This is a genomic window from Mycolicibacterium madagascariense, assembly GCF_010729665.1.
Taxonomy (GTDB): Bacteria; Actinomycetota; Actinomycetes; order Mycobacteriales; family Mycobacteriaceae; genus Mycobacterium; species Mycobacterium madagascariense.
The window spans coordinates 3,485,254-3,541,795 of sequence record NZ_AP022610.1 but is presented as its reverse complement, the minus strand read 5'-3'; the positions used below and the strand labels follow the sequence as shown (position 1 = coordinate 3,541,795).

Below are 56,542 nucleotides of genomic sequence, written 5' to 3'. Positions count from 1 at the left end.
CGCGAGCTGACCGCCCAGACGGAGTGGACCACCCGCGAGTTCGCCGAACGAACCCAGTTGTCCAACAACGAGTTTCGTGCGCTGATCTTCGTGGTCGTCTCGGAGTCGACGCCGGAGGAGATGACGGCGACGGTGCTGCGCAAGCAGATGGGATTGTCGGCCGCCGCCATCACCTCGCTCGCGCATCGGCTGGCCGAGGGCGGCTTCCTGCACAAGGAGAGCTACCCGGGGGACCGGCGCAAGGTCATCCTCCGTCCCACCGCGCACGGTGCGGACGCGGTGCGCGGATTCTTCGCGGCCGTGGCGCGCGACACCCACGTCGCCATGGCGGATCTGCCCGACGAGGATCTCGAGGCCGCTCACCGCGCCTTCGCCGCGCTGGTCGAGGCGATGAAGGACTTCCGCGCCCACTCCGAGGACTGAGCCGTCGCCCCACCCGAACGGGTTCTGCGACTTGGGTTTACGTCGACCCGGTTTGTGCCCGGATGCGCGGGGTAAGGCTCAGGGGCCGCGCCACCGCGGCAACGGAGAGGAGTCCTCGATGAAGGCAGTCACCTGGCACGGCAAGCGAGACGTCCGCGTCGACACGGTCCCGGACCCGGTCATTCAGGATCCGACCGATGCGATCATCGAAGTGACGTCGACGAACATCTGCGGATCCGACCTGCACCTGTACGAGGTGCTCGGGGCGTTCATGAACCCGGGTGACATCCTCGGCCACGAGCCCATGGGCGTCGTGCGCGAGGTCGGGGCCGGCGTGACCAACCTGGCGGTGGGCGACCGGGTGGTGATCCCGTTCCAAATCTCCTGTGGCAGCTGCTACATGTGCGACCAGGACCTCTTCACCCAGTGCGAGACGACGCAGGTGCGCGAGCAGGGCATGGGCGCCGCGCTGTTCGGCTACTCCGAGCTCTACGGCTCGGTGCCCGGCGGTCAGGCCGAGTTGCTCCGCGTGCCGCAGGCGCAGTTCACCCACGTCAAGGTGCCCGACGGCCCGCCCGACTCCCGCTTCGTCTACCTGTCCGACGTGCTGCCCACCGCGTGGCAGGGCGTGCAGTACGCGGCCATTCCCGACGGCGGTTCGGTGACGGTGCTCGGCCTGGGGCCCATCGGCGACATGGCCGCGCGGATCGCTGCGCACCTCGGGTACCGCGTCATCGCGGTGGACCGGGTGCCGGAACGGTTGGCCAGGGCGGCGGCGCGCGGCATCGAGACGGTCGACCTGCGCGACCACGAGGGCGACCTCGGCGACGCGATCCGGGACATGACCGACGGGCGCGGCACCGACTCGGTGATCGACGCGGTCGGCATGGAGGCGCACGGCTCGCCGGTGGCGAAGGTCGCCCAGCAGCTGACCGGTCTGCTGCCCGACGCGCTGGCCAAGCCGATGATGCAGAAGGCGGGCGTCGACCGCCTCGGCGCCTTCTACTCCGCCATCGACGTCGTGCGCCGCGGCGGAACGATCTCGCTGAGCGGGGTCTACGGCGGCATGGCCGACCCGCTGCCGATGCTGACCCTGTTCGACAAGCAGATCCAGCTGCACATGGGGCAGGCGAACGTGAAGCGGTGGGTCGACGACATCCTGCCCCTGCTGACCGACGAGGATCCGCTCGGCGTCGACGACTTCGCGACGCACACGCTGCCGCTGGCCGAGGCGCCGCACGCCTACGACATCTTCCAGAAGAAGCAGGACGGCGCGGTCAAGATCGTCCTGACGCCCTAAGGGGGATGGGCGGGCGGGCCGGGGGCCCGGACTACTGGGGTCCGCGCCCGGTGCCGTCGTCGAGCACGATGTCGACGGCGGCGGTGATGACGTCGTCGGAGGCCAGTCGGCCATACATCAGCGCCGGGCAGGCGACGACGCCGGTCAGCATCTGCACCACCGCTTCGAGCGCAGGCCCGGAGAATCGGTCGGAGAGCATCTCGTACATCTGATGCTGGCCGTCGGTGTTGACCTTGTTCCTGATCTGCGCCATCTGCTCGACCGACGCCCACTGCGCCATGCCCGCCAGGATGCGGTCCAGCCGCAGTTCGTCGATCGCGTTGCGGAACACCTGGAGTTCGGCGATGACGTCGGCGCGGAGGTCGCCGGTGAGTTCGTGGTGCGGCATGTCGCCGAGCGTCTCGATCGCCATGGCGATCAGGTCGAGGCGGCCGGGCCAGTGCGCGTACAGCGTCGTCTTCGAGTAGCCGGCGAGCTCGGCGACCCGCGCGTGCGTCACCGCGTCAGAGCCCTCGGTGGTGAGGACTTCCAGCGCGGCGCGGGCGACGTCGGCACGGGTGCGCGCCACCCGTGCGTCCTCGGCCGGTTCGCCCGACCTGCCCTCTGCCGCTGCCACGAGAGTGCATCTCCTTCGCCTGCCGGACGGCGCCGTGTGACACGCGTCGACTGGAAGTTAACTGATGAACACCCAAGTCAGTAATGGCCTTGACATTCACTATTGAACGTTTACTCCACTAGTGTACGGGGCATCAGCGTTTTCGAACGGACGACGCCACGATTCGTGACGCCGATGACACCGAATCATCTCGAGAAGGAAACCCATGCCAGCCGTGCTCTTCGGATCCATCAGCAGCCTCGCCGACACCTCGGAGCTGCAACGTCAGGCCTTCAACGACGCGTTCTCCGCGTACGGACTGGACTGGGAGTGGTCACGTGACGACTACCGCTCCATGCTCGGCTCCAACGGCGGCGCCCAGCGGATCGCCGACTATGCGGCCGCCAAGGGGGCCGACGTCGACGCCGCCGCCGTGCACGCCAAGAAGTCCGAGATCTTCCAGAGCCTGCTCGCCTCGTCGTCGATCTCCCCGCGCGAGGGCGTGGTCGACGTCGTCGAGGAGGTCAAGCGCAGCGGTCAGAAGCTCGGTCTGGTCACCACGACGTCCAAGGCCAACGTCGACGCCCTGCTGTCGGCGCTCGAGCCGCACCTGGACGCCGGCGCGTTCGACCTGATCGTCGACCTCGACAAGGTTTCGACCCCCAAGCCGGATCCGGCCGCCTACGCCTATGCGCTCGAGCAGCTCGGCGAAGACGCGAGCCACGCCGTCGCCATCGAGGACAACCCCGGTGGGGTCAAGGCGGCGACCGCAGCGGGCATCGATTGCGTGGCCTTCCCGAACGAGAACACGGCGGGCAGCGACTTCGCCTCCGCCGCCGAGACGGTGAACGCGCTCGACGCCGCCAAGGTGGTCGGAATGGCCACGTCGTGAGCACCGCCCCGGACCATCCCCCAGCCATCGACCTAGGAGCAGCCCGATGAGCAACATGCAGGCCAGTGTCACGGTCAGCGACAGCGCGTTCCACGTCAAGGGTTACGAACGCATCGAGTACGACCTGATCTACGTCGACGGCGTCTTCGACGTGGCGAGCACCGCACTGGCGGATTCCTACCGCAGCTACGGTCGGGCGCTCATGGTGATCGACGAGACCGTGCTGCGCATCCACGGTGATCGCATCCGCGCCTACTTCGACCACCACGGCATCGCGCTGACGGTCCTGCCGGTGCAGATCCGCGAGACCGCGAAGTCGCTGGAGACCTTCGAGTGGATCGTGGACCGCTTCGACGAGTTCGGCCTGGTGCGCACCGAGCCGGTGCTGGTCGTCGGCGGTGGGCTGACGACGGACGTCGCCGGGTTCGCCTGCGCGAGCTACCGCCGCAGCACGCCCTACATCCGCATCCCCACGACGCTGATCGGGCTGATCGACGCCAGCGTGTCGATCAAGGTCGCCGTCAACCACGGCAAGCACAAGAACCGCCTCGGCGCCTACCACGCGTCGGAGAAGGTGCTGCTGGACTTCTCGTTCCTGGCGACTCTGCCCGAGGATCAGGTGCGCAACGGCATGGCCGAGCTCATCAAGATCGCCGTCGTCGGCAACGCCGAGATCTTCGAGCTGCTCGAAGCGCACGGGCCCGACCTGCTGCGCACCCGGTTCGGCTACGTCGACGGCAGCCCCGAGCTGCGGGCGGCCGCCGAGCGGATCACCCACCAGGCCATCGCCACCATGCTGGAACTGGAGGCGCCCAACCTGCACGAGATCGACCTCGATCGGGTGATCGCCTTCGGGCACACGTGGAGCCCGACACTCGAGCTCACCCCGCCGGTGCCGTTCTTCCACGGTCACGCCATCAATGTCGACATGGCGCTGTCGACGACCCTGGCCGAGCGTCGCGGTCACCTGTCGGTGGCCGACCGGGACCGGGTGCTCAACGTCATGAGCTCACTCGGCCTGGCGCTGGACAGCGAGTACCTCACCCCCGAGCTGCTCGAGCAGGCAACGGCGTCGATCCTCAAGACCCGCGACGGCATCCTGCGCGCCGCGGTACCCGATCCCATCGGGCGCTGCCGCTTCCTCAACGACGTCAGCCCGGGCGAGCTGACCGACGCACTCGAGCTGCACAAGAAGATCTGCCTGGACTTCCCGCGCGCGGGCGATGGCGTGGACGTCTTCACGCTGCCCGAGGTGCGGGAGGCCAGGTGAGCGTGGCGGCCGCCGAACCCAACGGGACGCTTGCCCCGCCGCGTCCGGTCACCCCCACCACCATCCTGGCCCGCGAGCTCGACGAGCTCTGCCAGGCGGTGGGGGCGACCGGCGCGGACGCCGGCCTCCTCGACCGGTTGCGCCGGGCCCGGGACCTGGCCGCCGGCCTGGATCCGTACCTCGACCAGTGCACGACGGTCGAGTCCGCGGATCTGGCCGAGCTGGCCAGCCGGACCAGTGCGATCGACTGGACCGCCGACGCCGCGGGTGGTGGCCGCCTCGAGCAGGAGATGCTCTCCGGGCACGTCGAGGGGCAGGTGCTGAAGTTCCTGCTGCACCTCGCCGACGCCACCAGGGTGCTCGAGATCGGCATGTTCACCGGCTACTCGGCGCTGGCGATGGCCGAGCAGTTGCCCGCCGACGGCGTCGTGACGGCCTGCGAGATCGACGAGGCCGTCGCCGACGTCGCCCGCGAGCAGTTCGCGCGGTCGGCGGCCGGTCGCAAGATCACCGTGGAGGTCGGGCCTGCGCTGGACACCCTGCGCAGGCTGGCCGACCGGTCCGAACCGCCGTTCGACTTCGTGTTCATCGACGCCGACAAGGCGGGCTACCTCGGCTACGTCGACTTCCTGCTGAACAGCAGTCTGCTGGGGCCACGTGCGGTCATCGCCGTCGACAACACCCTCATGCAGGGCCAGCCCTACCTCGACGGCCCGCACACGGCCAACGGTGCGGCGATCGCGGAGTTCAACGCCGCGCTGACCGACGATCCCCGCGTCGAGCAGGTGGTGATCCCGCTGCGCGACGGCCTCACGCTGATTCGGCGGACGCCGGCGTGACGGCGATCCGCGAGCACGCTTCGGCGACCACTGCGACCACTGCGACCACGGCGCCCGCGGCGCTCCGGCCGCGGCTGCGCGACGCCAACCCCGCCCGCACGTTCGCGGTGTTCGGCGCACTGCTGGCCACGCTGCCGGTCGACCTGATCCTGGTCGGCGGCGCGCTCGCGTCGGGGCGTCGAGACCCGTTGGCGCACAATGATTCCGGCGCGCGTCGGACGATTCTGATCAGTGGCGGCAAGATGACGAAGGCGCTGCAGCTGGCGAGATCGTTCCATTCGGCCGGGCACCGGGTGGTGCTGGTCGAGTCGGCCAAGTACCGCCTCACGGGCCACCGGTTCTCCCGCGCGGTGGACGCCTTCCACAGCGTGCCCGAGCCGACGGCTCCCGGTTACGCCGAGGCCATGCTCGACGTGGTCCGCCGGGAACGGGTCGACGTCTTCGTCCCGGTGTCGAGCCCCGCCTCGAGCGTGCCGGAAGCCGACGCGCGCGCGCTGCTCGACCCGTACTGCGAGGTGCTGCACGTCGACGCGACGATGGTGCGCGCGCTCGACGACAAGGCCGAATTCTCGCGCATGGCAAGGTCTTTGGGGCTGCGGGTGCCCGACTTCGCCAGGATCACCGACGCCCAGCAGGTCGTCGACTTCGACTTTCCGCCCGGGCGCAGCTACATCCTGAAACGGATCGCCTACAACCCGGTCGGCCGGATGGACCTGACCAGGTTGTCCAGGGACACCCCCGAGCGCAACGCCGCCTTCGCGCGGTCGCTGTCGATCTCGCCGGAGGACCCGTGGATCCTCCAGGAGTTCGTCCAGGGCCGCGAATACTGCACGCACGGCACCGTGCGCAACGGCTCGCTACAGGTGTACGGATGCTGCGAGTCCTCGGCGTTCCAGATCAACTACGCCCACGTCGACAAACCCGAGATCCGGTCCTGGGTCGAGGACTTCGTCGGTGCGCTCGGCGTGACGGGCCAGCTCTCGTTCGACTTCATCGAGGCGGCCGACGGTCATCCGTATGCCATCGAGTGCAACCCGCGCACCCATTCGGCGATCACGATGTTCTACGACCACCCCGAGGTGGCGGCGGCCTACCTCGACGACGGCCACCGCGGCATCGTCCCGCTCGCCGGGTCGCGCCCGACCCACTGGATCTACCACGAGCTGTGGCGGCTGATCACGCGGCCGGGGCGCAGGCAGCGGGCCGCGGCGATCGCGCGCGGCAAGGACGCCATCTTCGCCTGGTGGGATCCGCTGCCGTATCTCGCGGAGCACCATCTGCAGATCCCCGCGCTGCTGCTGAAGAATCTGCGGGCGCGGCGGGGATGGACGAAGATCGACTTCAACATCGGCAAACTCGTCGAGCAGGGAGGCGACTGACGTGGGTGGGCACGGCACGGCCGGGCGGCCCCTGTCGGTGCTGCACCTCGTCGGGTCGCCGGTCGACGAGTTCTTCGCCGACCTGTCGCGGCTCTACGCCGGCGGCGCGCTGGCGGCCCTGGCCTCCGACGAGCGCTACGAGCATCACCTCGCGCACGTGGCGCCGGGCGGGTCGTGGACCTTTCCCGCCGGTCTGGGCGCTCCGGCGCTGGCCGCGGCGGTCCCCATGTCGCCCAGTGACGCCATCGCGCACGTGGCGCGCCTCGGCATCGACGTCGTGGTGCCGCAGATGTTCTGCAGACCCGGCATGACCGCCTACCGCGCGCTGTTCGACGTCCTCGGCATCCCGATCGTCGGCAACCCGCCGGAGGTCATGGCGATCGCCGCGGACAAGGCCGCCGCGAGGGCCATCGTCGCCGCCGCCGGCGTTGCCGTGCCCGCGGGTGAGGTGGTGCGGACCCCCGGACCGCCGCCGCTGCCGCTGCCGGTGGTCGTCAAGCCCGTCGACGGTGACAACTCGATGGGCGTGACCCTGGTGCGCGACGAGCGGCAGTACGGTCCCGCGGTGGCCCACGCGCTCGCCAACGGCAGCGCCGCGCTCGTCGAGACGTACGTGCCGCTGGGCCGAGAAGTGCGGTGCGGCATCATCGTTCGCGACGGAGAGCTGGTCTGTCTGCCGCTCGAGGAGTACTCGGTAAACCCGGACTCCAAGCCGATCCGCACCAGCGAGGACAAACTCGACCGCTCGGGTGACGGCGACCTGTTCCTCGTCGCGAAGGACGCGCGGCGCGCCTGGCTGGTCCCCGAGGACGACCCCGTCACCGACGCGGTGTGGGCGGCCGCGCGACGTTGCCACGAGGCGCTCGGCTGCCGGCACTACAGCCTGTTCGACTTCCGGATCGACCCCGACGGGCTACCGTGGTTCCTCGAAGCCGGACCCTACTGCTCGTACGCCCCGAGCAGTGTCATCGCGATGATGGCCGCCGCCAGGGGCATCGACGTGTCGGAGCTGTTCGCGATCGCCCTGCGCGAGCTGGATCTCGAGGAGGCACGGTGCTCGATCACCACCCCATGAGCCCGCTGGGCGCCGTGGTCACGGGCGTGTCGGTCGACACGCTGTCCGCCGGCGACGTCGCGGCGCTGCGGACCCTGCTGGCCGAGCACGGCGTGCTCGTCCTGCCCGACCAGGACGTCGACGACGGGCGCTTCCTGAACTTCCTGCGCAGCTTCGGGCCGACCACCTTCACCGAGGGCGAGACGCCGGTGCCCGGCTTCGACGAGCTCAACGTCATCTCCAACGTCGGGCGCGACACCCCACCGCGGTCGAACTTCCACACCGACACCAGCTATGTCCGAAACCCGCCCGCCTACACCGCATTACGTGCCGTGCAGGTGCCGGTGCGGGGCGGCCGGACGCAGTTCACCAACCAGTACGCGGCCTACGAGACGCTGCCCGCGGCCCTGCGCACGAGGCTGGCCGGGCGCACCGTGACCCACGTCGTCACCGGGCTCGACCTGCGCGAGGACCAGGAGACCACGGCCGATCACCCCCTGTTCCAGGTGCACCCGCTGTCGGGCCGCACCGCGATGTACCTTTCGACACCGAGGCGGTGCACCGCGATCAGCGGGCTGTCTGCATCGGAGGCCGCCGACGTGATCGACTACCTGTATGCCCATAGCACCCGTGAGGAGAACGTGTTCGCGCATCGATGGTCAGCTGGTGACGTCGTGATCTGGGACAACCGCTGTGTATTGCACCGCGCCGACCACGACGGGGTGCTCGGCGACCGCGTGATGCACCGCGGCATGGTGATCGATCCGGTGGGCGCCCGATGAGGCCCGACAGCGACCACGTGGTCGTCGTCGGCGCGGGGTTGGCGGGCCTGGCGGCGGCGCTGCACCTCGCCGGTCGCGGCCGTGCCGTGACGGTGCTCGAGCGCGGCGAGCATCCCGGTGGCCGGATGGGTCAGCTGGACGTCGGTGGCTACCGCATCGACACCGGGCCGACCGTGCTGACGATGCCGGACATCATCGCCGACACCCTCGCGGCCGTCGGCGAATCGCTGTCAGACCGGTTGGACCTGGTCCAGGTCGACCCGTCGTATCACACCCATTTCGCCGACGGCTCGACATTGGACGTGCACCGCGACGCCGACGCGATGGCCGACGAGATCCGCCGGGTGATGGGGCCCGGCGAGGCGCAGGGCTACCTGCGGCTGCGCGATTGGCTGACCGAGCTGTACCGCGTGGAGTTCGACGGCTTCATCGCGTCGAACTTCGACTCCCCGTTCTCACTGGTCACCCCGCAGCTGGCCCGGTTGCTCGCCCTCGGCGGCTTCCGGCGCTGGGAGTCGGTGATGCGCCGGTTCCTCACCGACGACCGCCTGCTGCGGGTGTTCTCCTTCCAGGCGCTCTACGCGGGCGTCCCGCCGCAGCGCGCCCTGGCCGTGTACGCCGTCATCGCCTACATGGACACCATCGCCGGGGTGTACTTCCCCAGGGGTGGCATGCGGGCGGTACCGGAGGCGCTGGCCGCGGCGGCCGCGGCCGCCGGCGTGGAGTTCCGGTACGGGGCCACGGTCTCGGCGCTGGAACGCTCGGGGGACCGGGTGACGGCGGTGCGCACCGAGGACGGGCAGCGGATCGCGTGCGACTCGGCGGTGCTGACCACCGAACTGCCCGACACCTACCGGTTGCTCGGACGCCAGCCCCGGCGACTGCTCAAGCTGCGGCCCGCGCCCTCCGCGGTCGTCGCGCACCTCGGGTGCCGGACCACCGCCGAGACCGACGACGGGCACCACACCATCCTCTTCGGCAAGGACTGGGACCAGACGTTCGTCGACATCATCGACGACGGACGCGTGATGTCGGACCCGTCGCTGCTGGTCACCAGGCCCACCGCCACGGATCGGTCGCTCGCGCCGCAGGGGCGCGACCTGCTCTACGTGCTCGCCCCCGCGCCCAACCTCGACCGTGGCCGGTTCGACTGGGCCCGCGACGGCGGCGCCTACGTCGACGGAATGATCGAGACCGTCCGGGACAGGATGCCCAACGTGGGCGAGGATCTGGAACTGTTGCACGTGGTGGATCCGGCCGGATGGGGGGAGCAGGGCATGTACGCAGGGACGCCGTTCGCGTTGGCGCACACGTTCTCGCAGACCGGGCCGTTCCGCCCGGCCAACCGGGTGCGCGGCATCGACAACGTGGTGCTGGCGGGATCGTCGACGGTGCCCGGGGTCGGCGTGCCCACGGCGCTGCTGTCGGGCCGGCTGGCGGCCGACCGCATCACCGGCAGCGTCAGTGGCCGACGGGGGCCACTGCTGCGGGGGGTGCGGTGATCCGTTCGGAACTGGACGCGGCGGGCGTGCACGACCACGCGCTGCGGGAGGCCTATCGCCGGGCCAGGAAGCTCAACGCCCAGTACGGGCGGACGTTCTTCCTGGCGACGCGCCTGCTGGCAGCCGAGCAGCGGCCGGCGGTCCACGCCCTCTACGGATTCGCCAGGATGGCCGACGACATACTCGACGACGTCGATCCCGACGTCGCGGTCGCCGACCGGGGCGCCGCGCTGGGCGTCCTGCAGCGACAGCTCGCGGAGGGGCTCACCGGCGCCGTGCCGGCCGACCACCCCGTGCTGGCGGCGCTCGTCGACACCGTGCACCGGTATCGCATCGACCCGTCGCTCTTCGACGACTTCCTGGCGTCGATGCGGATGGACCTCACCGTCACCGACTATCCCGACCGGGCGGCGCTGCGCCGCTACACCTACGGCTCCGCCGACGTCATCGGGCTGCAGCTGCTGCCCATCCTCGGAACGGTCGCGTCGCCGCAGGACACCGCGCCGTACGCGGCCGCACTCGGCGAGGCGTTCCAGCTGACGAACTTCCTGCGCGACGTCGACGAGGACCTGGGTCGCGGCCGGGTCTATCTCCCGGCCGACGAACTGGCCGTCCACGGCGTCGACCGCGAGCTGCTGACGTGGTGTCGCGAACACCGGCGCACCGATCCGCGGGTGCGCACGGCGCTGGCCGAGCAGCACGCCGTCACCCGCAGCGTGTACGACTCTGCGCGCCAAGGCATTCCGATGTTGGCGCGGCGGTCGCGCCCCTGCGTCGCGGCCGCCCTGACGCTGTATTCGGAGATCCTCGACACCATCGAACGCAGCGACTTCGCGGTGTTCGGGCAGCGCGCGACCGTCGGCAACGCCCGCCGGGCGCGGGTCGCCGCGGGTGGCCTGCTGCGGGCGTGGGGCGCACGGATGTCGGACCGACACCCGAGGGGAACGTCGTGGACCGTTGGCAATACCTGATCGTTCTGGCGGCGTGCCTGGTCATCACTGCACCCTTGGAGTTCCTCGGCACCGGCGTGTACCGCTGGCCGCGGCGCCTGGCGTACGCGGTGCTCCCGGTCGCGCTGTTCTTCATCGCCTGGGACGCGGTCGCGATCGCCGCCGACGTGTGGCACTACAACCCGCGGTACCTCACCGGCTGGGACGTGCCCGGCCACATCCCGATCGAAGAGGTGGCGTTCTTCCTCGTCATCCCGGTGTGCGGGCTGCTGACCTACACCGCCGTCTCGCGCATTCTGGCGAAGGTGCGCAGCACCAGGGACGTACGCCGGTGACCGGACTGGGCTACACCCTGCCCGCGGTGCTCTCCGTCGTCGGAGTGTGCGCCTGGGAACACTGGATCCTGCGCACCGGCCTCTTCCGCAAGCCCGCGTACTGGATCTCGATGGCCATCGTCGTCTTCTTCCAGATCCTGGTCGACGGCTGGCTGACCAAACTGTCCGCGCCGATCGTGCTCTACGCCGACCGGCACACCACCGGCATCCGCTTCCCTTGGGACATCCCGATCGAGGACTTCCTGTTCGGGTTCGCCCTCGTCACCGCGGTACTGCTGCGGTGGGAACACCGCGGCGCCAAGGATCAGGAGGAAAGACGACCGTGACCCTGGGATCCAGCGGGTTGCCGCGCCACCAGGTGCCCGCCGCGTTCGACGTGGGCGCGGCCGCCTACGACCAACTCGTCGGAGCCAACCCCGGCTACCACGAACATCTGCGAATGTCGGTGCGCCGCATGCGCATTCCCCACCTCGGGCGGGGCCTGCGGTTGCTCGACGCGGGATGCGGCACCGGCGCCTCGACGCGGGCGCTGCTCGAGGTGCTGCCGGAGGCCGAGGTGGTGGCCATCGACGCGTCCGCGGGAATGCTCGCCGAGGCGGCGACCAAGGCGTGGCCCCCGTCGACGCGGTTCGTGCACAGCCGGGTCGAGGATCTGGCCGAAGCCGGGGTGGAGGGTCCGTTCGACGGCATCTTCGCCGCCTACCTGGTGCGCAATCTCGCCGACCCCGACGAGACCCTGCGCCGGTTCCGGGCGCTGCTGCGCCCCGGCGCGACGCTGGCCCTGCACGAGTACTCGGTGCGGGATTCGGTGCGCGCGCGGGCCACCTGGAACGCGGTCTGCTGGGGTGTCATCATCCCGATGGGGCGCCTGCGCACCGGCGACGCCACGCTGTATCAGCACCTGCGGCGCAGCGTCACCGAGTTCGACGGCGCCTCGGCACTGCGAAACCGCCTGCGCGCCAACGGTTTCACCGGTGTGCACAGCGAGACCGTGCACGGCTGGCAGCGCGACGTCGTGCACACCTTCCTCGCGGACGCGCCGTCGTGACCGACCGGCGGATGGAGACCCTGGCGGCCCCGGCCGGTCTGCCGCATGCGAGCTGGCTGTCGTCGGTGCCCCGCACGGTGGTGGTCGGCGGCGGCATCGCCGGACTGGCCGCCGCGACCGGGCTCGCCGAACGCGGCGTCCAGGTCGACGTCGTCGAACGCGAGGCCTACCTCGGCGGGCGGGTCGGCGGGTGGACCGAGGAGCTCGACGACGGCTCGACGGTCACCATGAACCGCGGCTTCCACGCGTTCTTCCGGCAGTACTACAACCTGCGAAACCTGTTGCGGCGCGCCGATCCCGGGCTGTCGATGCTGGCCCCGGCGACCGACTATCCGCTCGTCGACGCCGACGGACGGCAGGACACCTTCCGAGGTCTGCCGCGCACGCCACCGCTGAACGCCCTGGTGTTCGCGCTGCGCAGCCCCACCTTCCGGCTGCGCGACCTGGTGCGGATCAACGCCAGGGCGGCAGCCCCGCTGGCCGCGGTGTCGGTACCCGCCATCTACGGCCTGCTCGACGACACCGACGCGGAGACCTTCCTGCGGCACATCAACTTTCCCGACGCCGCCCGGCATCTGGCCTTCGAGGTGTTCTCCCGCAGCTTCTTCACCGAACCCTCGGAACTGTCGGCGGCCGAGCTGGCCACGATGTTCCACATCTACTTCCTGGGCTCCAGCGAGGGATTGATCTTCGACGTCGCCGTCGACGACTTCGCCATCGCGCTGTGGAATCCGTTGCGCGCGTATCTGGATTCACTCGGCGTGCGGTTTCACACGGGGGTGTCGGTGGAATCCGTGCGTCGCGGCCAGGAATTCGAGGTGCACTGCGACGACGGCAGCAGGCTCACCGCCGACGGCGTGGTGCTCGCGACCGACACCGGCGGGCTGCGCGCCGTGGTCGACGGCTCACCGGACCTCGGCGACGAACCCTGGCGACGCGACGTCGCCGGGCTGCGGACCGCCGCCCCGTTCACCGTGCTGAGGCTGTGGCTGGACCGACCGGTCGACGCGGACCGACCGGCGTTCCTCGGCGTCGGCGGACATCCTCCGCTGGACAACGTCAGCGTCGTCGACGCCTACGAGCACACGGCGGCCCAATGGGCCGAGCGCACCGGGGGATCGGTGCTCGAATTGCACGCCTACTCCGCGCCGGGCAACGGCGAGGAAGTGTGCAAGCAGCTCGTCGAACGGATGCACGAGCTCTACCCCGAGACCGCCGGGGCGCGCGTCGTCGCCCAGCGCGTGCTGCGGCGCGAGGACTGCCCCCGCTTCGGACCCGGGGACTTCGCGCACCGGCCGACGGTCGTCACGCCCGATCCCGGTCTGGTGCTGGCCGGCGACGGCATCCGCATCGATCTGCCGGTGGCACTGATGGAACGTGCGGCGACCACGGGTTGGGTCGCGGCCAACCGGCTTCTGGAGCACTATGGCCTGGGGGGCCACCCGCTCTACAGCGTCCCCACCCGGGGTCGGTCGAACACGTTGCGGCGGTTGGCGATCGCCGGGGAAGGACAGCTGAGGACATGAGTATGCGCGACGCCGTCGCGGCCCGCGTGACGGCCGTGTCGAAGACGGTGGCGAAGGCCAACCCGTTCACGGTCCTGCCGCGGCTGCAGTGGGAACGGCAGCGCCCGACCTACCGCGACGCGCAGCCCGCGATCATCGAACACGCGCTGCGCCGAGCCACCGCCCGCCCGAGCGGCAACTGGTTCGCCTTCGCGGCGAGCACGGACGTGGGGACCAGGCGACCGTTCGGCACGAAGATCGCCGGCCACGAGGTGGTCGTCTGGCGCGAACCCGACGGCCGGCTGCACGCCGGGCCGGGGGCCTGCCCGCACCTGGGCGCCGACCTGTCGACCGGCGCCCTGGACTGCGGACAGCTGGTCTGCGCGTGGCACGGGTTGAAGCTGAGCGGAGCCAGGCACGTGGGCTGGACCCCCTATCCCGTGCACGACGACGGGGTGTTGCTCTGGGCCAGGATGGACCACGTGGGCGGCGAAAAGGCCACGCCCGAGCCGATTCTGCCGCAGCGACCCGACGGCGCCTCCGTCCACGCGGTGACCCGTCTGGTCGGCACCTGTGAGCCCGCCGACGTCATCGCCAATCGGCTGGATCCCTGGCACGGCAGCTGGTTTCATCCCTATTCGTTCGCGAGCCTCGACGTGCTCAGCGCACCGCCACCGGGCCTGGACCTGCCCGCCGAGGCCGACAACTTCCAGGTGGCGGTGACCTTCCACATCGGTCGCATCGGCGTGCCCGTCATCGCCGAGTTCACCTGCCCGGAGCGGCGGACCATCGTGATGCGGATCGTCGAGGGGGAGGGCAGCGGCAGCGTCGTCGAAACCCACGCCACGCCAATCGGTCCCGGCCCGGACGGGCGTGCGAGGACGGCGGTGATCGAAGCGGTCATCGCCCATTCCGACCGGCCGGGTTTCGTGCACGCCCTGCGCGGCGGCCCGGTGCTGCGGCCGTTCATGCGCCACGCCGCCAACCGGCTGTGGCGTGACGACCTGGTCTACGCAGAGCGTCGCTACGACCTTCGCAGCAAACGCTAACCCCGGGCCTGCCGAAAACTGGCAGATTCAGCCAAAAGGCTTGTAAGGTCGGATCGGGCCGAGCCTAGGGGGCGGACGTGGGCGACGGGATGACGGGTTGCCCGACGGCGCCGACCGAGAACTCCGACGCCGCTGTGCTGGACGTCGCTGCCTCCGGTGCCGGTCTCGAACCGGCGTTTCAGCCCGTCGTCGCGCTGGACGACCGCACCGTCGTCGGTTTCGAAGCGCTCGCCCGTTGGCCGGGGTTGGGCAACCCCAACCCGCAGGCCGTATTCGCTCGTGCCAGGGCGACCGGCCGGCTCGACCACCTCGACCGGGCGTCGATCGACTCGGCGATCGACACCGCGCTGGCGCTGGGGCTGGCCCGCGGCACCCTCCTGATGGTCAATTGCGAGCCGACCAGTGCGTACCTGGGCCGGCCCCGGGATTCGGCGCTGGCCCGCGCCCACGACGAGTTCCAGCTGATGTTCGAACTGACCGAACGCCATCTGCTCGCCCATCCCCGGGCGCTGCTGGACAAGGTGGTCGCGCTGCGGGCGGACGGCTTCGCCGTGGCCCTCGACGACGTTGGCGCACACCCCGATTCGCTGGCGCTGCTCGACGTCATCTGCCCCGACATCGTCAAGCTCGACATGCAGCTGGTCCAGTCCGACCCCGGGGAGGACCAGACCCGGACGCTGTCCGCGGTGCTCGCCCACCACGAGCGCACGGGGTCGATCCTGCTCGCCGAGGGCATCGAGTCCGAGGAGCACTGCGAGCAGGCGCTCGCGTTGGGGGCCACCCTCGGTCAGGGCTACCTGTTCGGCCGCGCCGAGGCGACGACGCTGCAGGCGTCGGCGGTGTGGTCGCCGCCGCCGATGAAGCATCCCATCCAACCCGTGTCGGCGTCACCGTTCGACACCGTCGCCGCGGCCACGGCCGTGCGCACCGCCCGCAAGGCGACGCTGATCCCGTTCTCGCGCCACATCGAAGCGCAGGCCGAGAACGCCAGCGACCCGTCGATCGTGCTCACCACGATGCAACGCGCCGCGAACTTCTCGGGGTCCACCCGGGACCGCTATGCCACGCTCGCGGCGACCTGCCCGCTGGTGGCCGTGTTCGGCCGGGGGTTGCCGGTCGAGTTGGGAGCCGGCGTTCGGGGCGTCGACCTCGCCGCCGACGATCCGTTGTGCACGCAGTGGATCGTGGTGGTCCTCGGGCCGCATCACGCCGCGGCACTGGTGGCGCGCGAACGGCCAACGGAGGCAACCGGGCCCGAGGGCGACCGCCGGTTCGATCTCGTCATCACCCATGACCGGGTTCTGGTCACCATCGTCGCGCGCAGCCTGCTGGGTCGAATCCCCTGACGCGTGCTCCGATTCCGCGCGGCTGGACCGTGCGCCCGGGGTCCCGTCGCGTCGCGAGGTGTAACCGCCCCGGTAGCGGGTAGGTCATCGAGGGAATTCGAATCGATCAGCATGTGGAGGTAGGGATGGCGAATGGCATTGCGACGGTGTGGATGCCCGTCGACGACATGGCCAGGGCGCTCAAGTTCTATGGCGAGACCCTCGGGTTGACGGTCAAGAACGAGGGCGAGGACTGGTCGGAGTTGGACGCGAACGGTGTGTCCATCGGGCTGAACGCGCGGGAGGACACGCACACCGAGAGCGGTGGTGGGGCCATCCTGACGTTGCAGCCCGACGGCACCCTGTACGACGAGCTGGTCCGGCTCACCGACGCGGGCGTGACGTTCGTGGGCGAGGTCGCCGACCGTCCGTGGGGTCGCGTCGCGTCGTTCAAGGACTCCGAGGGCAACGACCTGCAGCTGTACGAACCCCCGTCGGAGTAGCGGCGGCGCCAGTGTGAAACCCGTTGCGCCGCAAGGGCGCAACGGTTCAGGCAGGAGACGGGCCGGTGTCACGGCCCACGACAAGGAGATGCGCAGTGGCCCAACCCATCAGCTCGGAGGACACCGCGGCACCGCCCGTCCCGCCCACCGACCAGTCGCCGTCGACGAGCCACGAGACGCCGCCGATGGAGGTCTGGCCGGGGAAGGCCTATCCGCTGGGCGCCAGCTACGACGGCGGCGGCACCAACTTCGCGCTGTTCAGCGAGGTCGCCGAGCGGGTGCGGCTGTGCCTGTTCAGCGATGACGGCGCGGGTGGTCTGCAGGAGACCCAGATCGATCTCCCCGAGGTCGACGCCTTCGTGTGGCACGCCTACCTGCCCGGGATCGAGCCGGGGCAGCGGTACGGCTACCGCGTCGACGGACCGTACGATCCGGCGTCCGGGCAGCGCTGCAATCCGAACAAGCTGCTGCTGGACCCCTACGCGAAGGCGATCGACGGCACGTTCGACTGGAACCAGTCACTCTTCAGCTATGACTTCGGTGACCCCGACAGCCGCAACGACGAGGACTCGGCGGCCAGCATGCCGAAGTCGGTCGTCATCAACCCGTTCTTCGACTGGGGCACCGATCGCCCGCCGCAGCACGAGTACGCCGACTCCGTCATCTACGAGGCCCACGTCAAGGGTCTGACGCAGACGCACCCCGACATCCCGGAGCAGAGCCGCGGCACCTACGGTGCGATCGCGCATCCCGCCGTCGTCGAACACCTCAAGGAGCTCGGCGTGACGGCGATCGAGCTGATGCCGGTGCACCACTTCGCCAACGACTCCACCCTGATCGACAAGGGGCTGTCGAACTACTGGGGTTACAACACCATTGGGTTCTTCGCCCCGGACTCCAAGTACAGCTCGTCGGGTACGCCCGGCGGCCAGGTGCAGGAGTTCAAGACCATGGTGCGCACGCTGCACGAGGCGAACATCGAGGTGATCCTCGACGTGGTCTACAACCACACCGCCGAGGGCAACCACATGGGGCCCACCGTCTCGCTGCGGGGCATCGACAACGCGGCCTACTACCGCCTCGTCGACGACGACCAGCGCTACTACATGGACTACACCGGCACCGGCAACAGCCTCAACGTCGGTCACCCCCATTCGCTGCAGCTGATCATGGATTCACTGCGGTACTGGGTGACCGAGATGCACGTCGATGGGTTCCGCTTCGATCTGGCCTCGACGCTGGCGCGGGAGTTCTACGACGTCGACCGGCTGTCGGCCTTCTTCGAACTGGTTCAGCAGGACCCGACGGTCAGCCAGGTCAAGCTCATCGCCGAGCCGTGGGACGTCGGCCCCGGCGGCTACCAGGTCGGCAACTTCCCGCCGCAGTGGACGGAGTGGAACGGCAAGTACCGCGATGCGGTGCGCGACTTCTGGCGCGGCGAGGACGCCACGTTGGGCGAGTTCGCGTCGCGGTTGACCGGGTCACCGGACCTCTACGAGCACACCGCCCGGCGGCCGGTCGCGTCGATCAACTTCGTCACCGCCCACGACGGCTTCACGCTGCGAGACCTGGTGTCCTACAACGAGAAGCACAACGAGGCCAACGGTGAGGACAACAACGACGGCGAGTCCAACAACCAGTCGTGGAACTGCGGGGTGGAGGGTCCGACCGACGATCCCGAGGTGCTGGCCCTGCGTGCCCGGCAGGTGCGCAACTTCCTGACGACGACGCTGCTGAGCCAGGGCGTGCCGATGATCTGTCACGGCGACGAGCTGGGCCGCACCCAGGGCGGCAACAACAACGGCTTCTGCCAGGACAACGAGATCACCTGGATCGACTGGTCGACCGCCGACGCCGACCTCATTGCGTTCACCGCCGCGGTCTCCGAGGTCCGGGCGGAGCATCCCGTGTTCCGCCGCCGCCGCTTCTTCGACGGCCGCCCAGTGCGTCGACGCGGTGCCGAGGGTCAGCCCGACATCTCGTGGTTCCGGCCGGACGGGTCGGAGATGAGTGACGAGGACTGGGATTCGGGCTTCGGCAAGTCGGTAGCCGTGTACCTCAACGGTCAGGGCGTCCCCGACCGGGACTCCCGTGGGCAGCGCATCACCGACGACTCGTTCGTGATGTGCCTCAACGCCCACCACGAGCCCATCGACTTCACGTTGCCCCCCGCCGAGTTCGGCCCCTCCTGGGTGCCGGTGATCGACACCGCCACCGCCACCGGACGGTCCGAGGACGTCGACCACGTCGACGCCGGTGGGTCGGTGACCGTCGAGGGACGCGCGACCCGGCTGTTCCGCGCCGTCACCGGGTAGGCCCGCGCGCAGGTGCGGCGGTGGGGACCGCGGTCAACCCATGCGCGAGTCGAGGGCCTCGACGCCGTGCCACGTGAGCCGCACCGCCGTGCCGCCGTCGTCGGTGTCGATCCTGGTGTGGTCGGCCAGTGCGCGCATCAAGGGTATGCCGCGGCCGCGGTGCGACGGAGCCGGGCTGGTGACGAGGGGCGCCAGCCGCCACTCGCCACGGTCGACGACGGTCACCGCCAGGGTCCGATCACCCGGGTCGTAGGACGCGTGCACGTCCATGGTGGGGTCGGTGGCGGTGGCGGCCTCGACGGCGTTGGCCAACGCTTCGTAGACGGCGAGCGCGACGTCGCTGGTGCGATCCCGGTCGAGCGCGAAGTGATGCTCGAGCCAACGGGTCAATTCGGTGCGGACGAGCGTCGCACCGGCGGGGTCGGCGCTGATGCCCGACCACTCCACGCGCGATCGTTCTACGGGCTCCAGTGGTGCCGGCCCGGGCAGCGCCGATTCGTTCATGTCTGGCGCGTGGTACCCATTGCGATCATCGTTCAATCAAGCCGTTTGGAAATGCCGGGGGAGGGAAGCCCGCACCCATGACCAACGACGTCGAGAAGCGTTGGCACGACCCAGGCGCCCTGCGCGCCGCGATGATCTATTCGGCCGTCGTGGTGGCGGTCGGCGTCGTCGCGTGCACGGTGTACGCCGTCGGCGACCAGCACGACGTCACGCGGGCGTTCGCCACCCCCGTCGTACTGTTCGCCGGTGCGCTCGGCGCCTTCGCCAAGACCTATCGCGACTGGCGGTCGGGACGCACGTGGCCCATCTGGCATGGAGCCGGATGGTTTCTGCTCACGACGACACTGCTGTCGCTGAGCATTCCGTCGTTCGGTCTCACCGCGTACAGCCGGTGAGCCGGACCGCGGCGGTTAGAGCGCGCTGACGCCCGTGGCCTGAGGACCCTTGGGGCCCTGCTCGACGTCGAAGCGCACGCGCTGGTTTTCCTCCAGCGACTTGTAACCGCTTCCGCCGATGGCCGAATAGTGCACGAAGACGTCCTTCGAACCGTCGTCAGGGGTGATGAAGCCGTAGCCCTTCTCACCGTTGAACCACTTCACGGTTCCCTCTGCCATGCCCGTCCACTTTCCTCGTCGGTCGATCCGGTGACACCGCGCTCGCGCAGGGCAACCGCGTGGTGCAAACCTTACGCGGCCGCGCGCGATCCGGTCGGTCTTCGACGGTGCCGCGCCGCCCGTCAGGTGCTCCGCCGCCGGGGCCGCCCATCGGAGGCGCGCTCGATCAGCCCGAGCTCCTCGAACGCCGTCAGCCATCCCGGCATGGGCCACCATCCCCAGCGGCGGTGGAAGACCGCCGCGTTGCGCAGGATGTCGTCGAGGTGTTCGACCGGCGGGTCCGACACGGGGTGGTGTTGGTGGAAGGCGTGGGCCCCGCCCACCCAGCGCAGCGGAACGCCTGCCGCCCAAGCGGTTTGGGCGAAGTCGGTGTCCTCGGCCCCGTAGCCGCGGTACTCCGGATGGAAGCCGCCGATGCGCTGCCAGGTCGCGGCGGACACGGCGAACGACAGCGACCAGAACAGCGTGTAGTCCGAGCCGTCGACGACCACGCCGTCGCCCGGAGCGGGTCGAACCGGGTGCGAGTCGACGAGGGACTCGAGGGTGGCCGGGTAGCCGGCGGGCCCCGGGGGCGGGAGGTAGGTGACCGGGCCGCACAGCAGGGCGTCACGGTGCTCGGGGGTGGCCGCCGCCGCGGTGTAGCGGTCGAGCAGCTGCACGCCGGGGATGCAGTCGACGTCGAGGAAGACGAGGAGGTCGGCGTCGCGGTCCAGCGCGGTGCGGGCGCCCGCGTTGCGGGCAGCGCCGATCGGCAGCCCGTCGGTGCCGCCGTCGCAGGTCACGACCTCGGCGCCCGCGGCCGCCCCGATCGCCGCGACGTCGGGATCGTCGACGGCGACGAGCACGTGCAGATCGGCCCGACGGGTGCCGCCGCGCAGGCCGGCCAGCTGGCGGCGCAGGTGCGCGTGGCGTCCGTGGGCCGTGGTGATCACCGCGGTCCTCATGGCACCCCGGCGGGTGCGAGGCGGTCGGCGGTGGCCTCGATGGCGCGGGCGGCGCGGACGGCGGCGTCCTCGGTCTGCCAGCTCTGCCACCGCTCGGGGTCCAGACGCAGGGCCCGGTCGACGAGTCCCGGCCAGGCGTCGTGCGCGGGCCACTCCCGGACGACGACCGCGAGCCCGTTGCGGGCGAGCGTGTCGGCGGTCGCGTCCTGTTCGCCGAACGGACGGCGCTGGGCCAGCACGATCGCCGGCCGCCGGGCCGCCGCCACGTCGGCGATGCAGCCCTGGCCGGCGTGGGTCACGACGACGTCGGCCGCGCAGACGTCGGGCCACGGGTCGGCGCTGACCGGACCGCCCGTCAATCCCAGTGTGCGCCAATCCATCTCGGGTAGGGCGGCGGCACACGCGTCGACGGTGGCCTGGTCGACGGCGGAGCCGCCGGACCCGCCGAGCACCAGGATCCGCGTGGGGCCGCCGCGACCGGGAGCCGGGGGACGGGGACGGTGGGCGAAGACGCTGATCCCACCGACGTAGCTGGTCTTGTACGCGTGGGCACGCAGCCACGCCGGCTCGTACGCCCCGGGCGGCCACGCGGCGATGAGGTGGTCGGCCAGCTGATGCACGGTGAGGTGGGGGGCGTCGGTGCGCTCGCCGGGCAGCGCCATGACGACCACGGGCACCCCCAGCAGCCGAGCCAGGGTGGCGACCTCCATCGACACGTCGACCACCATCGCCGAGGGCCGGGTCTGCTCGATCCATCTGGCCACCAACGCCATTCGCGCGGCCAGACCGTCGTCGTGGTGCGGCGCCCAGTGCAGCGCGCCGGACGCGGTGGGGTCGGGCCGCCGGGGCCCCGCATCGTCGCGGGGCAGGGTGACGACGCCGGCGAAGGGATGCTGGCTAGGAACGTCCAGCGAGGTCAGGACGGTGACCGGCTGGTGAAGGTGTGCGGAGATGGCGATGGCTCGGTGCAGATGCCCGCGACCGTGATGGTGGATGTAGTAGCCGATCATCGTTCTTCCCGTTCGGGTCGTCGAGCATGGTGCGGTACAGCCGCAGGTACGCGGTCACCATGGCCTCCGCCGAGCAGTGCGCCACCGCGTGTTCGTGCACCGTGGGGCGCGACAGGGCGATGGCCTCGGGGATGGCCGCGGCCATCGCCGCGGTGTCTCCCGGCGGGACCAGGCGCCCGCTTCGGCGCCCGACGGTCTCCGGAATGCCACCGCGGGCGAACGCGACCACCGGTGTTCCGCACGACATGGCCTCGGCCACGACCAGACCGTAGGGCTCGTCCCACACCGGGGTGACGAGCGCGGCCGCCGAGCGACCGACCAGGCGGCTCAGTTCGTCGTGGCGCAGGTGGCCCGCGTAGCGCACCCGGCCGCCGAGGCCCGGGGCGACGAGATCCTCGTAGTAGGCCTGATCGCTGACCGGTCCGGCGATCACCAGGGGTCGGTTCGCCAGTCGCGCCGCCTCGATGGCCAGGTGCGGCGCCTTCTCCGGGGTGATCCGCCCGAACCACACCAACTCGTCACCGCCCGGCCCGAGGCGCCACTGGTTGGTGTCCACGCCGTTGGGCACGACGGTGACGTCGGGCGCGGCATGGCTCCACGCATCGGCGGTGTGCCTGCTGACCGCGGCGAAGCGGGTGCCCGCGCCCCCGGTGACGAGCAGTGCGGACTCCAGCCACGGCGTCGGCGGGGTGTGCACGGTGGTCAGCATCGGCGTCGGCACCATGGGTGCCATCGCGACGGGCAGGTGGTGCAGGCTGTGGTTGTGGATCACGTCGTATCCACCGCCGCCGGCCCTGGCGAGACTCATCATGAGGCTCAGGTAGGCGTGGTGATCGGACATGTGGGCGGCCGCGGGCATCGACGAATCCGCAAGCGCCGCAGCCGACAACGTCAGCTCCCTGACGGTGAGGGTGTCGCAGCCGAGCCCGGGGTCCGAGCCGGGTGCGGCGAACAGCGACACGTCGTGGCCGCGGTCGGCCAGCGCGCGGGCCAGCTGCCAGACGTGCGCCTCGAGCCCGCCCGCGAAGGGCTGGCGCAGGGGAAAGCGGTTGGAGGCGATCAGCGCGACGCGCAACGGTGCGCTCATGCCACTGCTGCCGAGTAGACGTCGTAGTGGGCGTCGGCGACCGCGACGCGTTCGGCCAGGCGCTGCTCCCACGTGGCCCGCGGGACCTCACCGGCCCGCCAGCGGTCGTGACTGGCGTGCACCGCATCGCGCAGCGACGTCGCGTCGAAAGTGGTCTCGGTCAGCTCGTAGACCTCGCACGGCCGCTGTTCGCCGTAGAACCCGCAACTCGGCGCGATGACGGCGGTGCCGAGGTCGAAACACGCCTCCAGCCAACCGGAATGGGTGCCGAAGCGGTAGGCGAGCACCGACACCGACACGTCGGACAGGTACGCCCACAGTTCGTCGTCGGTGAACAGGGGGTGCACGCTCACCTCGACGTGGGGGTGGTCACCGTACCGCAGCAGTGCTAGACCGAGATCCGGTGCGTACCAATGGTTCTCGGGCTCGAAGATCTCGTCGTGCACGTCGATGCGAAGGACGGCGCCAGGAATCTCGCCGACGATCGGCGCGAGCGCGTCCAGCACGGTCAGCGGATCCATGTTGGCGCGCAGGCTCTTCGCGTGCACCGCGACGACGAACGGTCCGCCGTCGGGGCGGGGCGCCTCGATGCGGGCCGGGTCCAGCACGTGGGGATGGGGCAGCACCACGGGCGTGCGCTGCCACCGATCGGAGATGTGTTGTGCCGCACCGGGAGTCAACGTGATCAGGGAATGCGCCGCGGTGATCAGCACGTCCTGTTGCTCGTCGTGTGCCGTCCGCTGGGGGTGGTGCGGGTTGCGCAGATCGTGCACGGTGTAGACGAGCGGCTTGTCGTGCTCGTCGAGTTCGCGCAGCACCGACTCGAGGACTCGCGGTGAGCAGGAGTCGAATCCGAAGTGCACGTGAAACACGTCGAAGAGCCGGTGGTGCTCGGTCACCCAGCCCGGCTCGAACATCGCCGGCGGCCACCACTTGCCGGGCGCGACGTGTCCGTCGGCGGGGTCGGGATCGGGCAGTCGGCGCACTCCGTCGCCCCCACCGGGGTGGGCGAGATGGCGAACGTACACGTGCGACGCCGGCACCGAGGCGACCCGTAACACTGCAACTCCTTCACGACGGCGCAGCGTGGGGTCGACTCGTCTCGGCGCCCACGGAGGTGACCTGCGTCGTCGCTGACGCCGAGACGAGTCCCCGCGGCTGCTGGAGGACACTGGACGTGCACATACCCGGCCCCCCGCCCGGGAAACCCGCTACTGCGAGGGGGCGAACCGGTAGTCGATGTCTTCGCCGCGCACGGTGGTGACCACCAGCGTGAAGGGGCGCGGACCTGCGCCGACGAACACGTCGCAGGCCACGGTGGAGCCCGGCACGCCCTGCAGGTCGTCCCGGCACGCGGCGGCATAGGGCCGTTGGCCGAGCTGCTGCTGCACCCTGGCCTGCAGGGAGGCCTCGAGGTCGGCCTTCGCGATGTGCGGCACGACCACGAAGGTCATGACGAGGCCGTCGACGTGGTTGACGGCCACCATCTGATGGACCGTCGTGGGGCCGGTGGTGACGTTGCAGAAGGCGGTCGAACCGACGGTGCCCGCGAGCCCGGACTCACACGACACCGCGTCGACGGCGGCGGACCCCGCCCGCCGCACGGCGGCCCGCAACGACTCGTCCAGCTGGCCCTGGGTCATCGACGGCGTGGTGTCGTACGCGACGGCGGTGCCGTCGACGGCGGTCACCCGCGCGTTCGCCCGCATGCCCCCGCCGTCACCGAGGACGACGTCGCACGACGCAGTTCTGCCGACCTCGCCCACCAGGTCGGCCGGGCAGGTGACCGACCGAGGGGCCCGGCCCGCCGCGGTCAATTGGTTCGAGACATGTTCGCGCAGCGCTTCTTTGGAGACGACGGGGGTCGCATCGCGCTGATCGGGCCCGCCGCACCCCGACGCCGTCAGGGCGGCAACGGCCAGGCAGCCCACCGCTGCCGCCACTGCCCGCCTCAAGGGACCCTCCTGCACCGTCGACCGTCGTGCCCGCCGACGCCAAGGTACCCGGCCGGGTCGGCTAACCGTGCCGGTACATCGCCGCGATCCGGTCGGTGATCCAGTCGGCGTCCACCACGGCCAGGGTCTCGCAGTTGCGCTTACCGCAGATGCAGCCGTGCTCGGTGGCGCGGTGGTAGCGCGCCAGCCGCTCGAACTGCTTGAGGACGTGGTCGCGGGCCCGAAAGGCGGCCAGCATCTTCTCGCGGTGGTCCTCGGCGCGGTAGGTCTCGGCGTCGAGGTCGGCGAGCGCGTTGTCCAGGCGCAGGCGCAGCTCGTCCTCGTGGTCGCGGGCGAGGAGCAGTTCGTCACCCAGATGGTGCTCGCACGTGGGGCAGCACCAGCCGCGGGACCGGTCGCCGGCCTCCCATTCGTCCGACGCCATCCACTCGGGGAAGTCCAGGTCGCAACAGTCGCAGACGACGCGGGTGGGTCGGTCCATGCTCATGGTCAGCCTGATCGGGATCTGGTCGCGCGGGTCGTGCGACGTCTCCATCAACGGTGCCACGACCGTCGGGCGGCGGGCCTCTCAGACACGCCCACGCCAGCTGTGAGAAGGCGTCGGGCCGCGTCAGCGCGGCACGGAGTCGGTGTGCCCGAAGCAGGGTGGCCCCCAGAGCCCGCGCCCGGCGTCGCGGGCCTCCTGCTCGGCCGCGTCGATGGCGGCCGCGCGCTCGACCGGGCGGCCGCGATAGACGTAGGAGTGTGCGGCGCCGGCGCGGGCGGCCTCCACCGAGTAGTCCCAGCCGTCGGCGAGGTCGAGGTAGGCCAGGGTGCGACCGTAGCGATCGGTCCGGTCCTGCGACGGGTCGCCGATGAGCGCAACCCGTTGTCCGAGAAGCGTTTCCGTGGCGAACCGACTGGCCTCCTCGCCCCAGCAGGCGACGGTGTAGCCCGGTTTCTTCGTCTCGGGACTGTCGATGCCGAGCAGGCGGATCCGCAGCCGCCCGCGCACGTCGTCGCGGACGTCGACCGTGTCGCCGTCGACGACCCGCAACACCACCGCGGTGGTCGGCACCGCGTCGGCGCGAGCGACAGGCGGCGGCGAGGTGTCCACGATGACGGTCAGCGCCGTCACGCCGGCGAACAGCAACAGTGCCGCCCGGGCGGCCCGCCGGTGGTGTCCGACGGCGCCCGGCACACCCGCCGCCGCCGCGCACGAACCCGTCACACCGCCTACCGTAGATCGCGACACAGTCCCGGACCCGACTGAATGAGATCACGATGGCAACACCCGGCAGGCCGACGCGCACCGCTGCGGTGGCGAAGGTGCCCGACGACACGGCTCTGGCCTGGGAGCTCGTGGCGGCGGCGCGCCCGCACATGGCGCGGGCCGAGGCCGACGACGTCCACATCGCCATCGGCATCGGCGAGACGTTCGCGGCGATCGACGTGCTGATCACCGCCATCGCCAGGGATCGGATCGCCATCGGCGAGGATCTGCTCGCCACCGTCGGCACGTGGCTCGGGTGCTATCTCGGCCAGGACGCCGAACCGCGGTTGCGCCTCCTGCTGGCCGACGTGGCGCGGGCGTCGACGGACGCGATGTCGGCACCGGAGGGGCGTGCCGAACCATGGGCCGCCGCCGGGGCGGAGGCCTGAACACGCACAGCCGCAGACGAACTCGGCCCGTCACCAAGGGGGAGGAGGTGACGGGCCGAGATTCACGGGGAGTGGGGGAACTCCCTGGTCTACGGTAAACCCCGTTCCTGGCATTCAACCTCGGAGTCGCTGCAGGGCGACCGGGTAGGACGGGGCCAGGGGGGTTGGTGGATCAGGCGGCGGTGGGAAGCTCCGCCAGCGGGGTGCTGAAGTGGTAGTACAGATCGCCGCACGAGAGGCACGACACGTCGTAGCGGAACCCTCCGCCGTCGGCCACGCCGAGGCGGTAATCGAGGTCGCCGTCGCACCGTGGGCAGCGCGTCGCGTTGTCGACCGCTGAAGTCATCGCCAGGCCTTTCTTCGGGGTTCCGGATCGTCGAGATCCGGATACCCAAAAGCTAGGTAGGCAACCTAATAGTTTGCTTAGAAACGTCGCTCATTTGTCGAAGAACACCTGTGGCGGTCGACACGCGGGTGGCGCGCGACACGCGACGCGCCCAGCGGCAACCCGGCGCCAAGCCATGCGGCCCTTTACGATTGGCGCACTGGTGCACGTCGTCGATCGTGCCAGACCCCTCGTCTATTCCCTTGGAGCACCGTTTGTCGTTCATTGCCCGTGGCCGCGGTGCTGGCGCGGTGGGTCTGACCGCGCTGCTGGTCACCACCGCGGCGATCGTCGCGTCCAGCGCACCGGACTGCGGTCCCGGCCGCTGCCAAAACATGGCCGCGGGGATCGCGCCGAGGCCGTCCCCTCCGCCGCCGCCCTCGCCCACCGAGCCGGCGAAGCTCGTCGTCACGCCGGCCGCCGGCGCCACTGACGTGAGCCCGACCGACGCGGTCCGGGTCTCCGCCGTCACGGGGCGGATCGACGCCGTCTCGATGGTCAACGACGACGGCCGGGAGATCCCCGGCGCCCTGGCCCCCGACGGCACCTCCTGGGCGCCGAGCATCCCCCTCGGCTACGGCCGCACCTACACCGTCACGCTGGCCGGCCGCGGGCCCGGCGGGATGCCGACGCGGCAGACGTCCAGCTTCACCACCGTGGACCCCACCAGCCAGACCCAGGTCTACCTCAATACCGTCGGCTACGCGCCGATCCAGGACGGCGGCACCTACGGGGTCGGCATGATCGTCGTCGCCCACTTCGACGAGCCGATCACCGACAAGGCCGCCGCCGAACGACATCTGCGCGTCACCACCGAGCCGAGGACGCTCGGGTCCTGGTACTGGACCGACGACCAGACCGCGCACTGGCGCCCGCAGAAGTACTACGCACCGGGCACCCGGGTCGACGTCTCGGCCGACGTCTATGGCACCAAGTTGGGCGACGGCCTGTACGGCGAGCAGGACCAGCGGGTCGGCTTCACCATCGGCGACTCCCACGTCTCGGTCGCCGACGACGTCACCAAGCAGGTCACCGTCTACGACAACGGCCAGGTGGTCCGCACGATGCCCACGTCGATGGGCATGGGCGGCACCAAGACCTTCGGCGACCGGACGCTGTCCTTCTGGACCCCGCCCGGCGTCTACTCGGTGATCGGCAAGGCCAACCCCGTCGTCATGGACTCCTCGACGTTCGGCCTGCCCGTCGACAGCAGCCTCGGCTACCGCGAAACCATTCCCTGGGCCACCCAGATCAGCGGGGACGGCATCTATCTGCATCAGCTCAACGCCACGATATGGGCGCAGGGCAACACCGACACCAGCCACGGGTGCCTCAACCTGAGCGGCGACAACGCCAAGTGGTTCTACGACTTCTCGATACCGGGTGACATCGTCGAGGTCCGCAACACCGGTGGTCCGCCCCTGCGGCTGGACCAGAACGGCGACTGGACCATGCCGTGGGAGCAGTGGACGAAGGGCAGCGCCCTGCACGACGAGTGACGGCCCCGGGCGCCGACACCCGTACGGGCCTAGCTGCGTTGCACCAGCAGGGTCTGCGCCGACGTGCCGATGAAGCCGTCGCGATCGAAGATCTCCGCCGTCGTGGCGCCGATGCCGTCGGGCCCGATCGACCCGCGGGCCCGCACCGCGAAGTCCTCGCCCCGGGGCAACCGGTGCAGGTGCACGGCCGTGTCGGTGTTCATGAACACGAATCGGCTCGGATCCAGTGCTGCCCCAACGCCATTGGCGGAGTCGACCACCATGGCCAGCCGTTGCAGGCCGGTGGTCTCCTCGGCGTCGACCAGTGGCACCAGCGGACTCATCCACGCGATCGCGGCCTCACCGGGCGGCGTCGCCTGATTGCGCCAGGTGATCGTCTCCAGATATCCGGGTGCACCGTGCCAGCCGTGCGTCACGGCCATCGGCTCGCCCTCGACGAGCGGGGGATGGCGGTCGGTCACCACGTCGCTGGTGTCCGACGGCGCGAGCAGCCACGCGCTGACCCGCGCCACCGGACGGCCGCGGGAGCCCTCGGCCAGGGGCGACATCTCGGCGACCACGAGGGAGATGCGCGTGCCCGGCCTGTCCACCCATGCCCTGACCCGAACCGGTGCGACCGGAATGGCGCCGAGGATGTCGAGCAGCAGACGTCCGACGCGCAACCCGGACGGCGCCGCCAGCTCCTCGATGACCTTCGTCATCAACGCCAGCGGCGGTGACCCGTGCTGGATCTCGGCGTTCCAGTTGCTCGCCGTCCCCAGGGTGGACTCGAAGAGCTGATACTCACCGTCGACCCCGAGCCTGCGATAGAGACTGGTGATCACGCCGCGGGCTCCGCGGGTTCGCCGACGGTCGGCCAGCCCGGATAGGGCGGCGGCGTGCCACCGAAGATCGGGCAGTGGGCGTGGTGGGCGCACCAGTCGCACATGCGCGACGGGTTGGGCCGAAAGTCACCGGTGACCCCCGCGGCACGGATCGCGTGCCACATCGCCATCAGCGTCTTCTCGAAGCGCAGGAGCTCGTCGAGGTCGGGGGTGTAGTCGAGCACCTGACCGTCGGCCAGGTACAGCAGGCGCAGCCGCGCGGCCAGCACACCGCGCGAGCGCAGCAGCGCCACCGCGTAGAACTTCATCTGGAACAGCGCCTTGGCCTCGGCGAGCTCGCGCGCGACGTCGGGTGCCCGACCCGTCTTGTAGTCGACCACCCGCAACTCTCCGGTCGCGGCCACGTCGATGCGGTCGACGAAACCGCGCAGCAGGGTGCCGTCGGACAACTCGACCTCGACCCGCTGCTCGCAGCTCTCGGGGTCGAAGCGCGTCGGGTCCTCCAGGCGGTAGTACCCCGACAACAGACTGCGGGCTTCGTCGAGGAGCCGTGCCTGCACCTCCGGATCCAGCTCGCTCGCGACGTCGGGACGCGACGCCGCGACCTCCGCCCACGCCGGCTCGACCAACCTCATGGCGGTGCCGGGGTCGCGGTCGACCGCGGGCAGCGCGTACAGCCGCTCCAGCGCGCCGTGCACGACCGACCCGCGCACCTGCGCGGGCGAGGACGGCTCGGGGAGCCGATCGATGGCCCGCAGCCGATAGAGCAGTGGGCACTGCTTGAAGTCGCTGGCCCGCGACGGCGACAGCGCGGGACGCCGGACGGGCCGATCGGGCTCCGCCGTGGCCACCCCTGCCGCCGCGTCGTCACTCACACCCGAAGCTTAGGACGCGCGGCCGACAACCCCGAGGACCCGTCGCGGCGGGTCTGCTGGCAGGCTACGGGGCGTGAAACGCACCGGGCCGTTCGAGGTCGGCGATCGCGTCCAGCTGACGGACGCGAAGGGCCGGCACTACACGATGGTGCTCGCGCCCGGCGGCGAGTTCCACACCCACCGCGGCGCGATCACTCACGACTCGGTGCTCGGCCAGCCCGAGGGCTCGGTGGTCAAGTCCACCAACGGCGACCCGTTCCTGGTGCTGCGGCCGCTGCTCATCGACTACGTCCTGTCGATGCCGCGCGGTGCGCAGGTCATCTATCCCAAGGACGCGGCTCAGATCGTGCACGAGGGTGACGTCTTCCCCGGGGCCCGCGTGCTGGAGGCGGGCGCCGGGTCGGGCGCGCTGACGTGCTCGCTGCTGCGCGCCGTCGGGCCCGGGGGCACCGTCGTGTCCTACGAGGTGCGCGAGGACCACGCCGTTCATGCCGAGCGCAACGTCACCACGTTCTTCGGCGAGAAGCCGCCCAACTGGGACCTGCGGATCGCGGACCTCGTCACCTACGACGGACCCGAGGTGGACCGCGCGGTGCTCGACATGCTGGCGCCGTGGGAGGTGCTGGAGGCGGTGGCCGGAGCCCTGGTGTCCGGGGGAGTGCTGATGGTCTACGTCGCGACCGTCACGCAATTGTCACGGGTCGTGGAAGCGATGCGCGAGCAACTTTGCTGGACCGAACCGCGGGCGTGGGAGTCGCTGCAGCGCGGCTGGGACGTCGTCGGGCTGGCGGTGCGGCCGCAGCACTCGATGCGCGGGCACACCGCATTCCTGGTGTGCGCTCGCAAACTGGCGCCCGGCACGGTCACGCCGACGCCGTACCGCCGCAAGCGGCCGACGGTCTAACCGGTCGGCGTCGGCGTCGGTGCCGGCGCGGGGGCGGGAGCCGGGGACGGCGGCGGTGCGGGGGCCGGTGGCGGAGCGGGGGTCGGCGGCGCAGTGGTCGGGGTGGCGGCGGTGACGAGCGGCAGCAGTTGGTCCGCCGTGTTCCGGCTCAGCTGCCAGCCGTCCCTGACCGGCACGAACTCCATCGGAAAGGTGAACGGCGGAGCCGCGGGATTGCCCGCCGCGATCGTGACCACGGCGGTCAGGTGGCCCGGGGCGCCCGCCCAGGCGAGGTCGGTCGCGTCGACCGTCAGCGGAACGTAGCCGCTGTCCTTGAGGGCCTCGCCGAAATTGGCGAGCGCGGGCAGGTCCTCGGCCGTCGCATATTGCACCAGGCCGAGCTTCTGATCAGCGGGAACGGAAGTATCGGCGAGCCGCTGGATGACCCCCGTCAGCTGGTCGACCGGGGGTAGGGGAGCGGCGAGCGGCGCGGTCGGCATCGCCGAGTTCAACGTCGTGCCCTCGGTGGCGGAGGCCGGTGGCCGATCGTCACCACACCCGGCAAGCCCGAGCGCCGCCACCGAGGTGACGGCGCTCAGGACGAGGACGAGGGTGCGGTGCACCGACGGTTACGGCTCCGCCGGGAGGCGGACTAGCTCGACGAGGACAGCAGGGCCAGCGCGGACTGCTTGGACAGCTGCCATCCGCTGGGGCTCGGTCCCGCGACGAAGGACACGGGCACGGTCTTGGTGGCGCCGGTGGCGGCGGTGGCCGTGACGTTTGCGGTCGCGGTCGTGCCGTCGGAGTCGATGTCGGCGACGAGGAACGTCAGGGGGAAGTAGCCCTCTTGCGCGGCCTTGTTGTACTCACGGTCGGCGGCAATGCTCTCGAAGCGGCCGAGGCCGCCCTCGATGTAGGTGCCCTTTGCGCCGGAGAACGAGCCGGGTCCGGCGAGTCCGGTGAGGGTGTCGGTCAGCGGCTGCTGCAGTTGCGGCGACGGCGCCTGCGGTAGCGGGATGCCCATCACGACGGGTTGGATGGCCGCCGTGGTCGATGACGCGCCCGAGCTCGCGCTCTGTGCAATAGACGTCACACCGCCCGCTGCTGCGGCTACGACGGCTGCTGCTGCCACGCCGGTAACGAGGGATTTCAGGATCACGGCTGTCCTTCCGATCGGTCGTGCTCACATAGGAGGCTAACAGTGTTGCTGGTGTGTCGAATTCCTACACCGCACACGAACTCTGAATCGCCGGTAGCGTTGAAGGTGTTACTGCACCAACTTTCGGTGCGGGGAGGGGCGCAACATGAGTGAACGACAGCCCATGTCCGGCGAGGATGCCGCCGAATTGGAGCAGCTTCGGCGCGAAGCCGCCATGCTGCGAGAGCAACTCGAGCAAGCGGTGGGTCCGAACAGCGGCCTGCGCAGCGCTCGGGACGTACACCAGCTCGAGACGCGCATCGATTCCCTGGCCGCGCGCAACGCCAAGCTGATGGACACCCTCAAGGAGGCCCGTCAGCAGTTGCTGGCGCTGCGTGAGGAAGTGGACCGGCTCGGGCAACCGCCCAGCGGTTACGGGGTGCTGCTGGCGACCCACGAGGACGACACGGTCGACGTGTTCACCTCCGGACGCAAGATGCGGCTGACGTGCTCGCCGAACATCGAGGTCAAGGATCTCAAGCAGGGCCAGACGGTCCGGCTCAACGAGGCGTTGACGGTCGTCGAGGCGGGCGCCTACGAGGCCGTCGGCGAGATCAGCACGCTGCGCGAGATCCTGGCCGACGGACACCGGGCGCTCGTCGTCGGGCACGCCGACGAGGAACGCATCGTGTGGCTGGCCGAACCTCTGGTGGCCGCGGAGTTCCTGCCCGACGAGGCGGACGCCGACGGCAACGACGACGACTGGAAGCCGCGCAAGCTCCGTCCCGGAGACTCGCTGCTGGTCGACACCAAGGCCGGCTATGCGTTCGAGCGCATCCCAAAGGCCGAGGTCGAGGATCTCGTCCTGGAGGAGGTGCCCGACGTCAGCTACCACGACATCGGTGGCCTGACCCGCCAGATCGAGCAGATCCGCGATGCCGTCGAGCTGCCGTTCCTGCACAAGGACCTCTACCGCGAGTACTCGCTGCGGCCACCGAAGGGCGTGTTGCTCTACGGCCCGCCCGGGTGCGGCAAGACACTCATCGCCAAGGCCGTCGCGAATTCGCTGGCGAAGAAGATGGCCGAGGTGCGCGGCGAGGACGCCCGCGAGGCGAAGTCCTACTTCCTCAACATCAAGGGCCCCGAGCTGCTCAACAAGTTCGTCGGCGAGACCGAGCGGCACATCCGCCTGATCTTCCAGCGGGCCAGGGAGAAGGCATCGGAGGGCACGCCCGTCATCGTGTTCTTCGACGAGATGGACTCGATCTTCCGCACCCGTGGCACCGGCGTCAGCTCCGACGTCGAGACCACGGTGGTCCCGCAGCTGCTGTCGGAGATCGACGGCGTCGAGGGCCTGGAGAACGTCATCGTGATCGGCGCCTCCAACCGCGAGGACATGATCGACCCGGCGATCCTGCGGCCCGGCCGCCTCGACGTGAAGATCAAGATCGAGCGGCCCGACGCCGAGTCGGCGATGGACATCTTCTCGAAGTACCTGACCGTGGACCTGCCGGTGCACGCCGACGACCTCGACGAGTTCTCCGGTGACCGGGCCATCACGATCAAGACGATGATCGAGAAGGTCGTCGACCGGATGTACGCCGAGATCGACGACAACCGGTTCCTCGAGGTCACCTATGCCAACGGTGACAAGGAGGTCATGTACTTCAAGGACTTCAACTCGGGCGCGATGATCCAGAACGTCGTCGACCGTGCCAAGAAGTACGCGATCAAGTCGGTGCTGGAGAGCGGTCAGCGCGGGTTGCGCATTCAGCACCTGCTCGACTCGATCGTCGACGAGTTCGCCGAGAACGAGGATCTGCCCAACACGACCAATCCGGACGACTGGGCCAGGATCTCGGGCAAGAAGGGCGAGCGGATCGTCTACATCCGCACGCTCGTCACGGGCAAGAGCTCGTCGGCGAGCAGGGCCATCGACACCGAATCCAACCTGGGTCAGTACCTGTAGGGCCAGCAACGTCCGATACGGCCCAGCTCCCGCGGGAGCTGGGCCGTTCGCCGTCCCGGGTCGAGGCGCACGACCGCCACCGCCGGGCTTCCCCTAGGCTGAGTGTCATGCAACGGATCATCGGTACCGAGGTCGAGTACGGCATCTCTTCGCCGTCCGACCCGACCGCCAATCCGATCTTGACCTCGACGCAGGCGGTGCTGGCGTACGCGGCGGCCGCGGGAATTCAACGGGCCAAGCGGACGCGTTGGGATTACGAGGTCGAGTCACCCCTGCGCGACGCGCGCGGCTTCGACCTCAGCCGGGCCACCGGCCCGCCGCCGATCGTCGACGCCGACGAGGTCGGTGCGGCGAACATGATCCTGACCAACGGCGCGAGGCTCTACGTCGATCACGCCCACCCGGAGTACTCCGCCCCCGAGGTGACCGATCCGCTGGACGCGGTCATCTGGGACAAGGCGGGGGAGCGCGTCATGGAGGCCGCGGCCCGCCACGTGGCGAGCGTGCCGGGGGCGGCCAAGCTCCAGCTCTACAAGAACAACGTCGACGGCAAGGGCGCCTCGTACGGCTCGCACGAGAACTACCTCATGAGCCGTCAGACCCCGTTCTCGGCGGTCATCAGCGGGCTGACGCCGTTCCTGGTGTCGCGGCAGGTGGTCACCGGCTCCGGGCGGGTGGGCATCGGTCCCGCCGGCGACGAGCCGGGTTTCCAGCTCACGCAGCGCGCCGACTACATCGAGGTCGAGGTCGGCCTGGAGACCACGCTCAAGCGCGGCATCATCAACACCCGCGACGAACCGCACGCCGACGCCGACAAGTACCGCCGTCTGCACGTCATCATCGGCGACGCGAACCTCGCCGAGACGTCCACCTACCTCAAGGTGGGCTGCACGTCGCTGGTGCTCGACCTCATCGAGGAGGGCCCGGCGCACGGGTTGGACCTCAGCGACCTGGCGTTGGCGCGCCCCGTGCACGCCGTGCACGTCGTGAGCCGCGACCCGTCGTTGCGCGCGACCATCGCGCTGGCCGACGGGCGCGAGCTGACCGCGCTCGCCCTGCAGCGCATCTATCTCGACCGGGTGGCCAAGCTCGTCGACTCGCGCGATCCCGACCCGGCCGCGGCCCGCGTCGTCGAGACGTGGGCGAACGTCCTCGACCTGCTCGAGCGCGATCCGATGGAGTGTGCCGAGATCCTGGACTGGCCGGCGAAGCTGCGTCTGCTGGAGGGCTTCCGGCAACGGGAGAACCTCGGCTGGTCCGCCCCCCGGTTGCACCTGGTGGACCTGCAGTACTCCGACGTGCGGCTCGACAAGGGGCTCTACAACCGGTTGGTGGCGCGCGGGTCGATGCGGCGCCTCGTCACCGAGCAGCAGGTCATCGACGCCGTCGACAATCCGCCCACCGACACCCGCGCCTACTTCCGCGGTGAGTGCCTGCGCCGGTTCGGCGCGGACATCGCCGCGGCCAGCTGGGACTCGGTGATCTTCGACCTCGGCGGCGACTCGCTGGTCCGCATCCCGACGCTGGAGCCGCTGCGCGGCAGCAAGGCTCACGTGGGGGCATTGCTGGAATCGGTGGACAGCGCGGCCGAACTCGTCGAGCAGCTCACGACCTGACGACCGGCATTCCCGGCACCGACCGGTAGGGTGGAAGAACTGCGGGCTGTGAGTCCGCTGACGAGTGCTCCGCCGAGGAATCGGCGGGCTTCGACGAGACGCAGGAGGCACCGATGGCCCAGGAGCAGACCAAGCGTGGTGGTGGCGGCGGCGATGACGACGACTCCACCGGCAGCACTGCCGCTGGCCAGGAACGTCGCGAGAAGCTCACCGACGAGACCGACGATCTGCTCGACGAGATCGACGACGTGCTCGAGGAGAACGCCGAGGACTTCGTGCGGGCATACGTCCAAAAGGGCGGACAGTGACCTGGCCGCCTAACGATCGGCTGTCACCTTCCCCTCAGTTTCACGGAGCTCTCGGAGCGCTGTCCGGCTCGATGGACATGTCGTCCTTCTCGGAGTTGTTGCGCAGGCAGGCTCCGCACCTGCTGCCCGCCGGTGGCCCCGAGGGTGAGCCGATGGTGAGCAACGCGCTGCCCCACGGCACGACGATCGTGGCCATCAAGTTCCCCGGCGGCGTGCTGATCGCGGGTGATCGCAGGTCCACCCAGGGCAACATGATCGCGGGTCGCGACGTGCAGAAGATCCACGTGACCGACGACTACACCGCGACGGGCATCGCGGGCACCGCGGCCATCGCCGTCGAGTTCGCCCGTCTCTACGCCGTCGAGCTGGAGCACTACGAGAAGCTCGAGGGTGTTCCACTGACGTTCGCGGGCAAGGTGAACCGCTTGGCCATCATGGTGCGCGGCAACCTCGGTGCGGCGTTGCAGGGCTTCGTCGCCCTGCCGCTGCTGGTGGGCTACGACCTCGACGACCCGAACGCCGACGGCGCGGGCCGCATCGTGTCGTTCGACGCGGCCGGCGGCTGGAACGTCGAGCAGGAGGGTTACCAGTCGGTGGGGTCGGGATCGATCTTCGCCAAGTCGTCGATCAAGAAGCTCTACTCGCGGGTGACCGACGCCGAGACGGCGCTGTCGGTGGCCGTCGAGGCGCTCTACGACGCCGCGGACGACGATTCGGCGACCGGCGGTCCCGACCTCGTCCGCGGGATCTACCCGACGGCGGTGGCCATCCAGGCCGAGGGGGCCGAGGAGATCGCCGAGGAGCGCATCGCCGGGCTGGCCCGCGAGGTCGTCGAAAGGCGCACGCGCGACCGGTCGTTCGGCATCGACGACGGGACGGTCGACCTGTGAGCTTTCCGTACTTCATCTCACCCGAGCAGGCGATGCGTGAGCGTTCCGAGCTCGCGCGCAAGGGCATCTCCCGCGGCCGCAGCGTCGTGGTGCTGATCTACTCCGGGGGCGTGCTGTTCGTGGCGGAGAACCCGTCGCGGTCCCTGCAGAAGGTGTCCGAGCTCTACGACCGGGTGGGCTTCGCCGCGGTCGGGCGGTTCAACGAGTTCGACAACCTGCGCCGCGGCGGCATCCAGTTCGCCGACACGCGCGGCTACGCGTACGACCGACGGGACGTCACGGGGCGCCAGCTCGCCAACGTGTACGCCCAGACGCTGGGCACCATCTTCACCGAGCAGGCCAAGCCCTACGAGGTCGAGCTGTGCGTCGCCGAGGTCGCCCACTACGGCGAGACGAAGACGCCGGAGCTCTACCGCATCACCTACGACGGGTCGATCTACGACGAGCCCGAGTACGTCGCGATGGGTGGCAACACCGAGCCAATCCTCAACGCGCTCAAGGAGTCCTACACCGGTGACGCCGGACTGAGCGAGGCCACCAAGATCGCCATCGACGCGCTCAAGTCGGGCATCGCGGAGAGCACCGCCAACGGCGCCGAGCCCCGTACGCTCGGTCCCGCCACGCTGGAGATCGCGATCCTCGATGCCAACCGTCCGCGGCGCGCGTTCCGGCGCATCACGGGCCCGGCGTTGGAATCGCTTCTCCCGGTGGAGGATTCGGTCGCCGAGTAGGCGCATCGCCGTCGCGTAGATGCGCCTCCATGGTGGCGCGCAGATCGTGGACGAACGTCTCGAACAGCCGGAGCTGTACGGGCGGATAGCGCGTCATCATGGCATCCAGGCGTGCGCCGAGCGGCCCGAAGTACTCCTCGGCCAGCGTGGCGACCTGGGCGGTGGTGTGCAGGGTGACGACGCGCCGGTCGGCGTGCTCCCGCGACCGCACGACGTGCTCGGCGCGTTCGAGGCGATTGATCAACGCGGTCGTCGCGCCGGACGTCAGCGAGACGCGCTCGCCCAATCGTGCTGGCGTCAAAGGACTTCCGAGTTGCTCGGCCTCGAAGATCTCCAGCAGGGCCACGGCGTCGGTGTGGTGCAGTGACAGCCAGGTCGCGAATCGTCGGCTGACTTCGGTGAACGTGGCGCCGTAACCGCGCAGGCCGGCCATGACCCGGGCACGGTGCGCCGCGACGTCATCGGGCGGCGATTCGCCCATGCTCTCCTCCTCCCGCGTTTGACAGCGCCGACGTGGCCGCGATAACTTCGCGAAAAAGATACTTCATCGTAAAGGTAATTGCTGTGCACCTCTCCTCGACGGCCACCCGATGGCTCGGTCTGATCGCCATCGCACTCGGGGTGGCGCTCATCGTGGTCGACACGACCATCGTCAACGTCATCGTCCCATCGATCGTGCGGGATCTCGGCGTGACGTCGGCGCAGGCCCAGTGGATCCAGGAGTCCTACGCCATCGTCTTCGCCGCACTGCTGCTCGTGGTCGGGCGGGTGGCCGACATCCTCGGGGCGCGCCGGGTGTTCCTCACCGGCGTCGTACTCTTCGGCGCCACCAGCCTGCTGGCCGGTCTCGCCCCGACGGGCGCCCTGCTGGTGGTGGCGCGCTTCCTGCAGGGGGCCGGGGCAGCGCTGATCCTGCCGACGTCGCTGTCACTGCTCAACGCCCTGTTCACGGGCAAGGCCCGCGGTCAGGCGTTCGCGGTGTGGGGTTCCACCATCGGCGCGGCGACGGCACTGGGCCCCCTCCTGGGCGGCTGGCTGTCCGAACACGCTTCGTGGCGTTGGGCTTTCGGCATCAACATCCCTCTTGTCGTCGTCATCTGCCTCGGCGCCGTCGCGTTCCTGCCGCGTTCGCCGCGCACCCCGGGACGCGTCGACGTCGCCGGTGCGGCGCTGTCCATCGTCGGGCTGGGCCTGCTCGCCTTCGGGTTGATCGAGGGGCGCACCTACGGCTGGGTCGTGAGCATTGCACCGCTGCGGGCGCTCGGGGTCTCGTGGACGCGCGGGCCGTCGCCGGTCCTGGTCGCGCTGGTGCTCGCCGCCGCCGCCCTGGCCGCCTTCGTGGTCCGACAGGTCGCGCTCGCCAGGGCCACCCCGGCCGGGCAGCCGACGACGGCGCTCATGGACGTCCGGTTGTTCTCGATCGGCTCGTTCCGCAGCGGCAACGTCGCCACGCTCATCATCGGTCTCGGCGAATTCGGCATCGTCGCGGTGCTCCCGCTGTGGCTGCAGTTCGCGCTCGGATACAGCCCGGTGCAGGCGGGGTTGGCCCTCGTCCCCATCGCCGTCGGCAGTTTCGTCGCGAGCGGGGCGAGCTTCGGCCTGGCGACGTCGATGTCGGCGCTGGGACTCGTCCGCCTCGGGTTGGCGCTGGAGGCCGTCGGCCTGGTCGGTCTCGGCATGGTCGCGCGCCCGGACGCCTCGTGGTGGGCGGTCGCCGCGGCGTTGTTCGTCTACGGCATCGGCGTGGGGTTCGCGACGGCCCAGGTGACCAACGTCGTGCTGGCCGAGGTGCCCGAACCGAGTGCGGGTCAGGGGTCCGGGGTGCAGAGCGTGTTTCGGCAGCTGGGTTCGGCGCTGGGCATCGCGGTGCTGACCACGACGTTCTTCAGCATCTTCACTAGCCGCCTCGGCTCGGACCTGACCGCGGCCGGGCTACCCGCGGATCAGGCGCACCGGCTGACCAGTGTGGTCGTCGGTAGTGCCGGGGCCGCGATCGACGGGCTCGCCGCAGCCCCGCAGACCGCCGCCGTCGCCGACGCGGCGCGTGCCGCCATGGCGCACGGCGTGGCGTTGGGCAGCTGGCTGGCAGCGGGGTTCCTGCTCGCCGGGCTGCTCGCGACGCTGCTCATCGCGCCCGTTACGACGACGGAGGCCGCGCTCAGTCGATGACGTCGTCGAGGGTGTCCGACCTGCCCGTGGCGATCTCCTTGAGCTTGTCGACCGAGTGGGTGGCGATGTCCATCGAGCTCTCGACGATGCCCTGCACGCCCTCGGACACGTCGCCCTTGAGGATGTGACCCGCGCTGTCGACGATGTCGGCGGTCCGGTCGATGGCGTTCGTGGCGATGTCCTTGACCGACTCGATGGCATCCCTGGGGTTGAAGCCCATCAGAATCTCCTCCTCCGACGACCTGGCACGTCGGCCAGGGCCTGATCCTTGTCGGGGCTGACTGTAGCCCCGATCGGCGTCGTCCGGTGGCCCGCCGACGACCTCGACGACCGAGCCGTTTACGGATGGGCTGGTGGGTGTCACGACGCACGTCTCCGGTAACCCGTAAGCTCGGCTAGGTGCAGCGGCGAATCATGGGCATTGAGACCGAATTCGGTGTGACGTGCACTTTTCACGGTCACCGACGCCTTTCTCCCGACGAAGTCGCGCGCTATCTGTTCCGCCGCGTCGTCTCGTGGGGCCGCAGTTCCAACGTGTTCCTGCGCAACGGCGCTCGGCTGTACCTCGACGTGGGGTCCCATCCCGAGTACGCGACGGCCGAATGCGACAGCCTCGTCCAGCTCGTCACCCATGACCGCGCGGGTGAGCGGGTCCTGGAGGACCTGCTGATCGACGCCGAGCAGCGCCTCGCCGACGAGGGCATCGGCGGCGACATCTACCTGTTCAAGAACAACACCGACTCGGCCGGCAACTCCTACGGCTGCCACGAGAACTATCTGATCGTCCGCGCGGGCGAGTTCTCCAGGATCTCCGACGTCCTGCTGCCGTTCCTGGTCACGCGCCAATTGATCTGTGGCGCGGGCAAAGTGCTGCAGACCCCGAAGGCCGCGGCGTTCTGCTTGAGCCAGCGTGCCGAGCACATCTGGGAGGGCGTCTCCAGCGCGACGACGCGCAGCCGGCCCATCATCAACACCCGCGACGAGCCGCACGCCGACGCCGAGAAGTACCGGCGGCTGCACGTCATCGTCGGTGACTCCAACATGTGCGAGTCGACCACCATGCTGAAGGTGGGCACGGCCGCCCTGGTGCTGGAGATGATCGAGGCGGGCGTACCGTTCCGGGACTTCTCGCTGGACAACCCGATTCGGGCGATCCGCGAGGTCAGCCACGATCTGACCGGTCGGCGCCCGGTGCGCCTGGCCGGCGGACGGCAGGCCAGCGCGCTGGACATCCAGCGCGAGTACTACAGCCGCGCCGTCGAACACCTGCAGACCCGCGAGCCCAACGCCCAGATCGAGCAGGTCGTCGATCTGTGGGGCCGCCAGCTCGACGCGGTGGAGAGCCAGGACTTCGCCAAGGTCGACACCGAGATCGACTGGGTGATCAAGCGCAAGCTGTTCGAGCGCTACCAGAACCGCTACGACATGGAGCTGTCCGATCCCAAGATCGCCCAGCTCGACCTGGCGTACCACGACATCAAACGCGGTCGTGGGGTCTTCGACCTGTTGCAGCGCAAGGGTTTGGCGGCGCGGATCACCACCGACGAGGACATCGAGGCCGCGGTCAACGAGCCGCCCCAGACCACGCGCGCGAAGCTGCGCGGCGAATTCATCAGCGCCGCGCAGGCCGCCGGACGCGACTTCACCGTCGACTGGGTGCACCTGAAGCTCAACGACCAGGCTCAGCGCACGGTCCTGTGCAAGGACCCGTTCCGCTCGGTCGACGAACGCGTGAAGCGGCTCATCGCCTCGATGTAGGCCCCGCCGCTCACCCCGACTCCCGGACGATCAGCGTCGGGTCCAGCCGCACCGATTCGGGGTCCGCGCCACCGAGCACGTCGATCAGCAGGTTCACGCCGTGGCGGCCCATCTCGTGCATGGGGGAGTGCACGGTGGTCAGGGGGATGGGCAGCTCGGCCGCGAGCGGGGTGTCGTTGTATCCGATGAGCGAGATGTCGTCGGGGACCCGCAGGCCCCGGTCCCGCAGCACACCCATCGCCCCGATCGCGGCGAAGTCGTTGGTGGCGAAGATCGCGTCCGGGTACGGCTCGGTGGCCAGGAGCTTCTCGGCGGCCTCCCGACCGCCCGCGGCGTCGAACGGGCCCCACGCGATGCGCTCCTTGGGGACCCGCAGCCCGGCGTCGGCGAAGGCCCGAACCGCGCCCCTGGTCCGTTCGATGGCCGTCGAGGCGAACGGCAGCCCGGCGAGCACGGCGAGGTCGCGCCGGCCGGCCTCGAGGAGCCGACGCCCGACCAGCGTGCCGCCGAGCAGGTCGTCGCACGTCACCGACGCGTGGTCGGCGCTGCGCCGCGACACCAGCACGAACGGAACTCCGCGCGCGGCGAGGTCGGCGAGCAGTGCGTCGTCGTCGCGGGCGTCGCCGAAGATCATTCCCTCGACACGACGCTGCAGCATCATCTCGGTGCGCACCGCCCTGCTGGCGGGGTCGTCGAGGGAGTTGGTGACGAACGTCGAGAAGCCGTTCTCCGTGGCGGCCTCGTCGATGCCCTCGTAGACCGTGGCGAGGACGAAGTCCTGCAACCGGGGGACCAGCACGCCGATGAGCGACGACCTCGAGGTACGCAGACTCGCGGCGTGCGGGTTGGGTCGATACGCCCGTGCGGCCGCGTACTCCCTGATCCGGGCGACCGTCTGAGCCGACGCCCACCGCAGTGCCTCGGCGTCACCCGCGTTCAGCACGCGGGACACCGTCGACACGCTGACGCCGACCTGCTCGGCGATCATCCGCAGCGTGACGGGCGCCGGGCGGCTCTCGGCGGGCGTCCCCGTGTCCGTCATCGCCCTCCTCGACGTGGCAACGCGGGTCCGTGCGCGCCCGCAAACCATGACCCTAGCGGCGGGCCTGCGACGTAACACGGCGGTTCCCCCGAATTTACCCAAACGTTTGGCCCAAACCTTTGCGCCAAACGTTTGGGTGGGTTGTACTTGCCGTGTGCCGTGCCCCGTGCCGGCCAGTACGTGCCCACGTCCACTCCGACGGAACGGTCGAACCCATGCCCCGCGTCGTCGTCCTCGCCACCGGCGGGACCATCTCGTCGCGCCGCGCCGGCGGTGCGGTGACGGCGGTCGATGACGCCGCCACCACCCTGGCCGGCGTGGCGATGGACGGCGTCGCCGTCGAACACCGCGACGTGCTGCGGATCGGCTCCTATCGCATGACGCTCGCCGACGCGAGGGCTCTCGCCGAGGAGGTCGAGCGCCAGCTGCACCGTGTCGACGTCGACGGCGTGGTGGTCACCCACGGCACCGACACCATGGAGGAGACGGCGATCCTGCTCGACCTCGTCCGCGACGGCGCCGAACCCGTCGTGCTCACCGGCGCGCAGCGGGCCGCCGACGCCGCCGATGCCGACGGTCCGCGCAACCTGCGCGACGCGATCACCGTCGCCGCCGACCCCGCCGCCCGCGGCCGCGGCGCGCTGGTCGTCTTCGGGGGGTCGGTGTGGGCGGCCAGGGGGGTCCGCAAGTCGCACACCGTGGACCTCTCGGCCTTCACCAATCCGGCGGGCGCCGTGGGTGGCGTGCATTCGGGAACCGCGGAGCTGCAGCGTGTTTCGCCACGACCGGCACCGCTGGCCCTCCCGACCGCCGACTTCGACTCGGTCCGCGTGGACGTGGTCACCGCCTACCTCGGCAGTGACGACGTGCTGCTGCGCGCCGCCGTGGCGGCGGGAGCCCGGGGAATCGTGCTGGCCGCCTTGGGAACCGGCAACGCGCCGCCCGGCGTGGCCGAGAGCGTGGCCGAGATCTGCCGCGCCGGTGTGGTCGTCGCGCTGTCGACGCGCGCGGCGGCGGGACCGATCGTCCCCATCTACGGCGCCGGGGGTGGCGTCGACCTGGTGGCCGCCGGCGCCGTTCCGGTCGCGCTGCCCGCCCCGCAGGCCCGCGTCGCGATGGCGCTGCTGCTGTCCTCGCAGCGCACCGCAGCCGAGGTCGTCGCCGCCCTCGACGTGTACGCCTGATCCCAATGTCCGCTGCTCGCAAGGTAATTGGAAGGGAATGATCACCGTGACCAAGGCCAATGGCAAGGAGATATTCGTCGCCTTCGGCGTCGACGTCGATGCCGTGGGGGGCTGGCTCGGCTCCTACGGTGGCGAGGACTCGCCGGGTGACATCAGCCGCGGACTGTTCGCCGGCGAGGTCGGCGTGCCGCGGCTCAACCGGCTCTTCGACCGCTACGGACTGACCACCACGTGGTTCTGGCCGGGGCACTCCGTGGAGACGTTCCCCGATCAGTTCGAGGAGGTGGTCGCCGCCGGGCACGAGATCGGGGTCCACGGCTACAGCCACGAGAATCCGATCGCGATGAGCCGCGCGCAGGAATCCGAGATCCTGGACCACTGCATCGACCTCATCTCGACGAGGACTGGCCTACGGCCCACCGGATACGTCGCGCCGTGGTGGGAGTTCAGCAGGGTCACCAACGAACTGCTGATCGAGCGGGGCATCAAGTACGACCACTCGCTGATGCACCGGGACTTCGAGCCGTACTACGTGCGCGTCGGGGACTCCTGGACTCCGATCGACTACGACCAGCCGGCGTCCAGCTGGATGAAGCCGCTGGTGCGCGGTCAGGAGACCGATCTCGTCGAGATCCCGGCGAGCTGGTACCTCGACGACCTGCCGCCGATGATGTTCATCAAGACCAGCCCCAACAGCCACGGATTCGTCAACCCCCGGCACATCGAGGAGATGTGGCGCGATCAGTTCGACTGGGTCTACCGCGAAAGCGACTATGCGGTCTTCACGTTCACGATTCACCCGGACGTGTCGGGGCGTCCGCAGGTGCTGTTGATGCTCGAGCGTCTCATCGAGCACATCAACGCCCACGAGGGCGTCACGTGGACCACGTTCGACGCCATCGCCGACGACTTCCTGGCGCGCCGGCCGCGCGCGCCGAAGGCGTAGGGGCCCGTCATGACCACCTCCCCAGAGCCGGCCGCCGCCGACGCGACGTCGCCGCTGCGGCGGGTCGGCGTACGAGAGACGCGCCGCGCCACCGGCATTGCGTTCTTCGCCTGGACCATCGCGGTCTACGACTTCATCCTCTTCGGCACCCTGCTCCCGCGGATCGGCGAGGCCTTCCACTGGAGCACCAGCCACGCCCTGCTGGTGTCCACACTGGTCAGCGTGGGCACCGCGATCGTCGTGCTGCTGGTCGGTCCGATGGTGGACCGACTGGGCCGGCGACGGGGGATGATCATCTCCGTCGCGGGCACCGCGGCATCGTCGGCGGCCACCGCGGCCACGACCGGCGCGGCCTCCCTGATCGGGATCCGATCGATCAGTGGCCTCGGGTTGGCCGAGCAATCCGTCAACGCCACCTACCTGAACGAGTTGTACGCGGTCACAGAGGACGAGAAGATCCGCCGCCACCGCGGTTTCGTGTACTCCATGGTGCAGACCGGCTGGCCGATTGGTGCGCTGCTGGCCGCCGCGTTCGTCGCCGTCGTCACCGCGGCCTTCGGTGCGGACTCGTGGCGGCTGGCGTTCCTACTGGCCACCATCCCGGCCGTGCTGGTCGCGCTGCTCTGCCGGACGCTGCGGGAGAGCCCGCAATTCGTGCTGCAACAACGGATCCGGCGGCTGCGCCAGGCCGGCGACGCGGCTGGGGCGAGCGCGCTGGCCGCCTCCTACGACGCCGACGACCACGCCGCCGCGCCCTTCAAGCGGATCTTCCACGGGGTGCACCTGCGCAACACGCTCGTCCTGTCGATCGCGTGGTTCTTCAATTGGTTTGCGATTCAGACGTTTTCGGTGCTCGGCACCACCGTGCTGGAAACCGGCAAGGGCATCGACGCGTCGAACACCCTGCTGATGGTGGTGGTGTCCAACCTGGTGGGCGCGCTGGGGTACCTGGCCCACGGCTGGGCGGGCGACCGGTTCGGCAGGCGCAACACCATCGCCGTCGGATGGCTGGCGTCGGGTGTCTTCTTCGCCGCGATGCTGCTCGGTCCGGCCAACCCCGGCTACGTCATCGTCACCTACATGATGGGGTTGTTCTTCCTGCTCGGTCCGTACGCGGCGATCATGTTCCTGCAGGCCGAGTGCTTCAGCGTCGACTGCCGGGCGACGGGCAGCTCCTTCATCGGCGCGATGAGTCAACCCGGGGCCATCATCGCCGGCGTCATCCTCACCGGGCTGACCGCGGCGTCGGTGGGGTACGCGACCGCGGCGCTGTGGGTCGGCGCGGTCGGCGCGGTGATCTCCGCCGTCGTGGTGACGTTCGCGCGCACCGTGGTCACGCCTCGAGACGTCGAGGAGTCGCAGCCGACCGAGGGTGCGCCGGCGTGAGCAGCGACGCGCCCGTTGCGGTCGTCACCGGTGCCGCCTCGGGGATCGGCGCCGCCACCGCCGTCGCGCTGGCCCGGGCCGGGTACCGCGTCGCCATCGGCAGCTACCCCCGCGATCCGCACGACCCGGCCACGACCCTGGCCGTCGACGCGAGCGGCGGCGAGGGCGTGGTGATCGACGTCGACGTCCGTGACACCGCGTCGGTCACGGGCTTCGTCGACGCGGCGGTGGCCCGCTGGGGTCGGCTGGACACCGCGATCGCCAACGCGGGCATCCTGCGCGCGGCGTCGTTCGCCGCGATGACCGACGAACAGTGGGACGACGTGCTGCAGGTCGATCTGCACGGCGTGATGCGCACCGCCCGTGCCGCGGTCCGCCACCTCGGCGCGGGTGGCTCGATCGTCGCGGTGTCCTCGATCGCGGGCGGTGTCTACGGCTGGGGCGACCATGCGCACTATGCGACGGCGAAGGCTGGGGTGATCGGCCTGGTGCGCAGCCTGGCCGTCGAATTCGGGCCTCGCGGCATCCGGGCGAACGCCATCATCCCCGGACTCGTCGAGACCCCGCAGTCCCTGGACGAGGTGAATTCGCTCGGCGCCGACGGCCTCCGCGCCGCCGGTGCGTACATCCCCGCGGGCCGGGTCGGGCGTCCCGACGAGATCGCCTCCGTCGCCACGTTCTTGGCGGGGGAGGGCGCCTCCTACGTCAACGGCCAGGCGATCGTGGTCGACGGTGCGCTGACCGTGGCGATGCGCGACTGACCCAGGAGGAGGCACATGGGCATCCCGCAGAGCACGCTGCTCGCCGGGCGCACCGCACTGGTGACCGGTGCGGCCAGCGGAATCGGCAGGGCGATCGCCGCGCACTTCGTGGCCGCCGGCGCCCGCGTGGTGCTGGCCGACCGCTCCGAGTCGGTCGTCGACGCCGCGGTCGACGTCGGCGCCACGGCGGGGCTGGTGTTCGACGCCACCGACGAACGGCAGGTCACCGGTGCCGTCGCGCAGGCGTCGGACCTGCTGGGTGGCCTCGACGTCCTGGTCACCTCGCACGGCATCCTCACCCAGTCTCCGCTCGCGCAGATGTCGCTGGCGCAGTGGCGCGAGACCCTGGAGGTCGACCTGGCCAGCGTGTTCCTGCTGAACCGGGCGGTGCTACCCGGCATGCTGGCCGCCGGTGCCGGCCGCATCGTCAACGTCGCATCGCAACTGGGGATCAAGGGCGGCGCGTCGCTGGCGCATTACGCGGCCGCCAAGGCGGGTGTCATGGCGATGTCGAAATCCACTGCGCTGGAGGTCTCTTCGCAGGGGGTGCTCGTCAACGTGATCGCCCCGGGACCCATCGAGACCCCGCTGCTGCAGGGCATCGACGAGGACTGGCGGGTCGCCAAGCGCGGCGAACTTCCCCTGGGGCGGTTCGGCACCGCCGACGAGGTCGCCCCCACGGCCGTCCTGCTGGCCTCCGACCCCGGCGGAAATCTGTTCGTGGGGCAGGTGCTTGGGCCCAACTGCGGTGACGTGATGCCCTGATGTGCGGCGCGTGTGCAGCGATGCCCGACGAACCGATGGCGGCGCTCGTCGCCGGGCCCCGTCGCCGGATCGCCGTCGCGGCGGCCGCGTCCCGACTGAGCCCCCGGCTGCGGGTCCGTGTCGCCGCGCGCGCCTGGACGGTCGCCGAGCGCACCGGCCGCGTCACGGTCTGCCGTACGTTCGCCGAGCTGCTCGACGTGCTGGCCGACCGCGGCGTGTCGCGCGCCGTGGCCGAGGCCGCTCTCCTGCGCGCGGCGGCGTCCGTCCAGCACACGCCACGACCTGTGCTGCCACACCCGGGGGTGGCGGCCCCCTAAGCTGTCAATCCGTGGGGATCTCGAAGGTCGAACGGTTGATGAACCTCGTCATCGCGCTGCTGTCGACCCGGACGTTCATCACGGCCGAGCGGATCAGGGAGACCGTGTCGGGCTACTCCGAGAGCGCCACGGACGAGGCCTTCTCGCGGATGTTCGAACGCGACAAGAACGAGCTCCGCGACCTCGGCATCCCGTTGGAGACGGGCCGGGTGTCCGCACTGGACCCGACCGAGGGTTACCGGATCAACCGCGAGGCGTACGCGTTGGCTCCGGTGGAGCTGACCGCCGACGAGGCCGCCGCCGTCGCGATGGCGACACAACTCTGGGAGTCCCCGGAGATGGTCACGCTCACCCAGGGCGCGCTGCTGAAGTTGCGGGCGGCGGGCGTCGACGTCGACGCGCCCGAGTCGGCCGTCGCGATCACCACGACCGCGGCCCTACCCGGCCTGCGCGGTTCGGAGGACGTGCTCGGAATCCTGTTGGCCGCCATCGATTCCGGCCAGGCCGTCGAGTTCAGGCATCGCGCCTCGCGCAGCGATCCCTACACCGTGCGCGTCGTCGAACCGTGGGGCGTCGTCACCTACCGCGGGCGGTGGTATCTGGTGGGGCACGACCGCACCCGCGACGCCACCCGGACGTTCCGCTTGTCGCGCATCGACGCCGACGTCGCGCCCATCGGTCCGCGGAACGCGGTGCAGCGGCCCGACGGCGTCGACCTCAGGGACATCGTGCACCGCGCGGTCGCCGAGTGGCCGCCGAGCGCGCAAGCCCGGGTCTGGGTGGCCCACGACCGCGCGACGGCGCTGCGGCGCCAGGCCGCGTCGGTCGCTCCGCGGACGCTGGCCGGGCGCGCCGGCGACGAGATCGCCCTGGACATCGGCAGGCAGGACCGGCTGGCGCGGGAGATCGCCGGCTACGGCGCCGACGCGATCGTGCTGGAGCCGGGATCCCTACGCGACGACGTGATCGAGCGGTTGCGGGCGCAGGCGGGCGAGGGTGTGCCCGCATGAGTAGCCCAGCGAGAAGCGGAGCGGATCGCGCATGAGTAGCGTGTCGACCCGGCTGGTCCGGCTGCTGAACATGGTCCCGTACTTTCAGGCCAATCCGAGGATCACCCGTGCCGAGGCGGCGGCCGAACTCGGCGTCACCGAGCAGCAGCTGACCCTCGACCTCGATCAGCTCTGGATGTGCGGTCTACCCGGGTACGGTCCCGGCGACCTCATCGACTTCGAGTTCTCCGGTGACACCATCGACGTCACGTTCTCCGCGGGCATGGACCATCCGCTGCGTCTGACCTCGCCGGAGGCCACCGGCATCCTGGTGGCGCTGCGGGCGCTGCTCGAGGTGCCCGGCATCGTCGACCCGGAGGCCGCCCGTAGCGCGATCGCCAAGATCGAGTCGGCCGCGGGCACGGCGACGGGGTCGCGCGACGGCGTCAGCGCCGCGACCGAAGAACCCGCACCGATCGAGAGCGAGGCAGCGGCGGCCGTGCGCTCGGCCGTGCGCGACGGACGGGCCCTGGCCATCGACTACTACTCGGCGTCCCACGACAGGTTGTCGAGTCGGATCGTCGACCCGATCCGGGTGGTCCTGGTGGCCGACCACACCTATCTCGAGGCGTGGTGCCGCACCGCCGAGGCCGTGCGGCTGTTCCGGTTCGACCGCATCGTCGACGCCCGGGTGCTCGACGAACGGTCCGCACCGCCGGAGCCCGCCGTGCAGGCCCGCCCGGACACGTCGCTGTTCGACGCCGACCCGTCGCTGCCGTCGGCGACGCTGCTGATCGACCGGTCGGCGGCCTGGATGTTCGACTACTACCCGCTGCGGGTGCTTCGGGAGTTGCCCGACGGCGCCTGCGAGGCGGCCATGACGTTCGCGTCCGAGGCGTGGATGGCGCGGTTCGTCCTCGGTTTCGGCGCGGCGGTGCGCGTCCTGCAGCCGCAATCGCTGGCCGACCGCGTGCGCGACGCCGCGGTCACGGCGTTGGACGCCTACCGGGCCATGAGTGTCGGCAATGACGAGTAGACTCGTCCGCAACATCTGGAGGTGTCCAAATTGGGTGGTTTGCAACCGTGGCACTGGTTGATCGTCATCGCGATCTTCGTGCTGTTGTTTGGGGCGAAGAAGCTCCCCGACGCCGCGCGTTCGCTGGGCAAGTCGATGCGCATCTTCAAGTCGGAGATCAAGGAAATGCAGTCCGATGGCAAGGCCGACGACGAGGCGGCCAAGCCCGCTGCGTCGCCGACGCCCATCGCGTCGGAGCGCGTCGAGCCGTCGCCTGCGCCCCAGCAGCACCCCGAGCAGCGACCGGCCTGATCGACTCAACCCCCCGGCGCGCCGCGAGGCAGCGCCGCTGAGTGGTGCCCAGACAACCCGTGCAGACCCCCGGACTGTTCAAGAAGCTCGATCCGCGCCGTCGCCGATCGAAGGCCAATCCCGACGGCACCATGTCGCTCGTCGACCACTTGCAGGAGCTCCGCAACCGCCTGCTGATCGCGGTCGCCGCCATCCTCGTCACCACGGTGTTCGGTTTCATCTGGTACACCCACGGGTTCCTGGGTCTGCCCAGCCTCGGTGACTGGCTACGGCAGCCGTACTGCTCGCTGCCGCCGTCGTCGCGCGCCGACATCGCTCCCGACGGTCAGTGCCGACTGCTGGCGACGGCCCCGTTCGATCAGTTCATGTTGCGGTTCAAGGTCGCTTTGACCGCGGGCGTCGTGTTGGCGTGCCCGGTGTGGCTGCAGCAGCTGTGGGCGTTCATCACCCCGGGGCTGTATCAGAAGGAGCGTCGCTTCGCCTCGGCGTTCGTATTCTTCGGCGCGGTGCTGTTCGTGACGGGCGCGGTGCTCGCCTACGTGGTGCTGTCCAAGGCGTTGAGCTTCCTGCTGACCGTGGGCAGCGACGTCCAGATCACGGCCCTCAACGGCGACCAGTACTTCGGGTTCCTGCTCAATCTGCTGCTGGTGTTCGGCATCAGCTTCGAGTTCCCGCTGCTGATCATCATGTTGAACCTCGTCGGGATGCTGCCCTACGAGCGGCTCAAGGCGTGGCGGCGGGGGCTGATCTTCGCACTCTTCGTGTTCGCCGCCTTCGCCACGCCCGGCTCGGATCCGTTCTCGATGCTGGCACTCGCGACGGCGCTGTCGCTGCTGCTCGAGATCGCCATCCAGGTCGCGCGCGTCCACGACCGGCGCAAGGCGCGGCGCGCGGCACTGGAGGAGGTGCCCGACGACGTGGCCGCACCACTGGGTGCCGTGGAGCCCGTGGAGCCGCCCACCGCCGTGCCCGCTCCGTCCCGGCTGGGCATCGATGACCAAGCCACCTGAGTCGTCGTCGGCGCCAACCCAACTCGACGACTTCGCCGCTCAGCTGCCGTTCTCCCTCGACGGCTTCCAGACCCGGGCGTGCCAGGCACTGGAGAACGGGCACGGGGTGCTGGTGTGCGCGCCGACCGGGGCCGGCAAGACGGTCGTCGGCGAGTTCGCGGTGCACCTCGCGCTGGCCGCGGGCCGCAAGTGCTTCTACACCACCCCGATCAAGGCGCTGAGCAACCAGAAGCACAACGACCTGGTCCAGCGGTACGGCGCCGAGCGCATCGGGCTGCTGACCGGGGATCAGAACGTCAACGGCGACGCCCCCGTGGTCGTGATGACGACCGAGGTGCTGCGCAACATGCTGTACGCCAATTCCCATGCGCTGCAAGGTCTTTCGCACGTCGTCATGGACGAGGTCCACTTCCTCGCCGACCGGATGCGCGGCGCGGTGTGGGAGGAGGTGATCCTGCACCTGCCCGAGGACGTCCGCCTGGTCAGCCTGTCGGCCACGGTGAGCAACGCCGAGGAGTTCGGCGGCTGGATCCAGACCGTGCGTGGCGACACCACCGTCGTCGTCGACGAGCACCGGCCCGTGCCGCTGTGGCAGCACATGATGGTCGGCAAGCGCGTCTACGACCTGTTCGAGGGCACCGACGGGGGGCCCGACGGCGCCGCGAACCGCACGCTGGTGGACCCCGATCTGATCCGCCACATCGCCCACCGCAGGGAGGCCGACCGGCTCTCGGACTGGCAGCCCCGCGGCCGGGGCAGAGCGGGCAACCGGGGGCGGCCGACCATCTACCGACCGCCGTCGCGCCCCGACGTCATCGGCGTGCTCGACCACGAGGGGCTGCTGCCCGCGATCACCTTCGTCTTCTCCCGCGCCGGTTGCGACGCCGCGGTCAAGCAGTGCCTGCGGTCGTCGCTGCGGCTCACCGACGACCGCGAGCGCGCGCGCATCTCCGAGGTGATCGACCGACGCTGTGCCGACCTCGACGACGCCGACCTCGCGGTGCTCGGCTACTACGAATGGCGCGAAGGCCTGCTGCGCGGCCTGGCCGCCCACCACGCGGGGCTGCTGCCGGTGTTCCGCCACACCGTCGAGGAGCTCTTCACCGCGGGTCTGGTGAAGGCCGTATTCGCCACGGAGACACTGGCATTGGGCATCAACATGCCCGCCCGCACCGTCGTGCTGGAGCGGTTGGTGAAGTTCAACGGGGAGCAGCACGCGCCGTTGACGCCGGGGGAGTACACCCAGTTGACCGGGCGCGCGGGCCGGCGTGGCATCGACGTCGAGGGGCACGCGGTCGTGCTGTGGCATCCGGACGTCGAACCGGCCGACGTGGCGGGCCTGGCCTCCACCCGAACCTTCCCGCTGCGCAGCTCGTTCGCGCCGTCGTACAACATGACGATCAACCTCGCCCACCAGATGGGACCCGAGCAGGCGCACCGGCTGCTGGAGCGGTCCTTCGCCCAGTTCCAGGCCGACCGCTCGGTGGTCGGCCTCGTCCGCGGGGTGACGCGGGGCGAACGGATGATGGACGAGATCGCCGCGCAGTTCGGCGGCCGCGACGCCGCGATCCTGGCGTACGCGCGGTTGCGCGCCACCATCGCCGACCGCGAACGGGCCCAGTCGCGGGCGTCGCGACTGCAGCGGCGCCAGGCGGCCAACGATGCGCTCGCGGCGCTGCGCCGCGGCGACATCATCACCATCGGGCAGGGGCGTCGCGGTGGCCTGGCGGTCGTGCTCGAACCGGCCGGCGACGGCGACGATCCCCGGCCGCTGGTGTTGACCGAAGACCGTTGGGCAGGCCGCATATCGTCGACGGACTTCTCCGGCTCGTCCGCCAAGGTCGGGACCATGACGCTGCCCAAGCGTGTCGAGCACCGCCAGCCGCGCGTGCGGCGTGACGTCGCGTCGGCGCTGCGCTCCGCGGCCGCCGGGTTGCGGGTCCCCGGCGGGCGTCCGAAGCGTTCTCCCGGCGGTCACGATCGCGAGCACGACGTCGATCCCGAATTGGCCGCGCTGCGTGAACAATTGCGGACCCACCCCGCGCATCACCTCGCCGACCGCGAGGACCAGGTCCGCCTCGCCGAGCGTTTCCTGCGCATCGAGCGCGACAACGCCGACATCCAGAAGAAGGTGGCGGCGGCGACGAACTCGCTGGCCCGCACCTTCGACCGCATCGTGCTGCTGCTCACCGAGCGAGGCTTCATCGACGCGGTCGACGGCGGTGACCTAAAGGTCACGGCCGACGGCCTGCTGCTGTCGCGCATCTACAGCGAGAGCGACCTGCTCGTCGCCGAATGTCTGCGCAGCGGAACGTGGAACGGTCTGGACGCCGCCGAACTGGCCGGGGTCGTCTCGGCGGTGCTGTTCGAGTCGCGGGGCGACGCCCCCGGCGCGTCGCTGGTCGTGGAGAACGCCACGCCGGCCATGCGCCGCGCGCTGTCTCAGACCCGCCGGTCGTGGTCGGAGATTCGCGCCGACGAGCAGCGCCACCGGCTCCCGGCGAGTCGCGAACCGGACGCCGGTTTCGTGGCCGCGATCCACCGCTGGGCGACGACCGGTGAGCTGTCGGCGTCGCTGGCCGCCTCGGATGCCTCCGGCAGCGGATCTCCCTTGTCGGCAGGCGATTTCGTGCGGTGGTGCCGACAGGTGCTCGATCTGCTCGACCAGGTGCGCAATGCCGCTCCGACACCCGCTCTGCGGGCGACCGCAAAACGCGCGATCGACGCGATTCGGCGCGGCGTCGTCGCTGTTGATGCGGGGTAGGGTGTCGGCAGCGTCGCGAACCCGACGAGTTGACCACCAAGGAGTGACGATGAGCGGACCGCAGGGATCCGACCCCTCCCAGCAGTGGGCGAGCCAGCCTCCTGCCGACCCGGCATGGCAGCCGCAGGCGCCTGAGCAGCCGCAGCCCGAGCATTCCGCCTGGAATCAGCAGCCCCCCGCCTACGGTCAGCAGCCTCCCGCGTACGGCGGTCAGCCCTATCAGCAGCCCACCTACGGGCAGCCGGGATACCCGCAGGGCGAGCAGTACGGGCAGCCGCCGGCGGCCTACGGCCCGACGTCGCATCCGCAGGCCCCGCAGTACGGCCAGCAACCGCAGTACGGACAGCCGCCGCAGTACGGCCAGGCCCCGCAGTACGGGCCCTACGATCCGAACCAGCCCTACGGCCAGCAGCCCGGGCAGTACGACCCCAACCAGCAGTACACGCCGTACGGCTCCCCCGAGTCGGGTACCAAGAGGCCCAGGGGCGTCATCCTCGGCGTGATCGGGGCGGTGGTCGTCGTGGTCCTGGTCGTCGTCGGCATCCTCGGTTTCTGGAAGCCGGGCTTCTTCGTGACCACCAACCTCGACGTCAAGGCCGCCCAGACCGGCGTGCAGCAGATCCTCAGCGATCAGACGAATGGCTACGGCGCCAAGAACGTTCAGGATGTCAGCTGCAACAACGGAGCCAACCCGAAGGTCGTCAAGGGCGGCACGTTCGACTGCGAGGTCAGCATCGACGGCACCCGACGTCAGGTCACCGTGACCTTCCAGGACGACAGCGGCACCTACGAGGTGGGCAGGCCGCGCTAGCGCGACGGCAGGTCGTCGAGCGCCTTCTGCAGGCGCGCGACCGACGACGTCACGCCCAGTTCGCCCGCCAGTTCGGCCACCCTGCGCGGGTCCCTGGCGGCCAGCGGTAGGTCGTCCGTCGGCGTCGACAGGGTGACGTCGGCATCGGTCGCCACCCGCACCACCTTCTCCGCGGCTGCGACGTAGTCGACGGACGCCACGAGCTTCTTCCGTTGTGCCGCAGGCATCTTCGACGTCGGGTCCGCCGCGGCGGCCATGATCCGCTGCAGCGAACCGTGTTGGGCGAGCAGCGTCGTCGCGGTCTTCTCGCCGATGCCCGCCACACCGGGCAGCCCGTCGGAGGGGTCCCCGCGCAACAGCGCGAGTTCGGCGTAGGCCGGGCCGGCGCGGTCCACGGGCACGCCGTAGACGTCGGCGACCTCGGCGGGCCCAAAGAGCGTGGCCTTGCTCAGGCCGCGGCCGATGTAGAAGACCCTGGTGCGCACCGGCTCGTCGGCGACCAGCTGCAGGAGGTCGCGGTCTCCGCTCACCACCACGACGGGGTCGCGGCGTTCCCTGGCGGCCAGCGTGCCGAGCACGTCGTCGGCCTCGTATCCGACCGCTCCGGCGGTGGCGATGCCGAACGCGTCGAGCAGCGCCATGATCATGTCGACCTGCGGGGTGAGGTCGTCGGGCACCTCCTCGACGTCGGGCTCACCGGAGGCGCGCTCCTCCTCGACGCGGTGCGCCTTGTAGGAGGGAATGAGGTCGACCCGCCACTGGGGTCGCCAGTCCAGATCCAGACACACGACCAACCGCCCCGGCCGATCCTTGGCGACGAGTGTCGCGACGGTGTCGAGGAATCCGCGTACAGCGTTGACCGGTCGGCCGTCGGGTGCGGTGATGGAGGAGGGGACGCCGAAGAAGGAACGGAACCACATGCTGGCGCCGTCGAGCAGCATGACGGGTGCGGACATTGCAGTGACAGTAGCGTGGGGTATGCCGTTTTCCGTCGATCACGTCGATCACGTGGTGCTCAACTGCCGTGACGTCGACGCCACCGCCGACTGGTACGTCCGCGTCCTCGGCATGCGGCGTGAGACGTTCGGGCCGGGTCGGACCGCGTTGCGGTTCGGCAACCAGAAGCTGAACCTGCGGCCGACGGGTGCGCCGAACTGGGTGACCTCGGAGGTCGATGCGCCGGGCACGGTGGACATCTGCTTCGTCGCACTCAGCACCCCGGCCGAGGTGGGTGCGCACCTGCGCTCCTGCGGCGTGCAGATCACCGAGGGGCCGGTGCCCAAGACGGGCGCGCTGGGCCCGATGACGTCGCATTACTGCCGCGATCCGGACGGCAACTTGGTCGAGGTCGCCAGCTATCTGCCCGCCGATTAA

At 70.2% G+C, this 56,542-nt stretch carries 61 protein-coding genes (1 of these 61 cut by a window edge); 42 read left to right on the top strand and 19 right to left on the bottom strand.

The features are described 5' to 3' along the window. Positions 1-423, top strand: partial view of a MarR family winged helix-turn-helix transcriptional regulator gene (locus G6N60_RS16675; protein WP_220100366.1) — the 3' portion only. It extends 69 nt beyond the left edge of the window; 423 of the gene's 492 nt are visible here — the last part of the coding sequence; its start codon lies beyond the left edge, outside the window; the stop codon is at positions 421-423. Between the two features lie 118 nt (positions 424-541). After that, entirely contained in the window at positions 542-1,723 is a 1,182-nt protein-coding gene (locus tag G6N60_RS16670) for a zinc-dependent alcohol dehydrogenase (RefSeq protein ID WP_163739349.1), read from the top strand. Between the two features lie 31 nt (positions 1,724-1,754). On the opposite strand, the gene G6N60_RS16665 is transcribed toward G6N60_RS16670, so the two are convergent. Further along, entirely contained in the window at positions 1,755-2,339 is a 585-nt protein-coding gene (locus G6N60_RS16665) for a TetR/AcrR family transcriptional regulator (protein ID WP_163739346.1), read from the bottom strand. A 205-nt stretch (positions 2,340-2,544) separates the two neighbouring features. On the opposite strand from G6N60_RS16665, the gene G6N60_RS16660 reads away from it, so the two are divergent. From G6N60_RS16660 to glgX, 16 genes are all read left to right on the top strand, one after another. Beyond that, on the top strand, positions 2,545-3,210 hold the full coding sequence (locus G6N60_RS16660) for an HAD-IA family hydrolase (RefSeq protein ID WP_163739344.1): 666 nt from the start codon (positions 2,545-2,547) through the stop codon (positions 3,208-3,210). 46 nt (positions 3,211-3,256) lie between these two features. Next, a complete protein-coding gene (locus G6N60_RS16655; RefSeq protein ID WP_163739342.1) occupies positions 3,257-4,480 on the top strand; it encodes a sedoheptulose 7-phosphate cyclase in 1,224 nt (407 codons plus the stop codon). Beyond that, positions 4,477-5,319 carry an O-methyltransferase gene (locus G6N60_RS16650; RefSeq protein ID WP_246240771.1) on the top strand — a complete coding sequence of 281 codons (843 nt, stop codon included), beginning with the start codon at positions 4,477-4,479 and terminating at the stop codon, positions 5,317-5,319. The genes G6N60_RS16655 and G6N60_RS16650 overlap by 4 nt, the downstream gene beginning before the upstream one ends. Beyond that, the gene (locus tag G6N60_RS16645) at positions 5,316-6,698 is read left to right on the top strand and encodes an ATP-grasp domain-containing protein (protein WP_246240770.1); all 1,383 of its coding nucleotides are present in this window, start codon (positions 5,316-5,318) and stop codon (positions 6,696-6,698) included. Before G6N60_RS16650 ends, G6N60_RS16645 begins: the two co-directional genes overlap by 4 nt. A 1-nt stretch (position 6,699) precedes the next feature. After that, positions 6,700-7,773 carry a D-alanine--D-alanine ligase family protein gene (locus tag G6N60_RS16640; RefSeq protein WP_163739340.1) on the top strand — a complete coding sequence of 358 codons (1,074 nt, stop codon included), beginning with the start codon at positions 6,700-6,702 and terminating at the stop codon, positions 7,771-7,773. Then, positions 7,752-8,534, top strand: coding sequence for a TauD/TfdA dioxygenase family protein (locus G6N60_RS16635; protein WP_246240768.1), 783 nt, complete (start codon positions 7,752-7,754; stop codon positions 8,532-8,534). Before G6N60_RS16640 ends, G6N60_RS16635 begins: the two co-directional genes overlap by 22 nt. Beyond that, complete coding sequence (crtI, locus tag G6N60_RS16630; protein WP_163739338.1) at positions 8,531-10,036, top strand: phytoene desaturase family protein; 1,506 nt, start codon at positions 8,531-8,533, stop codon at positions 10,034-10,036. Before G6N60_RS16635 ends, crtI begins: the two co-directional genes overlap by 4 nt. Further along, positions 10,033-11,007: a phytoene/squalene synthase family protein gene (locus G6N60_RS16625; RefSeq protein WP_163739335.1), complete on the top strand. Its 975-nt coding sequence runs from the start codon at positions 10,033-10,035 to the stop codon at positions 11,005-11,007. The genes crtI and G6N60_RS16625 overlap by 4 nt, the downstream gene beginning before the upstream one ends. Beyond that, positions 10,986-11,321: a lycopene cyclase domain-containing protein gene (locus tag G6N60_RS16620; RefSeq protein WP_163739333.1), complete on the top strand. Its 336-nt coding sequence runs from the start codon at positions 10,986-10,988 to the stop codon at positions 11,319-11,321. Before G6N60_RS16625 ends, G6N60_RS16620 begins: the two co-directional genes overlap by 22 nt. Further along, complete coding sequence (locus G6N60_RS16615; RefSeq protein WP_163739331.1) at positions 11,318-11,647, top strand: lycopene cyclase domain-containing protein; 330 nt, start codon at positions 11,318-11,320, stop codon at positions 11,645-11,647. The genes G6N60_RS16620 and G6N60_RS16615 overlap by 4 nt, the downstream gene beginning before the upstream one ends. Beyond that, positions 11,644-12,369 (top strand): class I SAM-dependent methyltransferase, encoded by a 726-nt coding sequence (locus G6N60_RS16610; protein ID WP_163739329.1) that lies wholly within the window; start codon positions 11,644-11,646, stop codon positions 12,367-12,369. Before G6N60_RS16615 ends, G6N60_RS16610 begins: the two co-directional genes overlap by 4 nt. Further along, complete coding sequence (locus G6N60_RS16605; protein WP_372510915.1) at positions 12,366-13,895, top strand: FAD-dependent oxidoreductase; 1,530 nt, start codon at positions 12,366-12,368, stop codon at positions 13,893-13,895. The genes G6N60_RS16610 and G6N60_RS16605 overlap by 4 nt, the downstream gene beginning before the upstream one ends. Then, positions 13,892-14,923 carry a Rieske (2Fe-2S) protein gene (locus G6N60_RS16600; protein WP_246240765.1) on the top strand — a complete coding sequence of 344 codons (1,032 nt, stop codon included), beginning with the start codon at positions 13,892-13,894 and terminating at the stop codon, positions 14,921-14,923. The genes G6N60_RS16605 and G6N60_RS16600 overlap by 4 nt, the downstream gene beginning before the upstream one ends. A gap of 77 nt (positions 14,924-15,000) precedes the next feature. Further along, the gene (locus G6N60_RS16595) at positions 15,001-16,269 is read left to right on the top strand and encodes a sensor domain-containing phosphodiesterase (protein ID WP_246240763.1); all 1,269 of its coding nucleotides are present in this window, start codon (positions 15,001-15,003) and stop codon (positions 16,267-16,269) included. A 125-nt stretch (positions 16,270-16,394) separates the two neighbouring features. Then, positions 16,395-16,751 carry a VOC family protein gene (locus G6N60_RS16590; protein WP_163739327.1) on the top strand — a complete coding sequence of 119 codons (357 nt, stop codon included), beginning with the start codon at positions 16,395-16,397 and terminating at the stop codon, positions 16,749-16,751. A gap of 185 nt (positions 16,752-16,936) precedes the next feature. Beyond that, positions 16,937-19,066, top strand: a complete 2,130-nt coding sequence (gene glgX, locus G6N60_RS16585; protein WP_163744075.1) for a glycogen debranching protein GlgX — start codon at positions 16,937-16,939, stop codon at positions 19,064-19,066. 33 nt (positions 19,067-19,099) lie between these two features. Here the strand turns inward: glgX and G6N60_RS16580 are convergent, their stop codons facing one another. Then, positions 19,100-19,570, bottom strand: coding sequence for an ATP-binding protein (locus G6N60_RS16580; RefSeq protein ID WP_163739325.1), 471 nt, complete (start codon positions 19,568-19,570; stop codon positions 19,100-19,102). A gap of 77 nt (positions 19,571-19,647) precedes the next feature. Here G6N60_RS16580 and G6N60_RS16575 point away from each other — a divergent pair, with 77 nt between their 5' ends. After that, on the top strand, positions 19,648-19,965 hold the full coding sequence (locus tag G6N60_RS16575) for a hypothetical protein (RefSeq protein ID WP_163739323.1): 318 nt from the start codon (positions 19,648-19,650) through the stop codon (positions 19,963-19,965). A gap of 15 nt (positions 19,966-19,980) precedes the next feature. Here the strand turns inward: G6N60_RS16575 and G6N60_RS16570 are convergent, their stop codons facing one another. The 8 genes from G6N60_RS16570 to G6N60_RS16535 all read right to left on the bottom strand — a co-directional run bounded on the left by G6N60_RS16570 (position 19,981) and on the right by G6N60_RS16535 (position 26,390). Then, on the bottom strand, positions 19,981-20,184 hold the full coding sequence (locus G6N60_RS16570) for a cold-shock protein (RefSeq protein WP_163739321.1): 204 nt from the start codon (positions 20,182-20,184) through the stop codon (positions 19,981-19,983). A 122-nt stretch (positions 20,185-20,306) separates the two neighbouring features. Then, positions 20,307-21,128 (bottom strand): glycosyltransferase family 2 protein, encoded by an 822-nt coding sequence (locus tag G6N60_RS16565; protein WP_163739319.1) that lies wholly within the window; start codon positions 21,126-21,128, stop codon positions 20,307-20,309. After that, positions 21,125-22,138 (bottom strand): glycosyltransferase, encoded by a 1,014-nt coding sequence (locus G6N60_RS16560; protein ID WP_163739318.1) that lies wholly within the window; start codon positions 22,136-22,138, stop codon positions 21,125-21,127. The genes G6N60_RS16565 and G6N60_RS16560 overlap by 4 nt, the downstream gene beginning before the upstream one ends. Beyond that, positions 22,026-23,225, bottom strand: a complete 1,200-nt coding sequence (locus tag G6N60_RS16555; protein ID WP_163739316.1) for a glycosyltransferase — start codon at positions 23,223-23,225, stop codon at positions 22,026-22,028. Before G6N60_RS16555 ends, G6N60_RS16560 begins: the two co-directional genes overlap by 113 nt. Further along, positions 23,222-24,286, bottom strand: coding sequence for a glycosyltransferase family protein (locus tag G6N60_RS16550; RefSeq protein WP_163739314.1), 1,065 nt, complete (start codon positions 24,284-24,286; stop codon positions 23,222-23,224). Before G6N60_RS16550 ends, G6N60_RS16555 begins: the two co-directional genes overlap by 4 nt. 150 nt (positions 24,287-24,436) lie before the next feature. Then, positions 24,437-25,180, bottom strand: coding sequence for a DUF4333 domain-containing protein (locus tag G6N60_RS16545; protein WP_163739312.1), 744 nt, complete (start codon positions 25,178-25,180; stop codon positions 24,437-24,439). Between the two features lie 61 nt (positions 25,181-25,241). Continuing rightward, on the bottom strand, positions 25,242-25,715 hold the full coding sequence (locus G6N60_RS16540) for a hypothetical protein (protein WP_163730772.1): 474 nt from the start codon (positions 25,713-25,715) through the stop codon (positions 25,242-25,244). A 75-nt stretch (positions 25,716-25,790) separates the two neighbouring features. Continuing rightward, positions 25,791-26,390, bottom strand: a complete 600-nt coding sequence (locus tag G6N60_RS16535; RefSeq protein ID WP_246240760.1) for a thermonuclease family protein — start codon at positions 26,388-26,390, stop codon at positions 25,791-25,793. Positions 26,391-26,443: 53 nt separating this feature from the next. Between G6N60_RS16535 and G6N60_RS16530 the strand changes: the two genes are divergently transcribed. After that, entirely contained in the window at positions 26,444-26,821 is a 378-nt protein-coding gene (locus tag G6N60_RS16530) for a hypothetical protein (RefSeq protein WP_163739310.1), read from the top strand. Between the two features lie 172 nt (positions 26,822-26,993). Here G6N60_RS16530 and G6N60_RS16525 read toward each other — a convergent pair whose 3' ends face one another. Beyond that, positions 26,994-27,167 (bottom strand): hypothetical protein, encoded by a 174-nt coding sequence (locus G6N60_RS16525; RefSeq protein ID WP_163739308.1) that lies wholly within the window; start codon positions 27,165-27,167, stop codon positions 26,994-26,996. A gap of 218 nt (positions 27,168-27,385) precedes the next feature. On the opposite strand from G6N60_RS16525, the gene G6N60_RS16520 reads away from it, so the two are divergent. Beyond that, entirely contained in the window at positions 27,386-28,705 is a 1,320-nt protein-coding gene (locus G6N60_RS16520; protein ID WP_407665255.1) for a L,D-transpeptidase, read from the top strand. A 29-nt stretch (positions 28,706-28,734) separates the two neighbouring features. Here the strand turns inward: G6N60_RS16520 and G6N60_RS16515 are convergent, their stop codons facing one another. Together G6N60_RS16515 and G6N60_RS16510 are read right to left on the bottom strand one after the other, a co-directional pair. Continuing rightward, positions 28,735-29,529 carry a thioesterase family protein gene (locus G6N60_RS16515; RefSeq protein WP_163739306.1) on the bottom strand — a complete coding sequence of 265 codons (795 nt, stop codon included), beginning with the start codon at positions 29,527-29,529 and terminating at the stop codon, positions 28,735-28,737. Beyond that, positions 29,526-30,404, bottom strand: a complete 879-nt coding sequence (locus tag G6N60_RS16510; RefSeq protein WP_246240757.1) for a RecB family exonuclease — start codon at positions 30,402-30,404, stop codon at positions 29,526-29,528. The genes G6N60_RS16515 and G6N60_RS16510 overlap by 4 nt, the downstream gene beginning before the upstream one ends. 73 nt (positions 30,405-30,477) lie before the next feature. Here G6N60_RS16510 and G6N60_RS16505 point away from each other — a divergent pair, with 73 nt between their 5' ends. Beyond that, positions 30,478-31,308, top strand: coding sequence for a tRNA (adenine-N1)-methyltransferase (locus G6N60_RS16505; protein WP_163739304.1), 831 nt, complete (start codon positions 30,478-30,480; stop codon positions 31,306-31,308). On the opposite strand, the gene G6N60_RS28305 is transcribed toward G6N60_RS16505, so the two are convergent. Together G6N60_RS28305 and G6N60_RS16495 are read right to left on the bottom strand one after the other, a co-directional pair. Then, on the bottom strand, positions 31,305-31,910 hold the full coding sequence (locus tag G6N60_RS28305) for a lipoprotein LppK (protein WP_179969704.1): 606 nt from the start codon (positions 31,908-31,910) through the stop codon (positions 31,305-31,307). The genes G6N60_RS16505 and G6N60_RS28305 overlap by 4 nt on opposite strands. 29 nt (positions 31,911-31,939) lie before the next feature. Next, entirely contained in the window at positions 31,940-32,446 is a 507-nt protein-coding gene (locus G6N60_RS16495) for an MTB12 family secreted protein (protein WP_163739302.1), read from the bottom strand. Between the two features lie 145 nt (positions 32,447-32,591). Between G6N60_RS16495 and arc the strand changes: the two genes are divergently transcribed. The 5 genes from arc (at position 32,592) to prcA (ending at position 37,939) form a co-directional block, all read left to right on the top strand. Then, positions 32,592-34,394: a proteasome ATPase gene (gene arc / locus G6N60_RS16490; protein WP_163739300.1), complete on the top strand. Its 1,803-nt coding sequence runs from the start codon at positions 32,592-32,594 to the stop codon at positions 34,392-34,394. Between the two features lie 107 nt (positions 34,395-34,501). Then, positions 34,502-36,010 carry a depupylase/deamidase Dop gene (dop, locus tag G6N60_RS16485; protein ID WP_163739298.1) on the top strand — a complete coding sequence of 503 codons (1,509 nt, stop codon included), beginning with the start codon at positions 34,502-34,504 and terminating at the stop codon, positions 36,008-36,010. Positions 36,011-36,123: 113 nt separating this feature from the next. Beyond that, positions 36,124-36,318, top strand: coding sequence for a ubiquitin-like protein Pup (locus G6N60_RS16480; protein WP_163739296.1), 195 nt, complete (start codon positions 36,124-36,126; stop codon positions 36,316-36,318). Continuing rightward, entirely contained in the window at positions 36,315-37,208 is an 894-nt protein-coding gene (prcB, locus tag G6N60_RS16475; RefSeq protein ID WP_372510917.1) for a proteasome subunit beta, read from the top strand. Before G6N60_RS16480 ends, prcB begins: the two co-directional genes overlap by 4 nt. Further along, the gene (gene prcA, locus G6N60_RS16470; protein WP_163739292.1) at positions 37,205-37,939 is read left to right on the top strand and encodes a proteasome subunit alpha; all 735 of its coding nucleotides are present in this window, start codon (positions 37,205-37,207) and stop codon (positions 37,937-37,939) included. Before prcB ends, prcA begins: the two co-directional genes overlap by 4 nt. On the opposite strand, the gene G6N60_RS16465 is transcribed toward prcA, so the two are convergent. Then, a complete protein-coding gene (locus G6N60_RS16465) occupies positions 37,884-38,420 on the bottom strand; it encodes a MarR family winged helix-turn-helix transcriptional regulator (protein ID WP_163739290.1) in 537 nt (178 codons plus the stop codon). The two genes, prcA and G6N60_RS16465, sit on opposite strands and share 56 nt — an antisense overlap. Before the next feature lie 83 nt (positions 38,421-38,503). Here G6N60_RS16465 and G6N60_RS16460 point away from each other — a divergent pair, with 83 nt between their 5' ends. Next, a complete protein-coding gene (locus G6N60_RS16460) occupies positions 38,504-40,108 on the top strand; it encodes a DHA2 family efflux MFS transporter permease subunit (protein ID WP_163739288.1) in 1,605 nt (534 codons plus the stop codon). Here G6N60_RS16460 and G6N60_RS16455 read toward each other — a convergent pair. After that, positions 40,098-40,328, bottom strand: a complete 231-nt coding sequence (locus G6N60_RS16455) for an Rv1893 family protein (protein WP_163739286.1) — start codon at positions 40,326-40,328, stop codon at positions 40,098-40,100. The two genes, G6N60_RS16460 and G6N60_RS16455, sit on opposite strands and share 11 nt — an antisense overlap. A gap of 179 nt (positions 40,329-40,507) precedes the next feature. On the opposite strand from G6N60_RS16455, the gene pafA reads away from it, so the two are divergent. Then, entirely contained in the window at positions 40,508-41,866 is a 1,359-nt protein-coding gene (gene pafA / locus G6N60_RS16450; RefSeq protein ID WP_179969703.1) for a Pup--protein ligase, read from the top strand. A 10-nt stretch (positions 41,867-41,876) separates the two neighbouring features. On the opposite strand, the gene G6N60_RS16445 is transcribed toward pafA, so the two are convergent. After that, a complete protein-coding gene (locus G6N60_RS16445; protein ID WP_246240754.1) occupies positions 41,877-42,908 on the bottom strand; it encodes a LacI family DNA-binding transcriptional regulator in 1,032 nt (343 codons plus the stop codon). A 215-nt stretch (positions 42,909-43,123) separates the two neighbouring features. Here G6N60_RS16445 and G6N60_RS16440 point away from each other — a divergent pair, with 215 nt between their 5' ends. Genes G6N60_RS16440 through G6N60_RS16385 form a run of 12 tightly spaced genes read left to right on the top strand, consistent with a single transcriptional unit; the run spans position 43,124 to position 55,168 of the window. After that, positions 43,124-44,092: an asparaginase gene (locus G6N60_RS16440; protein ID WP_163739281.1), complete on the top strand. Its 969-nt coding sequence runs from the start codon at positions 43,124-43,126 to the stop codon at positions 44,090-44,092. Between the two features lie 37 nt (positions 44,093-44,129). Continuing rightward, positions 44,130-45,038, top strand: coding sequence for a polysaccharide deacetylase family protein (locus tag G6N60_RS16435; protein ID WP_163739279.1), 909 nt, complete (start codon positions 44,130-44,132; stop codon positions 45,036-45,038). A gap of 9 nt (positions 45,039-45,047) precedes the next feature. Next, positions 45,048-46,424 carry an MFS transporter gene (locus G6N60_RS16430; protein ID WP_163739276.1) on the top strand — a complete coding sequence of 459 codons (1,377 nt, stop codon included), beginning with the start codon at positions 45,048-45,050 and terminating at the stop codon, positions 46,422-46,424. Next, positions 46,421-47,185 carry an SDR family NAD(P)-dependent oxidoreductase gene (locus tag G6N60_RS16425; RefSeq protein ID WP_163739274.1) on the top strand — a complete coding sequence of 255 codons (765 nt, stop codon included), beginning with the start codon at positions 46,421-46,423 and terminating at the stop codon, positions 47,183-47,185. Before G6N60_RS16430 ends, G6N60_RS16425 begins: the two co-directional genes overlap by 4 nt. Positions 47,186-47,200: 15 nt before the next feature. Continuing rightward, positions 47,201-47,950, top strand: a complete 750-nt coding sequence (locus tag G6N60_RS16420) for an SDR family NAD(P)-dependent oxidoreductase (protein WP_163739273.1) — start codon at positions 47,201-47,203, stop codon at positions 47,948-47,950. A gap of 20 nt (positions 47,951-47,970) precedes the next feature. Then, positions 47,971-48,267 carry a hypothetical protein gene (locus G6N60_RS16415; protein ID WP_163739271.1) on the top strand — a complete coding sequence of 99 codons (297 nt, stop codon included), beginning with the start codon at positions 47,971-47,973 and terminating at the stop codon, positions 48,265-48,267. Positions 48,268-48,278: 11 nt separating this feature from the next. Then, on the top strand, positions 48,279-49,277 hold the full coding sequence (locus G6N60_RS16410) for a helix-turn-helix transcriptional regulator (RefSeq protein ID WP_163739268.1): 999 nt from the start codon (positions 48,279-48,281) through the stop codon (positions 49,275-49,277). A 31-nt stretch (positions 49,278-49,308) separates the two neighbouring features. Then, entirely contained in the window at positions 49,309-50,292 is a 984-nt protein-coding gene (locus G6N60_RS16405) for a helix-turn-helix transcriptional regulator (protein WP_163739266.1), read from the top strand. A 30-nt stretch (positions 50,293-50,322) separates the two neighbouring features. Then, positions 50,323-50,583 (top strand): Sec-independent protein translocase subunit TatA, encoded by a 261-nt coding sequence (gene tatA / locus G6N60_RS16400; RefSeq protein ID WP_163739264.1) that lies wholly within the window; start codon positions 50,323-50,325, stop codon positions 50,581-50,583. Positions 50,584-50,642: 59 nt separating this feature from the next. After that, entirely contained in the window at positions 50,643-51,593 is a 951-nt protein-coding gene (gene tatC / locus G6N60_RS16395) for a twin-arginine translocase subunit TatC (protein WP_163739262.1), read from the top strand. Beyond that, on the top strand, positions 51,577-54,357 hold the full coding sequence (locus tag G6N60_RS16390) for a DEAD/DEAH box helicase (RefSeq protein WP_163739261.1): 2,781 nt from the start codon (positions 51,577-51,579) through the stop codon (positions 54,355-54,357). Before tatC ends, G6N60_RS16390 begins: the two co-directional genes overlap by 17 nt. 49 nt (positions 54,358-54,406) lie before the next feature. Further along, entirely contained in the window at positions 54,407-55,168 is a 762-nt protein-coding gene (locus G6N60_RS16385; protein WP_163739259.1) for a DUF4333 domain-containing protein, read from the top strand. Here the strand turns inward: G6N60_RS16385 and G6N60_RS16380 are convergent. Then, a complete protein-coding gene (locus G6N60_RS16380; RefSeq protein WP_163739257.1) occupies positions 55,165-56,124 on the bottom strand; it encodes a 5'-3' exonuclease in 960 nt (319 codons plus the stop codon). The genes G6N60_RS16385 and G6N60_RS16380 overlap by 4 nt on opposite strands. Positions 56,125-56,146: 22 nt before the next feature. Between G6N60_RS16380 and G6N60_RS16375 the strand changes: the two genes are divergently transcribed. Then, a complete protein-coding gene (locus G6N60_RS16375; RefSeq protein ID WP_163739255.1) occupies positions 56,147-56,542 on the top strand; it encodes a VOC family protein in 396 nt (131 codons plus the stop codon).

Bases quoted from the DNA above. Each gene is read 5' to 3' on its own strand.
- G6N60_RS16445 (WP_246240754.1), bottom strand. From the start codon at position 42,908: ATGACGGACACGGGGACGCCCGCCGAGAGCCGCCCGGCGCCCGTCACG.
- G6N60_RS16525 (WP_163739308.1), bottom strand. From the start codon at position 27,167: ATGACTTCAGCGGTCGACAACGCGACGCGCTGCCCACGGTGCGACGGC.
- G6N60_RS16385 (WP_163739259.1), top strand. From the start codon at position 54,407: ATGAGCGGACCGCAGGGATCCGACCCCTCCCAGCAGTGGGCGAGCCAG.
- G6N60_RS16560 (WP_163739318.1), bottom strand. From the start codon at position 22,138: ATGATCGGCTACTACATCCACCATCACGGTCGCGGGCATCTGCACCGA.
- G6N60_RS16480 (WP_163739296.1), top strand. From the start codon at position 36,124: ATGGCCCAGGAGCAGACCAAGCGTGGTGGTGGCGGCGGCGATGACGAC.
- G6N60_RS16440 (WP_163739281.1), top strand. From the start codon at position 43,124: ATGCCCCGCGTCGTCGTCCTCGCCACCGGCGGGACCATCTCGTCGCGC.
- dop (WP_163739298.1), top strand. From the start codon at position 34,502: ATGCAACGGATCATCGGTACCGAGGTCGAGTACGGCATCTCTTCGCCG.
- G6N60_RS16565 (WP_163739319.1), bottom strand. From the start codon at position 21,128: ATGAGGACCGCGGTGATCACCACGGCCCACGGACGCCACGCGCACCTG.
- G6N60_RS16375 (WP_163739255.1), top strand. From the start codon at position 56,147: ATGCCGTTTTCCGTCGATCACGTCGATCACGTGGTGCTCAACTGCCGT.
- G6N60_RS16390 (WP_163739261.1), top strand. From the start codon at position 51,577: ATGACCAAGCCACCTGAGTCGTCGTCGGCGCCAACCCAACTCGACGAC.
- G6N60_RS16455 (WP_163739286.1), bottom strand. From the start codon at position 40,328: ATGGGCTTCAACCCCAGGGATGCCATCGAGTCGGTCAAGGACATCGCC.
- G6N60_RS16590 (WP_163739327.1), top strand. From the start codon at position 16,395: ATGGCGAATGGCATTGCGACGGTGTGGATGCCCGTCGACGACATGGCC.
- G6N60_RS16540 (WP_163730772.1), bottom strand. From the start codon at position 25,715: ATGGAGACGTCGCACGACCCGCGCGACCAGATCCCGATCAGGCTGACC.
- G6N60_RS16430 (WP_163739276.1), top strand. From the start codon at position 45,048: ATGACCACCTCCCCAGAGCCGGCCGCCGCCGACGCGACGTCGCCGCTG.
- G6N60_RS16670 (WP_163739349.1), top strand. From the start codon at position 542: ATGAAGGCAGTCACCTGGCACGGCAAGCGAGACGTCCGCGTCGACACG.
- crtI (WP_163739338.1), top strand. From the start codon at position 8,531: ATGAGGCCCGACAGCGACCACGTGGTCGTCGTCGGCGCGGGGTTGGCG.
- G6N60_RS16530 (WP_163739310.1), top strand. From the start codon at position 26,444: ATGGCAACACCCGGCAGGCCGACGCGCACCGCTGCGGTGGCGAAGGTG.
- G6N60_RS16660 (WP_163739344.1), top strand. From the start codon at position 2,545: ATGCCAGCCGTGCTCTTCGGATCCATCAGCAGCCTCGCCGACACCTCG.
- G6N60_RS16600 (WP_246240765.1), top strand. From the start codon at position 13,892: ATGAGTATGCGCGACGCCGTCGCGGCCCGCGTGACGGCCGTGTCGAAG.
- G6N60_RS16555 (WP_163739316.1), bottom strand. From the start codon at position 23,225: ATGAGCGCACCGTTGCGCGTCGCGCTGATCGCCTCCAACCGCTTTCCC.
- G6N60_RS16465 (WP_163739290.1), bottom strand. From the start codon at position 38,420: ATGGGCGAATCGCCGCCCGATGACGTCGCGGCGCACCGTGCCCGGGTC.
- arc (WP_163739300.1), top strand. From the start codon at position 32,592: ATGAGTGAACGACAGCCCATGTCCGGCGAGGATGCCGCCGAATTGGAG.
- G6N60_RS16580 (WP_163739325.1), bottom strand. From the start codon at position 19,570: ATGAACGAATCGGCGCTGCCCGGGCCGGCACCACTGGAGCCCGTAGAA.
- glgX (WP_163744075.1), top strand. From the start codon at position 16,937: ATGGAGGTCTGGCCGGGGAAGGCCTATCCGCTGGGCGCCAGCTACGAC.
- G6N60_RS16405 (WP_163739266.1), top strand. From the start codon at position 49,309: ATGAGTAGCGTGTCGACCCGGCTGGTCCGGCTGCTGAACATGGTCCCG.
- G6N60_RS16655 (WP_163739342.1), top strand. From the start codon at position 3,257: ATGAGCAACATGCAGGCCAGTGTCACGGTCAGCGACAGCGCGTTCCAC.
- G6N60_RS16415 (WP_163739271.1), top strand. From the start codon at position 47,971: ATGCCCGACGAACCGATGGCGGCGCTCGTCGCCGGGCCCCGTCGCCGG.
- G6N60_RS16570 (WP_163739321.1), bottom strand. From the start codon at position 20,184: ATGGCAGAGGGAACCGTGAAGTGGTTCAACGGTGAGAAGGGCTACGGC.
- G6N60_RS16575 (WP_163739323.1), top strand. From the start codon at position 19,648: ATGACCAACGACGTCGAGAAGCGTTGGCACGACCCAGGCGCCCTGCGC.
- G6N60_RS16435 (WP_163739279.1), top strand. From the start codon at position 44,130: ATGATCACCGTGACCAAGGCCAATGGCAAGGAGATATTCGTCGCCTTC.
- G6N60_RS16380 (WP_163739257.1), bottom strand. From the start codon at position 56,124: ATGTCCGCACCCGTCATGCTGCTCGACGGCGCCAGCATGTGGTTCCGT.
- G6N60_RS16420 (WP_163739273.1), top strand. From the start codon at position 47,201: ATGGGCATCCCGCAGAGCACGCTGCTCGCCGGGCGCACCGCACTGGTG.